Below are 56229 nucleotides of genomic sequence, written 5' to 3'. Positions count from 1 at the left end.
CGTCGGACGCGAGGAAGAGCACCGCGTTGGCCATCTCCTCCGGCTCGCCGAAGCGTCCCATGGGCACGTGCACGAGGCGGCGCGCAGCACGCTCCTCGTCCTTGGCGAAGAGCTCCTGAAGCAGCGGGGTGTTGACGGGCCCGGGGCACAGCGCGTTGACGCGGACCCCCTGGCGGGCGAACTGGACCCCGAGCTCGCGCGACATGGACAGCACGCCGCCCTTGCTGGCGCTGTAGGAGATCTGCGACGTGGCCGCCCCCATGACGGCGACGAACGACGCGGTGTTGATGATCGAGCCCTTGCCCTGCTCGAGCATGTAGGGCAGCGCCGCCTTGCAGCAGAGGTAGACCGACGTGAGGTTGACCTCCTGGACCTTGCGCCAGGCGTCGAGGTCGGTGTCGAGGATGGAGTCGTCCTCGGGCGGGCTGATCCCCGCGTTGTTGAAGGCGATGTCGACCGAGCCGAAGGTCTCCTTGGCCGTGCGGAAGAGGGCGTCGACGTCCTCCTTGCTGACCACGTCGACACGCACGAAGGCGCCGCCGACCTCCTCGGCGATGCGCGGTCCGTTCACCTCGTCGAGATCGCCGATGACGACCTTCGCGCCCTCCTCGGCGAAGCGACGCACCGTCGCGAGACCGATCCCCGAGCACCCGCCCGTGATGACCGCGACCTTGCCGTCGAGCCTGCCTGCCATGTGAATATCCTTCCAGCCCAGTGGATTACGTGTTCGGTTTGATGGAGACCGTCAGTCGGTCGAGATGAAGACGTTCTTGACCTCGGAGAACGCGTCGAGGGCGTCGGGTCCGAGCTCCCGCCCGATCCCGCTCTGCTTGAAGCCTCCGAACGGCGTCGAGTAGCGGACGCTGCTGTGCGAGTTGACCGACAGGTTGCCGGCCTCGACCCCTCGGGCCACCCGCAGGCCGCGACCGATGTCGCGCGTCCAGATCGACCCCGAGAGGCCGTATGCCGTGTCGTTGGCCTTGGCGACCGCGTCGGCCTCGTCGTCGAAGGGCATGACCGCCACGACCGGGCCGAAGACCTCCTCCTGCCAGACGCGGTCGGCCGTCGAGCGCGGGAGGACGACCGTCGCGGGGTACCAGTAGCCGCTGCCCTCCGGGGCGTCGCCGCGGAAGGCCACGTCGACGTCCTCGGTCGCGTCCTCGACGTAGGAGCGCACGGTGTCGCGCTGGCCGGCGCTGATGAGCGGGCCCATCTCGGCCGCCTCGTCACGGGGGTCGGTGACGACGACGCCGCGCACCGCTGTCTCGAAGAGCTCCATGAACCTCTCGAACACGCTGCGCTGCACGAGGATCCGGCTGCGGGCGCAGCAGTCCTGGCCGGCGTTGTCGAAGACGCCGTAGGGGGCGCGAGCCGCAGCGAGCTCGAGGTCCGAGTCGGCGAAGACGATGTTGGCGCTCTTGCCGCCGAGCTCGAGCGTGACGCGCTTGACCTGGTCGGCGGCCCCTCGCATGATCCGCTGGCCCACCGCCGTCGACCCGGTGAAGCAGACCTTGCGCACGTCGGGGTGGGTGACGAACCGCTCCCCCACGACCGAGCCCCGGCCGGGGACGACGGTGAGGACGCCCTCGGGGATGCCGGCCTCGAGAGCCAGCTCGCCGAGACGGACGGCCGTCAGCGGCGTCAGCTCGGCCGGCTTGAGCACGACCGTGTTGCCGGCGGCCAGGGCCGGGGCGAACCCCCAGCCGGCGATCGGCATGGGGAAGTTCCACGGCACGATGATGCCGACCACGCCGAGCGGCTCCCGGAACGTGACGTCGATGCCACCCGCGACCGGGATCTGCCGGCCGAAGTTCCGTTCGGGAGCGCCGGAGTAGTAGGCGAGGACGTCGCGGACGTTGCCGGCCTCCCACCTCGCGTTGCCGATCGTGTGCCCGGCGTTCTCGACCTCGAGCAGGGCGAGCTGTTCCTGGTGCTCGCCGACGAGGTCGGAGAACCGCCGCAGGAGCAGGGCACGGTCGGCGGGTGCCACGGCAGCCCATGCCGGGGCGGCTGCCCTCGCCCGGGCGATCGCGGCGTCGGCCTGCTCCAGCGAGGCGAGCTCGACGGTGCGCACGACCTCCTCGGTGGCCGGGTTGATGACGTCGTGGGTCTGGCTGGTGGTGCTCACAGTCGTTCGAATCCTCTCTTGCGCTCCCAGTCGGTGACCGCGGCGTTGAAGGCCGTGGTCTCCACGTCGGCGGCGTTGACGTAGTGGTCGACGACCTCGTCGCCGAAGGCTGCCCGCGCGACGGCCGATCCGGCGAGGAGGTCTCGGGCCTCCTGCAGCGTCGAGGGCACATGCGGCTTGTCCGACGTGTAGGCGTTGCCGTCGAGGGCCGGCTCGAGCGACAGCTCGTGCTCGATGCCGTGCAGGCCACCGGCGAGCATCGCTGCCACCGCGAGGTAGGGGTTGAGGTCTCCGCCCCCGATGCGGTTCTCGACGCGCAGGCCGGCACCGTGACCGACGACGCGCAGCGCGCACGTGCGGTTGTCACGGCCCCAGGCGACGGTGGTCGGCGCGAAGCTCGCCGAGGAGAACCGCTTGTAGGAGTTGATGTTCGGCGCGTAGAAGTACGTCAGCTCGCGCTGCGTCGCCAGGATGCCGGCGAGGAAGTGCTCGAACATGGCGCTGTGCCCGTGCTCGCGGTCCTCGTCGACGAAGACGGTCTCACCACCGAGCCCGCGCAGCGACAGGTGGATGTGGCACGAGCTGCCCTCGCGCTGGTCGAACTTGGCCATGAAGGTCAGCGACTGCGCGTGGTGGGCCGCGATCTCCTTCGCCGCGTTGCGGTAGACGACGTGGTTGTCGCACGTGCGCACGGCTTCGTCGAAGAGGAAGCCGATCTCGTGCTGTCCGTAGTTGCACTCCCCCTTGGCGCTCTCGACGACGGCGCCCGCGGCATACATCTCGTTGCGGATCTCGCGCAGCAGCGGCTCGACGCGGTCCCCGCCGAGGATCGAGTAGTCGACGTTGTAGCGGTTGGCCGGGGTGAGGCCGACGTAGTTGGCGTCCCAGGCCTGCTCGTAGGACTCCTGGAAGACGATGAACTCGAGCTCGGTGCCGCAGTGCGCGGCCATCCCGAGAGCGGCGGCGCGGTCGACCTGCGCCTTGAGCACCGACCGCGGCGACTGCACGACCGCGCCGCTCCCGTCGAGCCACGTGAGGTCGCACTGGACGGTCGCCGAGTTCTTGCTGCCCGGGGTGCGGCGCAGCGTGCCCAGGTCGAGGTCGAAGAACATGTCGCCGTAGCCGCGCTCCCACGACGACATGGCGTAGCCGTCGACGGTGTTCATGTCGACGTCGACGGCCAGCAGGTAGTTGCACCCCTCGGTGCCGTCCTCGAGCACGTGGTCGAGGAAGTAGTGCCCGTGCAGGCGCTTGCCCTGCAGCCTGCCCTGCATGTCGGTGAAGGCCACGACGACGGTGTCGATGTCGCCCGCCTCGATCTCGCTGCGGAGCTGGTCGACGGTCAGTGTCGGTGGTTTGGCCATGTGCACGTCCTATCCGATGAGGCCGCGGAGCAGTGCGGAGGTCGCGTCACAGTGCTCCTCCATCACCGCCCGGGCACGCTCCGCGTCGCCGCCGAGGACGGCGGCGACGACCTGGTGGTGCTGGGTGTTCGAGTGCTCGATGTTGCGGCGCAGCACGGGGATCGCCATGAGCATGTCGTGCAGGGCCGCCTGGGCGCGCGTCACGGCGTCGACGAGCATCGGCGAGCCGGACAGGGTCGCGATGGCCAGGTGCAGGCGCGAGTCGGCCACCCGGTGGGCGGCTGCGTCCGGGGCCTCGTCGACCTCACGCAGGCACTCGCCGAGCCAGGCACGCTGGTCCCCGGCCAGCGGCTGGGTCGCGGCGAGCCACGCCGCGCCGGGCTCGACGACCCGCCGGAAGGTCAGCGCGTCGAGCATGGCCGCGCCGCTGCGGACGAAGGTGCCCGCGACGCTCGCCGACGACGCAGGGACCTCAGCGGCATACGTCACCGTCGTGCCGCCGCCGCGCCCTCGTCTGGTCGTCACGAGCCCTGAGTCACGCAGCGCCGCGATCGCCTCGCGCAACGTCGTGCGGCTGACGCCGAGGCGCTCGGCGAGATCGCGCTCCGGGGGGAGCTGCTCGCCGTCGGACAGCACGCCCAGGCGGATCGCCCGGGCGAGCTGCTCGACGGTGTTCTCGAAGGCGTTGCCGGACGCCGGCCGCAGCACCGCGTCCGGCAGCGCCGTGAGTGCGAGGTGACGCTCTCCCCTGACCACGGGCATGTCAGCTCAGGAGCTCCGCCGCAGGCTTGGTGTCGTGCCCCTCGGGGACGTCGCGCATGAAGTGCTTGCGGCCTCCGGCGAACCACGACCCCAGCGCGAAGAGCGCGACGACGACGACGGTGACCGGAGCGAAGTTGAACGTCGGGTCCCCGAGGGTGCCGGGCGAGTACTGCGGCAGCAGGAAGAGGATGACGATGAAGCCCACCCAGACGATGGCGATCCAGCCGATCGGTGCGCTCCACCGGCCGAGGCTCCACCGGCCCTGGCGGAAGCCGGGGTTGAGGCGCCGCAGCAGGATCGGCGTCGCGTAGGCGATGTAGAGACCGATGACCGCCACCGACGTGACGGCGAAGAAGGCGGTCGTGTTCCAGATCGCCGGCACGGTGAGGATGAACGACAGCGCGGCACACAGCCAGATCGAGTTCGTCGGCGTGCCGGTGCGCGGGTTGATCCGCGCCCAGAGCCGCGAGCCCGGCAGCGCGTTGTCACGCGAGAAGGCGTACGACATGCGCGAGTTCGCCGTGACGGACGCCATGCCGCAGAAGAACTGCGCGACGCCGCAGATGACGACCATCGTCACCCCGAGTCGCTCCCCGAGCGCGTCGAGGAAGATCTGGGCGGGCGGCAGCCCGTTGGCGTCGGCCGCCTTGCGCGCGGTGTCGTAGTTCTGGATCGCCGCGGTCACGGAGACGAGCAGGATCGAGCCGGCCACGATCGAGACCCAGACGCTGCGCACGATGCCCTTGGGCGCCTCGATGGAGGCGTTGCGCGTCTCCTCGGCGACGTGGGCCGAGGCGTCGTAGCCCGTCAGGGTGTACTGCGCCATGAGCAGGCCGACGAGGAAGGCGTAGATCGGCAGGCCGAAGACGCCGCCCGTGCCCTGGAAGCCGGTGTTGTTGACGTAGTGCGTGAAGGTCCACGACAGCGACTGGTGCGGGACCGGCGCGACCCAGAGGGCCACGACGATGATCGCGACGCCGACGACGTGCCACCACGCGCTGACCGACGAGAGGATCTTGACGAGGTCGACCCCGAACGTGTTGAGCAGCGCGTGCAGCAGCAGGAGCACCGCGAAGATGACGAAGACCTGGGGCAGGCCGAGCGCGTTGCCCGTGATCATCGTGTAGACGGCCGACCACGTGAGAGCGGCGCCGTAGTCGATGGAGGCCGTCACCGCGACCTCGCCGAGGAAGTTGAACCAGCCGACGAACCATGCCCACTCGCGCTTGCGGCTGCGTGCGAGCCGACCCGCCCACCAGTAGAGCCCGCCGGCCGTCGGGTAGACCGAGCAGATCTCGGCCATGGCGAGGGCGACGCAGAGCACGAACGCGCCGCAGATGAGCCAACCGGTGTTGATGGCGAGCGGGCCGCCGGCATCCATGGCCAGGTAGTAGGTCGTGATGCAGCCGGCCAGGATCGAGATGATCGAGAAGGACACGGCGAAGTTCGAGAAGCCGCTCATGCCCCGGTGGAGCTCCTGCTTGTACCCGAGCTCGGCGAGCATCGACTCGTCGTCGGCGGACTCGGTGCTGACCCCGCGGGCTTTCACGGTGTCGGATGTGGACGGAGGAACGCTCATGCACTACCTCGCAAACATCGCGCGGCAAACCTTTGTTCGCCGCTGCCAGTGGTGCTCGGCATCCTCCACCGGTGAAAGTGCGACGTCAATGGTTCTGGATCAAACCTTTACGGTGACGCGTCGAGGATCGCCTCGAGCACCTGCGCGACGCCGTCGTCGTCGTTCGGCGGGCACTCGCGGTCCGCCGCGGCACGCACGTCGCCGTGACCGTTCGCCACGGCCCACCCGACCCCGGCCCAGGCCAGCATCGGCAGATCGTTGGGCATGTCCCCGAAGGCCCACACCTGCGAGGCCTCGATGCCGAGCCGTGCCGCCCACCGCTCGAGGCCGGCGGCCTTGGTCACGCCGGGGGCGTTGATCTCGGCGAGACCGTGTGCCCCCGAGAAGTGCAGGTGCCCACGGTCACCGAGCACGTCCTCGACCGTCGCCAGGAAGTCCTCGAGAGGCAGCTCCGGCGCCAGCGCGAGCAGCTTGCCCACCGGCTCCGCCCCGATCTCGCGCCACGAGCCGCGCACGGCCCGCTCGGCGCCCCGGTCGCGGTGCGGGTCGGGGTAGTCGTCGGCCACGAAGGGCCCACTGACCCGCTCCGCCGCGAACGTGACCGTGGGCACGGCCCGCCGCAGGTCGGCCACGAGCTCGTCGACGGCGCCACCGTCGAAGCAGTGCGTCTCGAGGACACGGCGGGTCGCCACCTCGTACACGAAGGCGCCGTTGCCGCAGATCGCCGTGCCACGCGGTCCGACGACCCCTTCGAGCCCGTGCAGCCAGCGCGGCGGGCGAGCCGTGACGAGGACCGTCTCGATGCCTGCCCGGGTCGCCGCCGACCACGCAGCCGCCGTCCGCCCGGACAGGGAGCCGTCCGTGCGCAGCAGGGTGCCGTCGAGGTCGGAGGCGACGAGCCGGGGCGGGTCGAGGTCGCCCACCGGCAGACCGGGGGTCGCCCCGCGCGTCACTGGCCCCATCGGCGAGGCGTGCTCAGACGAGACGGGTCAGCCAACCGTGCGAGTCCTCGGCGCGGCCGTACTGGATGTCGAGGAGCTTGCTGCGGATGGCCTCGGCGTAGCGGTCCTCGTGGCCCTCGCGGCGGTGGTCGACGGAGCCGCCGGCCCAGCGCAGCTCGCCGACGGGCGTCACGACCGCGGCCGTGCCGCACGCGAAGATCTCGACGATGTCGCCGTTGGCCGCGCCGTCCTTCCACTCCTGGATCGGGATGCGGCGCTCCTCCGGCTCGAGGTCGAGCTCCTTGGCGATCTCGAGGATCGAGCTGCGCGTGACCCCCTCGAGGATCGAGCCGGTGAGCTCGGGCGTGACGATGCGCCCGTCCTTGGTGACGATGAAGAGGTTCATCCCCCCGAGCTCCTCGATGTACGTGTGCGTCGAGGAGTCGAGGAAGACCGCCTGGTCGCAGCCGTGCTCGATGCCCTCGAGCTGGCCCGCGAGCGAGCTGGCGTAGTTGCCGCCGCACTTGGCCGCGCCCGTGCCACCCTCGCCGGCGCGGGCGTAGTCGGTGGAGATCCACAGGGTCACCGGCTTGAGACCGCCGGAGAAGTAGGCGCCGGCCGGGGAGGCGATGACGGAGTAGGTGACCTGCTGGGCTGGTCGCACGCCGAGGAACGCTTCGGACGCGAACATGAACGGTCGCAGGTAGAGGCTCTTCTCCCCCGCGTCGCCGGCCGGCACCCAGGCCTGGTCGACGGACACGATCTGACGCAGCGACTCGATGAAGTCCGCCTCGGGCAGCACCGGGAGCGCAAGGCGGCGGGCCGAGCGGGCGAAGCGGGCCGCGTTGGCCTCGGGGCGGAAGGTCCAGATGGAGCCGTCGGCGTGACGGTAGGCCTTCATGCCCTCGAAGATCTCTTGGGCGTAGTGGAGCACCGCCGCCGCGGGGTCGAGCTGGAAGGGGCCGTAGGGCTTGACCTGCGCGTCGCCCCAGCCGCCGTCGGCGGTCCACGTCGCGACGACCATGTGGTCGGTGAAGGTCTTGCCGAAGCCGGGGTTCTCGAGGACCTCGGCGATGCGCTCGGGCGACGTCGCGTCGGCGCGGCGCGTGACCTCGAAGGACAGCTGGGTCATGACAAAACCTCCAGGGGCAAAATCAGCGGTGATCCGGTTGTCAGGCTATCGCCCACATCGTGAGACGGAGAAGCCGGGGACCCGCGCTCGCGGAAGCGGGCGTATGCCGTCGGTCCGGCCACCCGGCATACGCACCCGGGTGCCCGGCCGGGCGACCTGTGGGCCGATCGCCTCAGAGACGGGCGGCCACGGCGTCGCCGACAGCGGTGGTGCTGCGGACGGCGTCGCCACGCTCGGCCAGGTCTGCAGCAACGGCGTCGTCGACGCGTGCCGCCTCCCGGTCGAGGCCGAGGTGCGCGAGCAGCATGCCGACCGAGAGGATCGCCGCGGTCGGGTCGGCCTTGGACTGGCCGGCGATGTCGGGCGCCGAGCCGTGGACCGGCTCGAACATGCTCGGGGTCGTGCGCGCCGGGTTGATGTTGCCCGAGGCGGCGAGACCGATGCCGCCGGCGATGGCCGCGGCGATGTCGGTGAGGATGTCGCCGAAGAGGTTGTCGGTGACGATGACGTCGAAGCGACCCGGGTCGGTCGCCATGAAGATCGTCGCGGCGTCGACGTGCTGGTAGGCGGTCTCGACGTCGGGGAACTCGGCCCCGACCTCCTCGACGGTGCGGCGCCAGAGGTGACCGGCATGCGTCAGGACGTTGTGCTTGTGCACGAGCGTCAGGTGCTTGCGGGGTCGGGCCTGGGCGCGGGCGAAGGCGTCGCGGACGACGCGCTCGACGCCGTAGCGGGTGTTGACGCTGACCTCCGTCGCGATCTCGTGGGGCGTCCCGACGCGCAGGGCGCCCCCGTTGCCGGTGTAGGGGCCCTCGGTGCCCTCGCGGACGACGACGAAGTCGATGCCGTCGGGGGCGACGCGCGCGACGTCGAGCGGGCTGAAGACGCCCGGGAAGAGCTTGGCGGGACGGAGGTTGACGTAGTGGTCGAGGGCGAAGCGCAGCGGCAGCAGGACTCCGCGCTCGAGCACTCCGCTCGGGACGCTCGGGTCGCCGATGGCGCCGAGGAGGATCGCGTCGTGACCGCGCAGCTCGTGGAGGACCGAGTCCGGCAGCGTCTCGCCCGTGGCGTGCCAGCGCCGCGCGCCGAGGTCGTAGTCGTTCGTCGCGAACGTCGGGCCGGTGTCGCCGGTCACGGCCTCGAGGACCTTCAGACCCTCCGCGACCACCTCGGGGCCGATGCCGTCGCCGCCGATGACGGCGATCGAGTACGCGTCCTTGAGCTGCGTCTGTGCCATGCCGTCAGCCTAGAACTCGTCTTGTGATGTGGACGCCGCGTCTCATTTCGTGAACGCACGACGAAGGCCCCCACCCGGAGGGGCGGGGGCCTTCGTCATCGGTCGCTCGGCGACTCAGTCCTCGGTGTGACCCTGGTCGCGCAGGTCCATCGACTCCTGCAGGGCCTGACGGGCTGCCTTGGCGTCTTCGCTCATGGTGATCACGTCTTTCGGTTCAGTGCGGTTGGTGGTCTCAGGTGGCTCGAGCCCTGGTGGGCGAGCCGGTCAGCACGAGGGGTGCGCGGGATCTCCGCGGCGAGGGTGCTGACTACCTGGACTCGCCGCGGCGGAGAATGAGTACGACCTGCCGCGCCATGCGTTTCACGGTACGCCGCGCTACTTGTGGGTACAGGGGGTTTCCAGCAGGTGAGACGCGATGTCCGCCATTCGTCGCAGGTCCGGACGGCTCGTCGAGACGTCGCGCACGTCCCCCGATCGGCGGAACGGTGGTCGTAGGCTCGCCGCGTGAGCGCCGACCACCCCGACGCGCCTGCCGACCCCTCCACCGGCACCGCCCGCCACCACGACCACCCGACCCACGCGAGCCACCCGAGCCATCCCGAGCACCCGAACCATGCCGCTCACCAGCGGCACCGGAGCCACGCCGTGCCCGGGGTGCCCTTCGACGACGAGGCACGCTGGATCGCCATCACCCCGGGCAACGCGCGCCGCGTCACCTTCACCGTCATGGTCGCCGTCGTCCTGCTCGGACTCGTGACGTGGGCCTTCCAGGCGATGGGCAGCTTCCTCTTCCTGCTGCTGCTCGCCTGGCTCGTGTCGATCGCCATGGAGCCGGTCGTGCTGTGGCTCAGCTCCCGGGGCCTGCGACGCGGCCTCGCGACCGGCCTGACGATGCTCGGCATGCTCCTGCTCTTCGCCGGACTGGTCGAGCTCTTCGGGCAGGTCTTCGTCTCCCAGCTCTCGCAGCTCGGCACCCAGCTGCCCGGTGCCGTGACGTCGGCCATCGACTGGGTCAACTCCACCTTCCACACCCGCTTCGACCTCGCCCAGATCCAGTCGGCGCTCAGCCTGACCCCGGACAAGCTCGGTGAGCTCGCGGGCAAGTACGGCGGAGGCATCGTCGGCATCTTCGGCTCGCTCGTCACCTTCCTCTTCGACAGCCTGACGATCCTCGTCTTCGCCTACTACCTCTCGGCGGACAGCCCGCGGCTGCGCCAGACCATCGGCTCGTGGCTGCCCCAGCGCTACCAGCGCGTCTTCATCACCGTGTGGACCATCTCGGTCGAGAAGACCGGTGGCTACGTCGTCTCCAAGCTCCTGCTCGCCACCTTGTCCGCGCTGTTCCACGTCGCCTTTTTCTGGTTCATCGACGTGCCGTTCTGGCTGCCCCTCGGCATCTTCGCCGGCATCGTCGGCCAGTTCATCCCGACCATCGGCACCTACATCGGCGTCGCACTGCCCGCGCTCTTCGCCCTGCTCGACAAGCCGATCAACGCCTTGTGGATCGCGGTGTTCGCCACGATCTACCAGCAGCTCGAGAACTACGTCTTCACCCCGCGCATCAGCCGGCGGACGATGGACGTCCACCCTGCGGTGGCCCTCGGGTCGGTCATCGCGGGCGCCGCCCTCTTCGGTGCCATCGGAGCCCTCATCGGCATCCCCGTCGCCGCGGTGGCCCTCGCCATCGTCGACACGTTCAGCAAGCGTCACGAGCTCGTCCCCGAGCTCGCGAGCCTCGAGCCGGACGACAACGGCAACGGCAACGGCAACGGGGACGCCGGGAGCGAGAGCGCGGACGGGACGACGGACGACGCCGACCTCGTGACGTGACGGGCGCGCCGACGGCTCAGGCGCGCCGACGGCTCAGTCGCGCAGGTCGACGACCGAGAAGCTCTCGGCCTCGATGACCTCGGCGAGCTCGGCTGCCATCGGTGCGGGAACGGCGCTGTCCACGTTGAGCACGCCGATGGCCCGGTCGTCCTGGCGTGAGACCTGCATGCCGCCGATGTTGATGCCGGCGTCGCCGAGGATCCGCCCGACGGCACCGATGACACCCGGACGGTCGGAGTACTCGAAGACGAGCATGTGGTCCGAGATGGGGACCTCGAGGTCGTGACCACCAACGCCCACGAGCTTCTCGACCATCTTCGGGCCGGTGAGCGTGCCCGAGACGGCCACGACGGTGCCGTCGGCGAGCGTGCCGCGGAGCGTCGTGACGTTGCGGAAGTCGCCCGCGTCGGGGTCGGTGACGAGCCGCACGACACAGCCGCGCTGCTCGGCGAGCATCGGGGCGTTGACGTAGGTGACGGCGTCCTCGACGACGTCGGTGAACAGACCCTTGAGGGCCACGAGCTTCCAGACGCTGACGTCGTGGGCCGTGATCTCGCCCCGGACGTCCACGTCGAGCTGCGCCGGCACCGAGCCGGCGACGGCGGTGAAGATGCGGCCGAGCTTCTCCACGAGCGCGATGCCGGGGCGGACCTCCTCGGCGATGAAGCCGGTGGGGACGTTGACGGCGTCGGGGACCAGCTCACCGCCGAGGGCCAGGCGCACGGACCTCGCCACGGAGATGCCGGCCTTCTCCTGCGCCTCCTCGGTCGAGGCGCCGAGGTGCGGCGTGACGACGACGGACTCGTGCTCGAAGAGCGGTGACTCGGTCGTCGGCTCGACGGCGAAGACGTCGATGCCGGCGCCGGCGACCCTGCCCTCGGCGATGGCGCGGGCGAGGGCCTCCTCGTCGAGGATGCCGCCGCGGGCGGCGTTGACGATGCGCACCGACGGCTTGACCTTGGCCAGGGCCTCCTCGCCGATGAGGCCGACGGTCTCCGGCGTCTTCGGCAGGTGGATGGTGATGAAGTCGGACTGGGCGAGCAGCTCGTCGAGGTCGACGAGAGCCGCCCCGAGCTGCCCGGCCTTGGCCGGCGAGGCATAGGGGTCGTAGGCGAGGATCCGCATGCCGAAGCCCTTGAGGCGCTCGGCGACGAGCGCGCCGATGCGTCCGAGGCCGACGACACCGACCGTCTTGTCGAGCAGCTCGACCCCCGAGTAGCTGCTGCGCTTCCAGGCACCGGCCTTGAGCGCCTGGTTGGCCGGGGCGATGTTGCGGGCCGTCGCGAGGAGCAGCCCGATGGCGAGCTCGGCGGCGGACGTGATGTTGGACGTCGGGGCGTTGACGACCATGATGCCGGCCTGGGTGGCCGCCTCGACGTCGACGTTGTCGAGCCCGACACCGGCGCGGGCGATGACCCTGAGCCGTCCGCCCGCCCTGATCGCCTCGGCGTCCATCCTCGTGGCCGACCGGATGAGGACCGCGTCGACGCCCGCCAGGGCGGCGAGCAGCTCCGCACGGTCGGCCCCGTCGACGCGCCGGACCTCGAAGTCGGGACCCAGCGCCTCGATCGTGGCGGGCGACAGCTCTTCGGCGATGAGGACGACAGGCTTGCTCACAGGGAGGTCCCTTCGGGAGGGGTGGGCCGCGTCGGGCGCAGCCGTCGGAGACACCGCATCGGCGTGCCGTCGGCGAGTCTAGGGGGTCGAGGTCGCCGGCCCGGTGGATCGCAGCGAACCTCCGGACATCTCCCAGACGCACGTCCTAGCGTGATGGGCGAGCGGTGCAGACGCCCGCGGTGAGGGGTCGACATGGCGGTGGCGCGCAGGACGCTGCTCGGTGGTGCGCTCGGAGCCGGGCTGGGGTCGCTGCTCGTGGGCTGCTCCCCCGGACGGCCGACGTCGGCGCCGGTCCCGGGACAGCCGTCGGCCAGCCCGGGCAGCCTGCCTCCGGGGTCGGCACCACCAGGGCCCACGGCGCCACCGACGGGCTCCCCGCCCGCCACGGTGCCTGCTCGTCCGACGGCACTGTCGCGCGACGCGGTGCGAGCCCGCTACGACGGCATGTCACCGACCCGATGGGGCACCGACCTGCCCGGGGTCACGGCGATGGTCGGAGCCGGATCGAGCCCCGGACCGGTCGTGGCCCTGACCTTCGACGCCTGCGGTGGGCGCGGCGGCGACGGCTACGACGCGGCCCTCGTGGACCTGCTGCGCGCCGAGCAGGCCCGGGCCACGCTCTTCCTCAACAGCCGGTGGATCCGGGCCAACCCGCGGGTCTTCGAGGACCTGGCCGCCGACCCGCTCTTCGACATCGCCGACCACGGCACCCGCCACGTCCCGCTCTCGGTCACCGGAAGGGCCGCCTACGGCATCGCCGGCACGCGTGACCCCGGTGAGGTCTACGACGAGGTCATGGGCAACGCACTCGACCTCGAGCGACGGCTGCACCCGCGCACGACGCTCGTGCGGTCCGGCACCGCCCACTACGACGACGTGGCCGTCAGGATCGTGCGCGACCTCGGCCTCGTGCCGGTCGGGTTCGACGTCAACGGCGACGCCGGGGCCACCTTCAGTCCCCGGCAGGTCCAGGCCGCGATGCGGACGGTGCGGCCCGGCTCGGTCGTCATCGGCCACCTCAACCACCCGGGGCGCGGGACCGCCGCCGGGATGGCGCTCGCGCTCCCCCGGCTACGCAGGGACGGCTACAGCTTCGTCCACGTCGCCGACCACCTGGCCTGACGGGACCGATGCCGAGGGCCGGTCGCCCCACGAACGGGCGACCGGCCCCGGGCACGGTCAGGCTGCGACAGCGAGGTCAGCGCGCGGCGCTGCCCTCGACGTAGTCGGCGTCGGTCTGCTTGACCCACGCCATGAGCCCCCGCAGCTCGCGGCCGGTCGCCTCGATCGGGTGCTGGGCGCCCTTCTCGCGCAGCGCCGTGAACTCCGGCGCGCCGGCGTCCTGGTCGTCGATGAAGCGCTTGGCGAAGGTGCCGTTCTGGATGTCGCCGAGCACCGCCTTCATGTTCTCCTTGACGTGCGGGTCGATGACGCGCGGGCCGGAGACGTAGTCGCCGTACTCCGCCGTGTCGGAGACCGACCAGCGCTGCTTGGCGATGCCGCCCTCGATCATGAGGTCGACGATGAGCTTGAGCTCGTGGAGGCACTCGAAGTAGGCGACCTCGGGCTGGTAGCCCGCCTCGACGAGGGTCTCGAAGCCGTACATGACGAGCTGGCTCGCGCCACCGCAGAGGACGGCCTGCTCACCGAACAGGTCGGTCTCGGTCTCCTCGGTGAACGTCGTCTTGATGCCGCCGGCGCGCAGGCCACCGATCGCCTTGCCGTACGCCTTGGCGAGCTCCCACGCCGTTCCGGACGCGTCCTGCTCGACGGCGAGGAGCACGGGCACCCCACGGCCGTCGACGAACTCGCGGCGCACGATGTGCCCGGGACCCTTGGGGGCGACCATGAGCACGTCGGCGTCGGCCTCCGGCTTGATGTAGCCGAAACGGATGTTGAAGCCGTGGCCGAAGAGCAGCGCCGCGCCGTTCTTGAGGTTCGGCTGGATGTCGTTGGCGTAGACGGTCCGCTGCACCTGGTCGGGCGTGAGGATGACGACGAGGTCGGCCTCCTTGACCGCGTCGGCGACCGACGTCACGGGAAGGCCCTCGGCCTCGGCCTTCGCCGTGCTCTTGCTGCCCTCGGCGAGGCCGACGCGGACGTCGACCCCGGAGTCGCGCAGGTTGAGCGCGTGGGCGTGGCCCTGGCTGCCGTAGCCGATGACGGCGACCTTCTTGCCCTGGATGATCGACAGGTCGGCGTCGTCGTCGTAGAACATCTCGGCCATGGTGGCCTTCTCCTTCGGTTGCGGTGTGCGGTTGGTCTGTGCGGGTGCGGCACCCGGGGTCGTATGCCGTGTGGCCGGGGCGGACGGCATACGTCCTCGTGATGGGCTCGTGTTGGGCGCGTGATGGGCGCGGGGTCAGGCGGTGCGGAGGCTCCGGTCGGTGATCGAGCGCGACCCGCGACCGACGGCCACCATGCCGGACTGGACGAGCTCCTTGATCCCGAAGGGCTCGAGCACGTCGAGCAGGGCCCGGAGCTTGTCGGTGGTGCCGGTCGCCTCGATGACGATGGCGTCGGTGGTGACGTCGACGACCTTGGCCTTGAAGAGCTGGATCGTGTCGATGACCTGGCTGCGGGTGGCGGCGTCGGCCCGGACCTTGACGAGCAGGATCTCGCGCTGGACCGACGCGTGCGCGTCGAGCTCGACGACCTTGAGCACCTCGATGAGCTTGTTGAGCTGCTTGGTCACCTGCTCGAGGGCGGCCCCCTCGACCTCGACGACGACCGTGATGCGCGAGATCTCGGGCAGCTCGGTCGGGCCGACGGCGAGGGAGTTGATGTTGAAGCCGCGGCGGGAGAAGAGGGCCGCGACGCGGGTCAGGACGCCGGGCTTGTCCTCGACGAGGACCGACAGGGTGTGCTTGCTCATGCTCAGTCCTCCCGTTCCCAGACCGGCGCCTCGTGGCGGGCGGCCTGGATCATGTCGTTGCTGACGCCGGCCGGCACCATCGGCCACACCATCGCGTCACGGTGCACGATGAAGTCGATGACGACGGGGCGGTCGTTGGTCTCGAGCGCCTGCTTGATGACGGCGTCGACCTCCTCCGGGGTCTCGGCACGCAGGCCGAGGCAGCCGTAGGCGTCGGCGAGCTTGACGAAGTCCGGCACCCGCTGCTCGAGGGGCTGGAGGTTGGTGTTGGAGTAGCGCTCGTTGTAGAAGAGCGTCTGCCACTGGCGCACCATGCCGAGGCTGCTGTTGTTGATGATCGCGACCTTGATCGGGATGTTGTTGATGACGCAGGTCGCGAGCTCCTGGTTCGTCATCTGGAAGCAGCCGTCGCCGTCGATGGCCCACACCGTCCGGTCGGGCTCGGCGACCTTGGCGCCCATGGCCGCCGGGACCGAGAAGCCCATCGTGCCAAGGCCGCCGGAGTTGATCCAGGCGTTGGGGCGCTCGTACTGCACGAACTGCGCGGCCCACATCTGGTGCTGGCCGACCCCGGCGACGTAGGTGGCCTCGGGTCCGGTGAGCGCACCGATGCGCTCGATGACGTACTGCGGCGACAGCGTGCCGTCCTCGCTGTCGGTCCAGCCGAGCGGGAAGGTCTGCTTCCACTCGGCGACCCGCTCACGCCAGGCCGTGTAGTCCCAGCCGTTCGCGTCGGTCTCGGCGGTCGCCCGGTCGAGCGTCACCTGCTCGATGAGGTCCTTGATGACCTCGCCCACGTCACCGACGATCGGCACGTCGGCGATGCGGTTCTTGGAGATCTCGGCCGGGTCGATGTCGGCGTGGATCACCTTGGCGTCCGGGGCGAACGTCGACAGCTGGCCCGTGACGCGGTCGTCGAACCGCGCTCCGAGGGCGATGATGAGGTCGGACTTCTGCAGCCCGGTGACGGCGGCCACGGTGCCGTGCATGCCGGGCATGCCGAGGTTGAGCGGCTCGCTGTCGGGAACGGTCCCGCGCGCCATGAGGGTCGTGACGACGGGGATGCCGGTCAGCTCGACGAGGCGGCGCAGCGCCTCGCTGGCCTTGGCCCGGACGACGCCGCCGCCGACGTAGAGGATCGGCTGCTTCGCGGCGGCCATGAGGCGGGAGGCCTCGCGGATCTGCTTGCCGTGCGGGCGCAGGACCGGCCGGTAGCCGGGCAGGTCGATCTGCGGCGGCCAGCTGAACGTCGTCCTCGCCTGGAGGGCGTCCTTGCTGATGTCGACGAGGACGGGACCGGGGCGACCGGTGCTCGCGACGTGGAAGGCCTCGGCGATGGCCTGCGGGATCTTCGCCGGGTCGGTCACGAGGTAGTTGTGCTTGGTGATCGGCATCGTGATGCCGCGGATGTCCGCCTCCTGGAAGGCGTCCGTGCCGATGGCGGCGCTCGCGACCTGGCCGGTGATGGCGACGACCGGGACGGAGTCCATGTGGGCATCCGCGAGCGGGGTCACGAGGTTCGTCGCCCCGGGGCCGGAGGTCGCCATGCACACGCCGACCTTGCCCGTCGCCGAGGCGTAGCCCTCGGCGGCGTGCCCGGCACCCTGCTCGTGGCGCACGAGGATGTGGCGCACCTTCTTCGAGTCGAGCATGGGGTCGTAGGCCGGCAGGATCGCGCCGCCGGGGATGCCGAAGACGGTGTCGCAGCCGATGGCCTCGAGGGAGAGTACGAGCGCCTGGGCCCCGGTGACCTCGAGGGCGGGCGTGACGACCGCGGTCGTCGTCGACCGCGCCTCCGCCGCGGGTCGGGGACGGGCCAGGGAGGCCACGTCGGCGGGCGATGGCGCCTGCTTCGTCGTGTCGCTCACGATGTCTTCCTTGTCTCGAGCACTGCGTCGTGATGCCGGTTCGGGCTGACTCCACCCACAAAAAAACCCTTCGGTCCCGCGGGGGGACGGAAGGGGGCGCGCTGACCGTTCGAGCTGGTCGGCGCGCTAGGGAAGTACGAGGAGTCGGGCCACGTGACAACCGTCCTACCAAGCCCCCGAGGTGTCAATCGGCCATCTGTGGCGTCTCAGCATGTGACCTCGTGATCTCACCCACTGTCACGCCGTCGGGTGGCCGTCCAGTGGTGGACCACGGCCACGAAAGTCGGTTGTCGACGGGTCGGACGGGTCGGGACACTGGCATACATGACGAGCGTCGTGCCTCTGCACCTCCCGCCCGGAGCGACCCACCTCGCGACGCGGCCGCTGTCGCGGGAGGACGCGACCGCGGTCACCGCTCTCATGGCCGCGTGCGAGCTGCACGACGTGGGTGCCGTCGTCATCGAGGAGGCCGACATCGTCGGCGACTGGCAGCGTCCGGCCTTCGACCTCTCCACCCAGACGGTCGGCGTCCTCGACGAGGGCCGGCTCGTGGCCTACGCCGAGGTCTACAAGGGTCGCTGGGTCGACGCCGCCGTCCACCCAGGTCACCGCGGGCTCGGCATCGGGACCGCACTGTCGCACTGGACGCGCGCGGTCGGAGCCCGTGACGGGGGCACCGTGGTGGGTCAGCCCGTCCCCGGCGGGTCGCCCGGGGAGCGCCTGCTCTCGGCCCTGGGCTACCGCACCCTCTGGACGTCGTGGGTCCTCGAGCTCCCGGCCGGTCGGGCGATCGAGCCGCAGCCCCTCCCACAGGGGTATGCCGTCCGCGAACCACGCGACGACGACGACCTCCGCGCCACGTGGACGGTCAACGAGGACGCCTTCCTCGAGTGGTCCGATCGGGAGCGAGCGACCTTCGAGGAGTGGGCGGCCACCGTCACCCACCGCCCCGGCTTCGAGCCCTGGCAGCTCCGCCTCGTGGTCGACCCGTCCGACACCGTGGTCGGCATGGCCTTCGTCGTCGTGTCGAACGGCAGCGCCTACGTCGACAAGCTCGCGGTGCGCCGCGACGAGCGCGGCAAGGGGCTCGCGAGGGCACTGCTCGTCGACGCCTTCGAGGTCGCCCGCACCCACGGGGGCGAGCGGTCCGAGCTGTCGACGGACTCGCGCACCGGCGCGCTCGGACTCTACGAGAAGGTCGGCATGCAGGTCACCTCGGTCTGGCGTCACTGGGCTGCCGACGTCGCACCGGCCGCGGCCGTCGTCGAGCACTGAAGCGGTCGTCATGGAGCAGCACACGGACATCGACGTCGACGCCCCGGCCGGGCGCGTGTGGGAGGTCATGAGCGACGTCGAGCGCTGGCCCGAGTGGACCGCGTCGGTGCGATCCGTGACCCTGCTCGACGGCGGGCTGCGGATCGGGGCGCGAGCCCGGATCGACCAACCGCGCATCCCGACGTCGGTCTGGACGGTCACAGACCTCACCGAGGGACGCGAGTTCGTCTGGGAGGCAGTCGGACCGGGCACGCGGACGAAAGGTCGGCACACCGTCGAGGCCACGGGTCCCGGCACGTGCCGGGTCACGCTCTCGATCACCCAGTCCGGCCGGCTGGGGTCCGTCCTCGGGCGCGGCTACCGGTCTCTCACCGACCGCTACCTGTCGATGGAGGCCGCGGGACTCAAGGCGCGGGCCGAGTCGTCGACGCCCGACGAGAACGCCTAGACCGCCGGACCCCCACCCCTGCGCAACACACCGAGAAGAGCGCGACACACCGGGACCCGAGGCCGGTGTGTCGCGCTCTTCTCGGTGTGTTGCCGGGTCAGCGGGGCAGCAGGGGGTTGGCCTCCGCGGCGGCGACGTCACCCGGCGCCAGCCCGGGCAGCCACGAGGCGAGGTCGTTGGCCTGCGCCGAGTTGGCCGGTTCGAGCACGTCGAGCCCGTCGGCGAACCAGATGACCGTCATGACCTCGCGCATCCGGTCCGAGGTGTTGCCGAGGGCCTTGTGCACGGTCCAGCCGGAGTGGAACGACGCATCCCCCGCCCGCATCGCGACCGGCTCGTCGACGGCCAGCCCCCGCTCGGGCAGCAGCCGGTCGAAGTGCTCCTCCGACGCGTCGGAGATGCCGATGTCGCTGAGCGGGCCGTCCACGTGACTGCCGCTGGCGAAGGCGAGGCCGCCGTGGGCCGGCGTGATGTCGACGAGGGGCATCCACATCGTCAGGCACCGCGACCCGTCCAGCGGCCAGTACATCGCGTCCTGGTGCCAGGGCGTGTAGCCCCCGCCGGGCTCCTTGAAGAGCGCCTGGTCGTGGTAGAGCCGGACGCGCGGGACACCGAGCAGGCGGGCCGCCACGCCGGCGAAGCGGGACGCCGTGACGAAGTGGGCCACGCCCTCGTCGTGCCGCCAGAGGTTCATCACCTGGAGGAAGGCCATGCCGTAGCTGTCGCGCTCGGCGAGGGGACGGGTCTCGGTGCTGAGGCGCTCGACGGTCGCCGCCACCGGCCGACGGTAGGCCGCAGCCTCCTCCTCCGTGGCCACCTGGGCCAGGCGCACGTGGCCGTTCGCCCGGTAGGCCGCGACGTCGTCGTCGCCGATGGGGTATGCCGTGGTGAGCGCCGGGAGCAGGTCGGTGGGCATGGGCGGCTCCTCTCTCGTGGATCGTGAACGACCCGAGCGGTCGTCGCCGGCCCCAGCACAGCAGTCGTCGCCGAGGGCGACCCGGAACGTCATGGTCAGAGGGGAACGATCTGGTTCGATGGTTGCATGCCCGCGCGAGGATCAAACGGTGACCGCGCTCCACGCGTGCCCTCGGGGAGGCTCGGCGAGGTGCTCGTGGCCGGCCGCATCACCGGCGGGAGCGGGCTGCCCGCCGGCACGACACGGCGTCACCCGTCGTGGGGCCTCACCTTCGTCACCGCGGGCACGGGGCGCTACCGGGACGCCTCGCACGACGAGGCCATCTGTCCCGGGTCGCTCGTGGTGGTGCACCCCGGTCACCCCCACTGGTACGGCGCCGACCGCGGCGGGTGGGACGAGGTCTTCGTCGTCTTCGACGGGGCCGCGTTCGAGCTGGCGCGTCGTCTCGGGGCACTCACACCCGACCGGCCACTCGTCCACGGGCTGTCCGTGGCCCGTTGGCGCCACCGGTTCGCGGTGTACGGCGACCGGGCCCGCCCGACGACGGTCGTCGGCCGCGACGCCGAGGCCCTCGACCTGCTGGCCGCACTGCTGGAGGCGAACGCGGTGACAGCCCCCCGCGGCGCCGCGGCGAGGGTCCGGCACGAGGCAGGCCACGCCGACTGGCTGGACCGCTCCCTCGCCCTGCTCGGCCGCGACCTCGCCGAGCCGCTGGACCTCCCGTCCGTGGCCGCGGAGGTCGGCATGGCGTACGAGACGTGGCGCCGCCGGTTCCGGGCCGAGACCGGCACGAGCCCCTACGCCCACCGGGCCTCGAGGCGGCTCGAGGCCGCGACCGACCTGCTCGTCCACACTGGGCTCGGGGTGCGCGACATCGCCGCGGCGACCGGGTTCAGCGACGAGCGCCACCTCATCCGACGCTTCCGCGAGCACACCGGGCTCACGCCCCGCGCGTTCCGCGACGCGGGCCACTGACCCAGCCCCACGGCATACACCCTCCCCCGCAACACACCGAGCACCAGGCAACCGTGACGGTTGCAGCCGTCCGGATTACCGGCTGCTCGGTGTGTTGCGGGAAGAAGCCGTCAGCCGCAGACGGCGCCGCGGCTCGCGCTGCCGACGAGCTTGCGGTACTTCGCGAGCACGCCGCGGGTGTACTTCGGCTCCGGGTGCGTGACGCCCTGCTGCCGGCGACGAGCCATCTCCGCGTCGTCGACGAGGACGTCGAGGGTGCCGTTCGCGACGTCGAGACGGATCGTGTCGCCGTCGCGGACGAAGGCGATCGGTCCCTCGTCGACGGCCTCCGGGGCCACGTGCCCGACGCAGAGGCCGGTCGTGCCGCCGGAGAAGCGGCCGTCGGTGAGGAGGAGGACGTCCTTGCCCAGACCGGCGCCCTTGATGGCGCCCGTCACGGCGAGCATCTCCCGCATGCCGGGGCCACCCTTGGGGCCCTCGTAGCGGATGACGACGACGTCGTTCTTCTGCAGCGAACCCTGCTCGACGGCGTCCATCGCCGCGCGCTCACCGTCGAAGACCCGGGCCGTGCCCTCGAAGACCGACTCGTCGAAGCCGGCGGACTTCACGACGGCGCCCTCGGGGGCGAGCGAGCCCTTGAGGATCGTCAGGCCGCCCGTCTTGTGGATCGGGGTCGCCATCTCGCGGATGACGCGGCCGTCGATGTGCGGCGGGTTGAGCTCCTCGAGGTTCTCGGCCATCGTCCTGCCCGTCACGGTGAGGCAGTCCCCGTCGAGCAGGCCGGCCTCGAGGAGCGTCTTCATGACGACCGGGATCCCGCCGATGTGGTCGATGTCCTTCATGACGAAGCTGCCGAAGGGCTTGACGTCGGCCAGGTGCGGCACCTTGGCCCCGATGCGACGGAAGTCGTCGATGGTCAGGTCGACGTCGGCCTCGTGGGCGATCGCGAGCAGGTGCAGGACGGCGTTCGTCGAGCCGCCGAAGGCCATGACGACGGCGATGGCGTTCTCGAAGGCCGGCTTCGTCATGATGTCGCGGGCGGTGATCCCCTTGCGGAGCAGCTCGACGACGGCCTCGCCCGACTTGCGGGCGTACATGTCGCGGCGGCGGTCGGTCGCGGGCGGCGCGGCCGAGCCGGGGATCGACATGCCGATCGCCTCGGCCACGGCGGCCATCGTGTTGGCGGTGTAGAAGCCGCCGCACGCCCCCTCGCCCGGGCAGATCGCGCGCTCGATCGCGTCGACGTCCTCGAGCGACATGAGCCCGGCGTTGCACGCCCCGACGGCCTCGAAGGCGTCGATGATCGTGACCTCCTTCTCGGTACCGTCCGAGAGCTTCGCGACTCCGGGGAGGATCGTGCCGGCATAGAGGAACACGGAGGCGAGGTCCAGGCGCGCCGCCGCCATGAGCATGCCCGGCAGCGACTTGTCACACCCGGCGAGCAGCACCGATCCGTCGAGCCGCTCGGCGTTCATGACCGTCTCGACGGAGTCGGCGATGATCTCGCGCGAGACGAGGCTGAAGTGCATGCCCTCGTGGCCCATCGAGATGCCGTCGGACACGGAGATGGTGCCGAACTCGAGCGGGTAGCCGCCTCCGGCGTGGACGCCGTCCTTGACCGCCTTGGCGAGCCGGTCGAGCGACAGGTTGCACGGCGTGATCTCGTTCCACGAGCTCGCGACGCCGATCTGCGGCTTGGCCCAGTCGTCGTCCCCAAGGCCCACGGCCCGGAGCATCCCCCGCGCGGCGGTCTTCTCGAGACCGTCGGTGACGTCGCGGCTGCGGGGCTTGATGTCAGGCGTCTGCGTCATGCGAGCAGCATAGAACCGTGTCCGCTGGGTGGACACCGCATCTCATTGCCTGATCGCTCTGCAGCGGTCAGTCGTCGTGGCCCCGGCTCACGTGGAAGCGGGTCAGCTCGCACGAGCCGAGGTCGAGGTCGGCCCAGTCCCCCGCGTACCGCAGGACGGCCAGGCCGCTCGTGACGAACCCCTGTCCGAGCGCCTCGTGCGCCTCGCGAGAGCCCTCTCCGTCGGTGAGCAGGCTCGTCAGCTGGGCCATGGTCGGGTTGTGGCCGACGACGAGCACCGTCGAGGTGTCGCCGCCGTCCTCGCGCACCGTCTCGAGCGTCTGCTCCGAGCCGCCCAGGTAGACGCTGCGCCGGAACTCCACGAACTCCGTGTGCGCGCCGCCGCGGCACGCCTCCTCCCAGGTCTGCCGCGTGCGATGCGCGGTCGAGCAGATGACGAGGTCGGGCACGAGCCCCTCGGCGTGGAGCCACTTCCCGGCGGCCTTGGCGTCCCGACGACCCCGAGCCGCGAGCTCGCGGTCGTGGTCGGGCTTGCCGGGCCCCTCCTCGGCCTTGGCGTGCCGCATGAGGATGAGGGTCTTCTCTCTCGAGGCGCTGCTCATGCCTCCGAGCATGCCCCTCGCAGAGGCGCCTTGTCAGCCCGGAGGCTGCACCGGGGTCACAGCTCCAGAGCGGGCTTGATCCGCTTGGGCGTCCACATCCTCGACCGGCGCGCCGCGATCGTCGACACGGCGAGGGCAACGACCAGGTAGGCGGCCAGCACCCCGAGCGACCCGAGCACCGGCCCCAGGTCGGCGCCGTAGAGCAGCCGGCGCAGACCGTCGACGGCGTGGCTCATCGGCACGACGTGGTGGACGGCCTGCAGCGGCGCCGGCAGGGTCTGCCACGGGAAGGTCCCGCCCGCGCTGACCAGCTGGACCACCATGAACACGAGGCCCAGGAACTTGCCGACGGCGCCGAACCGCGCCGCCAGCGCGTGGAGGATCGCCACGAACGTCATCGAGGTGAAGCAGAGGAAGAGGAAGGCGAGCACCGGGTGCGCGATCCGGATGTCCACGCCACGTCCGACGACGAGCACGAGCGAGGCGACCTGCACGAGCCCGACGAGGGTCGGCGCGAGCCATCCGCCCAGAGCGGTGCGGATCGAGCGCTGGCTCGTCGCGAGGGCCCGCGGGGACAGGGGGCGGACGAAGAGGAAGAGCACGTAGGCCCCGATCCAGAGCGCGAGGCTCATGAAGAGCGGCGCCAGGCCGGCCCCGTAGGAGCCTGCCGAGGACAGCGATCCGGTGGACACCCCGACGGGGTTGCCGATCGTCTGCGCCATCGCCTTGCGCTGGGCATCGCTCGGGTCGGGGATGGAGTCCCGACCCTTGACGAGCCCGGCGTGGAGGTCGGTGGCGCCCTTGCTCAAAGCGTCGAGCCCCGACCCGAGGGAGCTCGCTCCCGAGGCCAGCGAGTCGGCCCCGGTGGCGGCCTTGTCGGCCCCGGTGGCGAGCTGGTCCGCGCCGGTCCGCAGGGTGCCGAGGCCGCTCGAGAGCCTGCTCGCACCGTCCCGCAGCCGCACCGCACCGGAGTGCGCGGAGGCGATGCCGTCGGTGAGTGCCGGCGTCGCGTTCGCGAGCGCGCGGGCACCGGTGGCGACCTGGTCGGCGCCCTTCGACAGGCGTGTCAGGTCGCTCGAGGCCGACTGGATCGTGGAGTCGGCCCGGTTGACGTAGCCGTCGATCGTGTCCAGTCGCGAGCTGACCACGGACAGCTGGGCGTCGGTGAGTCCCTGGGCGCGGAGGGCGTCGAGGAAGCTCGTACGGTCGGCGGCGATGCGGCGCCTGAGGTCGCTCGAGGCCGTCGCGGCCCTGGTGCCGTAGCCGGCGATCGTGCGGTTGCCCGCCGCGACCTGCTCGGCGCCGTCGGCCAGCTGGTCGGTCTGTGAGGGCAGGCTCGCGGTGCGCGACTGGAGCGTGCCCAGGCCCGAGGCGAGCTGGGCCGCTCCGGCCTCGAGGCTGTCGGCGCCCGACGCCGCCTGGCCGATGCCGGTGGCGAGCCGCCGGGCTCCCGAGGTCAGGTCGTGCAGGCCGCCCGCGAGACCGGCCGCCCCGGACGAGAGCTGGTGGGCGCCGGAGTCGGCCTTGACCGCTCCGGCCCGCAGCTTGTCCGATCCGTCGACGGCCGTGACGAGCTGGTCGTGCACCTGGCTGAACCCCAGCAGCAGCTTGCTCGCCGCCGTCTGGCTCACCTCGCTCGCGACGGACGCGGTGACCTGCTTGATGACCTGGTTGCCGATCATCGAGGTCATGTAGTTGTTGGCGTCGTTCGTCTCGAGCACGACGGTGGCCTGGCGAGGCTTCATCTCGGCCGTCGAGGCGAGGTCGGCCGAGAACGTCGTCGGCATGATGACCGCGAACGCGTACGTGCCGTCGTCGACGCCACGCAGCGCCTCGGAGTGCGAGACCCGGTGCCAGTCGAAGGACTTCGACTCGACGAGGTGGTCGGCGACGCCCCCGCCGACCTGCAGCTTCTCCCCCGTGCTGAGCGTCGTGCCGGTGTCGTCACTGACGACGGCGGCCGGCACCTGCGGGAAGGCGCCGTACGGGTCGTGGTTGGCATAGAGGTAGAGCCCGCCGTAGAGGGTCGGGATGAGCACGAGGGCCGCGAGGGCCAGCCGCGCGAGGCGGGAGGAGGTGAGGCGGCGCAGCTCCGCGACGGCGAGTCGGACGGGGTTCATGCCGAGGGCTCCTTCGGGAGGTTCGGTGCGTGGGCGGCGGCGTCACTCGCCGGGTCGGGGTCACGGCCGCCGTCGGGCTCCGGGGCGGCGTCGGGCGCGCCCACCGAGGCGACGACCGGGTCCTCGGCGCCGCCCAGGTCGGCAGGGAGCGACGCTGCCGTCGCAGCCGTGGTGAGGACGACGACGGCGAGACCCGTCTGCGCGAGCCGCCGGCAGGTCTCGAACCACACGGTGTGGTCCCCACCGTGCCGCTCCGGACCGGCGAGGACCAGGACGCGAACCATGGGGTGGAGGGCTCCGAGCTCGAGCAGCAGGCTCGTGCGCACTCCCGCGGGGAGCTGCTCCCAGGGGTGTCCCGCACGGTCCGACAGCTCGTGGGCCGCGAGGAAGCTCGCCACCGCGGCGCGACCGGCCGGCTTCTCGGCGAGTGCGAGCTCCTCCTGGACGACGGCCTTGACCGCGATGGTGTCCTCCGGCGCCGTGACGTCGGCGACGTCGACGAGTCGGGTGCGCAGCTGGAGGTCGGCCAGGTCCGCCCCCGCGCCGATGCGGACGCGACCACGCAGGAGCTCCACGCGGCCGCCGATCGCCAGGGCGAGGGCGACCTGCGGGATGCCGGGGTCGGTGGGGACGACGGTGACCGCTCCGGGCGGCGCCGTGAAGGAGACGTGCTCGACGAAGGGCTCGTGGGTGCCCGCGACGCTCACGTCGTCGACGACGACGGTGCGCTGGTTCCAGCCCTGCAGGTGGATCACCACGGTTTCAGTCACGATACGAGTATGCATCCGATACGTTGTCGTATCCAATTCGAGCACGTATCCTTGCACACATGACCACGACCGCCGAGCCCCGAATCAGCGCCCGACGCCAGGCCACCCGCGATCGCGTGCTCGAGGCCGCGAGCTCGGTCTTCGCCGAGCGCGGCTTCCACGGGGCCACCGTCGAGGACATCTGCGACAGGGCAGGCTTCACCCGGGGCGCGTTCTACTCCAACTTCAGCTCCAAGGACGACCTCGTCGTCGAGCTGTCCCGGCGCCACTCCGAGGCGCTCGTCGACCGGATCCGCCGGGCCGGCAAGCGCGAGCACGCGGGGACCGACGAGGTCCTGCGCGACGTGTTCGCGGCGCTCGCCGACGACAGCCGCAGCAAGGAGCGCTGGCTCGTGCTGACGACGGAGTTCACCCTCCACGCCATCCGCGACCCCGAGGCCCGCCGGGCGTGGGCCGCCCAGCAGCGCCGCGTCCGCGACGAACTCGTCACGGTCGTCGACGAGACGGTCGCACGCCAGGGCCTCACCATGCCCATCCCCACCGAGCTGTTCGTGCGCGCCGCCATCGCGCTCGCCCAGGGGTCGATGACCCAGCGCCTCGTCGAGCCGCGCTCGCTGGCCGTCGGCGAGCTCGAGCGGACCGTGCTGCCGATCCTGCTCGGCGTCGACGCCTGACGGCGGCGCGAGGACGGCCCGTCGGGGACCTGCCGGGTCAGCCCCCGGAGACGGCGTTGATGATGTGGACCCGCGCACCGGCCGGCACGGGCGCGGCGACGCCCTCGCCGCGGGTCGCGTCCTCGCCGTTGACGAACACCTTGACGTGGCGGCGGATCTGGCCGCGCTCGTCGCGCACCTTGCCGTCGAGCACACGGTGCTCCGAGAACGCCCGATCAAGCAGCTCGGCGACGGTCTGGGAGTCGGACGGGGACTCGACCTCGATCTCCGCCACCCCACCGACGAGGTCGCGGAGCATGCCCGGCAGGATGACGCGAACGGGAGCAGACGGCATACGAGATCCCTTGCGTCTCAGGCGAGCTGGGCTGCGCGCACGACGAGGACGTCGGGCAGCTGGGTGGCGATGCGGGTGAAGGACTCCCCCTCGTCGACGGAGGCGAAGACGTCACCGTTGCGGGTGCCGAGGTAGACGCCGACCGGGTCGGCCTCGTCGAGCGACGCGGCGTCGCGCAGGACGCACGTGTAGCTGTCCGCGGGGAGCCCGTCGGCCTGCATGCGCCAGTGCGCGCCGCCGTCGTCGGAGCGCTGGACCTGCAGCTGGGCGCCCGGCGGGATGCGCTCGCCGTCGTCCTGCACCGGGACGTTCCACACGACACCGGGCCGGCGCGGGTGGGCGAGGATCGTGAAACCGAAGTCGGTGGGCAGCCCCTCGGCGATGGAGTCCCAGGTGCGCCCGTTGTCGTCGGAGCGGTAGACACCCTTGTGGTTCTGCGCGTAGAGGGCGCCGTCGGCCTGGCCGCGGGCGACCTTGTGGACGCACTGGCCGTGGTCGGGGTACTCGTTGTCCGGCATGAAGTAGGCGCGGATGCCGGGGTTGCTCGCGGCCCACGTCTGACCGCCGTCCTCCGAGCGGTAGACGCCGCCGGCGCTCATGGCCACGAGCAGGTGCTCCGGCTCGCCGGGCTCGGGGACGATCGTGTGGACGGCTCCTCCGCCGAAGCCCGGCTCCCAGCTGGGCCGGTGCGGGTGGTCCCACAGGCCTCGCACGAGCTCGTAGTTCTCGCCACGGTCGGTGCTGCGGAAGAGGGCGTGCGGCTCGACCCCGGCCCACACCACGTCGGCGTCGTTGGGGTCCGGCGTCAGCTGCCACACCCGCTCCAGTGCTGTGTCGGTGTCACTCGGGAACGACAGGGCCCGTTCGGCGCTCTCGGTCCACGTGCGCCCACCGTCGGACGACACCTGGACGGTCGGCCCCCAGTGCCACGACTTGACCCCGGCGAGCACGGTCGAGCGACCTTCGCGGGTGTCGACAGCGACCGACGCCACCTCGCTCATGAGGAAGTGCGGGCCCTCGAGGGCCCACTCGCGGCGGTCGGTGCTCCGGGCGATCCACAGCCCCTTGCGCGTGCCGATGGCGACGACGGTCTCGGTCATGTTGACAGTGTCCACTATGGCTGCTGGGCAGACAAGGGCCCGGCGACGGCGTTGTCGACGGGACGCCCTGACAGCAGGGTCTGCACCTGCCTGCGGACGAGGGCGATGGCGCGTGGACGCATCGCGTCGGTCGCGCCCCCCACGTGCGGCGTGATGAGGACCCCCGGCGTGGTCCACAGCGGGTGGTCCCGAGGGAGCGGCTCCGGGTCGGTCACGTCGACCGCTGCGAGCAGCCGGCCGGCCGCGCACTCGGCGACGAGGGCGTCGGTCTCGACCACCGCGCCACGGGCGACGTTGACGAGCAGCGCGCCGTCCGGCATACGACCGAGCATCGGCGCGTCGAAGAGTCCGCGCGTCGCGCCGGTGAGCGGCACGATGACGACGACGACGTCGTGCTGCGGCAGGAGCTCGGGCAGCTCGTCGATGCCGTGCACGTGCGGTACCAGCTCGTCGCCGGCGCGAGCCCGCGACGCGACCGCCGTGACGGTGACCTCGAACGGCGCGAACCGACGTGCGATCGCCCGCCCGATCTGTCCGTAACCCACGACGAGGACCCTGCGATCGGCGAGCGCCGAGCGGAGACGCAACGGCTCCCAGCGCGAACGCGCCTGCGAGGCAACGAAACCGGGGATCTCACGGATCGACGCGAGGGTGAGGGTGAGGGCCAGCTCGGCCGTCGAGGCGTCGTGCACGCCGGCCGCGTTGCACAGCGTCACCCCGTCCGGCAGACCGTCCACGAAGTGCTCGTAGCCAGCGCTCTGCAGCTGGAGCACCTCGAGGGAGTCGAGGCCCGGCGTCACGTCGGCCAGCCGCAGCGACGTCATGTAGGGCAGCACCGCGAGCCGGATCTCGCTGCCGCGCGGGTGCGGCGACCCCATGTCCCACACGATCGCGTCGACGCCGTCGAGGTCGGCGAGCGCCTCGGCGTACTCCGGGTCGGGGACGGACACGACGAGCGGATCGGCAGCCATGTCGACACGCTAACGAAGCCCTGGTGAGTCCAGCGGACCGACCCGGCACGGCGGCTAGGCTCGCCGGGGTGACCACCGAGCCCCACGTCCTCTCGCTCGCCACCGGCAGGCGCACCACCCCTCGCGGGGGCGGCCGACCGACGGCCATCGACAAGCAGGCGGTCGACGCCTTCGAGGTGCGCGACCCCGGTCCCAAGCACGGCGGTCTCGGCAGTGGCGTCGTCGGCGACGAGGTCGGCAACCCGAAGCACCACGGCGGTGCGCTGCAGGCGGTCTACGCCTACCCCCGTGAGGACCTGGACTTCTGGGAGCAGCAGGTCGGTCGGCCCCTGCGCGCCGGCGAGTTCGGCGAGAACGTCACGACCGTCGGCCTCGACGCGACGCACGCCCTCGTCGGGGAGCTGTGGCACATCGACGACGTCGTGCTGCGGGTCGAGGTGCCCCGCATCCCGTGCAGCACCTTCGCTGCGCACATGGCCGAGCCCCGCTGGGTACGGCGCTTCACCGAGGAGGGCCGCACTGGCGCCTACCTCTCCGTCGTCGCCCCGGGTGTCGTGCGCACGGGCGCCCCCGTCCGGGTCGAGCGCCCGACGCACGACATCGACCTGCTCCTGCTGTTCCGCGCCTTCACCGGCGACCTCGCGGCGGCCCGGCGCGTCGTCGACGCCCGCGTCGTCCACGCGGAGGTGCAGGCGGGCCTCGAGGAGACGCTCGCGCGACGCGGCGGCTGATCCCGAGTGGTCCCACGCGTCCCGTGGGACACAATGAGGTATGCCGCACACCTCCCGATCGATCGGGCGCGCCCTCACGGGCTGCGTCGCCATCGCTCTCGCCCTCGCGGGGTGCTCGACGGCCGGACCCACCACCACTCCCTCCGGGAACGTCACGAGCGCGGGCAGCGCGACGACGCCCGGCACCGCGGACGCCACGGGGACGGACACCGGCAACCCGCCGACGAAGACCGCCGCACCGCCGAGCAGCAGCACCTCCCCCGCCCCCACGACGAGCACGCCGACCAGCCCGGGCACGCAGGCGGCCAAGCCCACCGCCGCCGCAGCCGGCCCGGTGACGCTGCTGTCGGGCATCGACATCGCCTGGTCGGTGGCCGTGCTGCCCGACGGCAGCGCCCTCGTCAGTGAGCGCAACACGGGCCGGATCCATCACGTGCCCAGACCCGGTTCCGGCGGCAAGCCGACCGTCGCCGGGGAGCTGCCGATCACCCGGACCGAGGGCGAGGGCGGGCTCCTCGGGCTCGCCGTGCCACCCGACTTCGACGCCGACCCCGTCTTCTACGCCTACTACTCGACCGACAGCGACAACCGCATCGCTGCGGTCCCCTGGCGTGACGGGACGATCGGCAAGCCGGTCGTCATCTTCTCCGGCATCCCGCGAGGCCGGTACCACAACGGCGGACGCATCGCCTTCGGCCCCGACGGCTACCTGTACGTGGGCACCGGCGAGGCCGGAGACACGTCCCTGTCGCAGAACCTCGGCTCTCTCGGCGGCAAGATCCTGCGCATCACCCCCGACGGTGACCCCGCTCCGGGCAACCCCTTCGGCGGATCGCCCATCTGGTCCTACGGTCACCGCAACGTGCAGGGACTTGCCTGGGACAGCCGGAAACGCCTGTGGGCCAGTGAGTTCGGTCAGAACACCTTCGACGAGCTCAACCTCATCCAGCCCGGACGGAACTACGGCTGGCCCGAGGTCGAGGGCCGAGCCGGCAACCCCGACTACGTCGACCCCGTGGCCCAGTGGCCGACGTCGGAGATGTCGCCCAGCGGCATCGCGGTCGGTCCCGACGGAGCCGTCTACATGGCCGCCCTGCGGGGTCAGTCGGTCTGGCGCGTGCCGATCAACGCCGACGGCACGGCGGGCACCCCGACCCGCCACCTACAGGGCGTCTACGGCCGGATCCGCGACATCCGCTTCGTCGGGGACCGCGTCTGGATCACGACGAGCAACAACGACCGCGCCGACCGGCTCATCTCCCTGCCGCTGTCGGCGGTCGGCGTCGGCTGAACCCTCCCCCGCTCCCGCCGCGACGGGCCTGCCTCACCGGGCCTGCCGGGACGGTCCCGACGTGACTAGCCTGACGAGCAGGGCTGCATCGACGCCGCCCACGAGCAGGAGGGGCACCATGGGTTCGTACGACGAGATCCTCGACCAGGTACCGATCGAGCAGCTGGCCGGTCAGCTCGGCGTCGGCAGTGACGAGGTCCGGCAGGCCACGGAGCACGCGCTGCCCGCTCTCCTGGGCGGCCTGCACGCCAACGCCGCCGACCCGGCCGGAGCCGACTCGCTGCTCGCGGCGCTGTCGGACCACCAGGCCCCGGTCACCAACCTCGCCGACGTGGACGAGCAGGACGGTCGCGCCATCGTCGGCAACATCTTCGGCGGCAGCACCGATCAGGTCGTCAACCAGCTGGGCGGGATCGGCGGCGGGTCCGGGGGCCTCGTGCAGAAGCTGCTGCCCCTCCTCGCCCCCATCGTCATGTCGTGGCTCGCGAACCGGATGGGCCAGGGCGGCCTCGGGGGCCTGCTCGGCGGCGCTTCCGGCTCGGGTGCCGGGAGCGGGTCGACCGGGTCGACCGGGTCGACCGGGTCGACCGGGTCGACCGGGTCGACCGCTGCCGGCTCGACCGACGACGGTCCGCTCTTCCCCGGGGGCGCCGGAGCCGACAGCGCGCCGGTGCAGGCCCCGGGCAGCGCGACGTCGACGGGTGCGGCGGCCGGTGGGTCCAACCCGCTCCAGGACATCCTCGGCCAGGTGCTCGGCGGTGGCGCCTCGAGTGCCGGCGGTGCCGGCGGTGCCAGTGGTGGCGGCGCCGGCGACGTCCTCGGCGGCCTCTTGGGCGGCCTCCTGGGCGGCGGCAAGCGCTAGCCACCCCTCCCGGTCGAGAGGCCACCGCTTGCCCGACCTCCACCGTCGAGGGGCCGGACTCTACGGGTCCCGCGCACTCTGGCCTCTCGACGGTTGGTACGCGGTTACTGGAGCTTGGCGAGGATGAGCTCGCGGGCCTTGCCGGCGTCGGCCTGGCCCTTCATCTCCTTCATGACCTGTCCGATGAGCGCCCCGGCCGCGGTCACCTTGCCGTCGCGGATCTTGGCCGCGACGTCGGGGTTCGCGTCGATGACCTTGTCGACGGCCGCCTCGAGGGCACCGTCGTCCTGGACGAGCTCGAGCCCACGCGCGTCGGCCACCGCGGTCGGGGTGCCCTCACCGGCGAGCACGCCGTCGAGCACCTGTCGTGCCATCGAGTCGTTGAGCCGTCCCGCCGCGACGAGTCCGTCGAGCTCGGCGATGTGCGCGGGCGTCAGGCCCAGCCCGGCGGCATACGACACGATGTCCTGACCCTCGGCGTTGGCGCGGCGCGAGGGCTCACCGAGCCACCACTTCCGTGCGGCTGCGGCGCTCGCGCCGGCCGCCACGGTCTCCTCGATGAGCTCGACAGCGCCCGCATTGACGACGTCGCGCATCTCGAGATCGCTGTAGCCCCAGTCGGACTGGAGCCGCTTGCGACGAAGCCCGGGGGGTTCCGGCAGCGTCCCGCGCAGAGCCTCGACCGTCTCGCGCGTCGGTGCGACGGGCACGAGGTCGGGCTCGGGGAAGTAGCGGTAGTCCTCGGCGTCGGACTTGACGCGGCCCGAGGTCGTGATGCCGGTGTCCTCGTGCCAGTGGCGCGTCTCCTGCAGGATCGAGCCGCCGCCGTCGAGGATCGCCGCGTGGCGCGAGATCTCGTAGCGCACGGCCCGCTCGACCGAGCGGAGCGAGTTGACGTTCTTCGTCTCGGTGCGGGTGCCGAGCGGCACGGCTAGCTGCGCCTCGTCGAGGGGCGCCCCGACCCGCGGTCGCAGCGACACGTTGGCGTCGCAGCGCATCGAGCCCTGCTCCATCTTGACGTCGCTGACGTCGAGGGCGCGCAGCAGGTCGCGCAGCGCCGACACGTAGGCCTTGGCCACCTCGGGCGCCCGCTCCCCCGCGCCGACCATCGGCTTGGTGACGATCTCGATGAGCGGGATCCCGGCACGGTTGTAGTCGACGAGCGAGTGGTCGGCGCCGTGGATGCGGCCCGTCGCGCCGCCGATGTGCAGCGACTTGCCGGTGTCCTCCTCCATGTGGGCGCGCTCGATCTCGACGCGGTACGTGCTGCCGTCCTCGAGCTCGACGTCGAGGTAGCCCTCGAAGGCGATCGGCTCGTCGTACTGCGACGTCTGGAAGTTCTTCGGCATGTCCGGGTAGAAGTAGTTCTTCCGGGCGAAGCGGCACCACTCGGCGATCTCGCAGTTGAGCGCCAGCCCGATGCGGATCGCCGACTCGACAGCCTTCTCGTTGACGACGGGCAGGGCGCCGGGCAGGCCGAGGCACACCGGGCACACCTGCGAGTTGGGCTCGGCACCGAACTCGGTCGGGCAGCCGCAGAACATCTTCGTCGCCGTGTGCAGCTCGACGTGGACCTCGAGGCCCATCACGGGGTCGAACTTGCCCATGGCCTCGTCGTAGTCCATGACGGCGTCGGCGGTGGCCGTGCTCATCTCAGGCTCCCTTCGCAGCAGCGGCGCCACCCAGCGAGGGTGCGCGGTCGAGGATCGGACCGCCCCAGCGGTCGACGAGCGCCTTCTCGAGGGCGGCGCCCACCGAGTAGAGCCGCTCGTCCTTCATCGCGGGCGCGAGGATCTGGATGCCCGCGGGCAGCCCGTCCTCGTCGGCGAGGCCGGACGGGATCGACATGCCCGGGACGCCGGCGAGGTTGGCCGGGATGGTCGCGATGTCGTTGAGGTACATCGCCATCGGGTCCTCGAGCTTGTCGCCGAGCTTGAACGCCGTCGTCGGCGCGGTCGGGCTGACGAGGACGTCGACCGTGCTGTATGCCGCGTCGAAGTCCTGGGCGATGAGCGCGCGGACCTTCTGCGCCGAGCCGTAGTACGCGTCGTAGTAGCCGGAGCTCAGGGCGTACGTGCCGAGGATGATGCGGCGCTTGACCTCGGCGCCGAAGCCGGCGTCGCGCGTGGCCGCCATCACCTGCTCGGCGCTCGGGGCATCGACCCCCTCGGGCAGCACCCGCAGGCCGTAGCGCATCGCGTCGAACTTGGCGAGGTTGCTCGACGCCTCGCTCGGGAGGATGAGGTAGTAGGCCGCGAGGGCGTACTCGAAGTTGGGGCAGCTGACCTCGACGACCTCCGCGCCGAGCTCCTCGAGCAGGGCGACCGACTCGTCGAAGCGCGCACGCACGCCGGGCTGGTAGCCCTCGCCGCCGAGCTCCTTGACGACGCCGATCCGCATGCCGCGCACGTCGGCGGCGCGGGCCGCCTCGACGACCGGCGGCACGGGCGCGTCGATGGACGTCGAGTCCATCGGGTCGTGCCCGCCCATGACGGCGTGCAGCAGTGCGGTGTCGAGGACCGTGCGGCCACAGGGGCCGGCCTGGTCGAGGGAGCTGGCGAGCGCCACGAGCCCGTAGCGCGAGACGCCGCCATAGGTGGGCTTGGTGCCCACCGTCGCCGTGACCGCGGCCGGCTGGCGGATCGAGCCACCGGTGTCGGTGCCGGTCGCGAGCGGCGCCTGGAAGGAGGCGAGCACCGAGCTCGAGCCGCCGCCCGAGCCGCCGGGGATCCGGTCGAGATCCCACGGGTTGTGCGACGGACCATAGGCCGAGTGCTCGGTCGAGGACCCCATCGCGAACTCGTCCATGTTCGTCTTGCCGAGGATCGGCAGCCCCGCCTCGCGCAGCTTCGTGACGACCGTCGCGTCGTAGGGCGGGATCCACCCCTCGAGGATGCGGCTGCCACACGTCGTCGGCACGCCCCGGGTCGTCATGACGTCCTTGACGGCGATCGGCACACCGGCGAGCGCACCGAGGCTCTCCCCCGAGTGGCGTCGCTCGTCGACGGCCTGTGCCTGGGCGAGGGCGCCCTCGGTGTCGACGTGCAGGTAGGAGTGCACCTGCCCGTCGACGGCGGCAATCCGGTCGAGGTGCGCCTGCGTCACCTCGACGGAGCTGATGGTCTTGCTCGCGAGGGCGTCCGCCAGGTCGGCGGCGGTGGCCCTCGTCAGGTCAGTTGGCAGGTCGGTCACGTCGGTGCCTTCGGTTCGTAGCTGCGGCAAGAGGATTCGTGGGTGCCCGTCGCGGGCTGGCGTATGCCGGGTGCTCGGCGACACGGCATACGCGGGCGTCGCGGTGGCTCAGTCCTCGTCGAGGATGCGCGGCACCGAGAAGCGCTGCTGCTCGGCCTCGGGCGCCCCCGCGAGCACGGCCTCGGCGCCGAGGCTCGGACGGACCACGTCGGGCCGGGTCACGTTGGTCAGCGGCATCGGGTGGGACATCGGCGCGACACCTTCGGTGGGCGCCTGCTGGACCTTGGCCACGGACTCGAGGATGACGCCGAGCTCACCCACCATGCGGTCGAGCTCGGCGTCCGAGAGCTCGATGCGGGCGAGGCCGGCCAGATGGGCTACGTCGTCGCGGGACAGGGATGACATGCGCGCCAGTCTATGGGGCGGCCCCGCACGCCCGGACCACGGTTCCGGCCTGCGCGGGACGAGCCGGCTGCCTGGGCGTGTCCTCCGGGCCCTGTCGCTCGTTGACCACACCGGATCCACGAACCGCGCAAGGAGAAGCCTCGATGACGAGCCCGGCCAGCCCGACCACCGCCCCGACGCCCGAGCCCACCCCCGAACCCAGGTCCGACGCGACGTCGGCCGGGGCATCTCCGGCAGCTCCGGCAGCTCCGGCGGCCACGCCGACCCCGTCGGCCCCGGCCCCCTCGCCCGCCGAGCCGCTGGACCGGGCGAGCGCCAAGGCCGACTCCGGCGTCGCGGCCCGTCGCTCCCTCGACGTGCGCGCCGGCGCACGCCGCGCCGTCAGCCTCACGGGTGCGGGCATCAAGCGGCTGCGCACGCTGCTCGGGGAGATCGCGTGGTTCGCCTGCCTGCTCGCCGCCGTGGCGCTGCTGCTCGGCGCCGTCCTCGTCGTGCTCGACGCCAACACGCGCAACGCCCTCGTGCAGGCGGTCCTCAAGGCGGCCGACTGGGCCGATCTCGGCGTCTTCAGCCGCACCGCGGGGGTCAAGCAGTTCACCGGTGACGGGGCCACCGTCAAGAACGCCATCACCAACTGGGGGCTGGGCGCGGTCGCCTGGCTCGTCGTCGGCCGCCTGGCACGCCGCATCCTGACGCCCCGCGCCTGACCACCTTCCGTCCTGTCGTTCGATGTATTCGCGTGGCCTTCCAGCGGACGCGAATACATCGAACGGAGGTCAGGCCCGAGGGCCTGGGGGTCAGTCGCGCGACTTCTGGCGACGCTCGAGCACGTAGCGGCGCAGGACGTTGCGGGCCGTGCCCCAGATGCCGTGCCGGAAGAGCAGGACGATGACGACGAAGATCGTGCCCGTGATCAGGCCGATGCCCTCGAAGCCCGAGCTCGCGAGGTAGTCCTCGAGCGTCACGACGACGCCCGCGCCCACGAGGCCGCCCCAGAGGGTGCCGATGCCGCCGAGCACCGTGACGAGCACGACCTTGCCCGACGTCGTCCACATCAGCTCCTGGAGCGAGGCGAACTGGTGGCTGATCGCGAAGACGCCACCGGCGAGGCCGGCGAGGCCCGCGGAGATGACGAAGACGGTGATCTTGTACCGCTCGACGTCGTAGCCGAGCGCCCGCGCCCGGGCCGGGTTGTCGCGCACGGCCGTCAGCACCCGGCCGAAGGGCGAGTTGACGACGCGCCAGGCGAGCAGGATGCCGAGCAGGATCATCACCGCGCCGGCGTAGTAGAAGTAGAACGGGTCGTTCTCGACCGCGTCGATGCCGAAGAAGCTGCGCGGGATGCCCTGCAGGCCGTTCTCGCCGCCGGTGAGGTCGCGCGCCTGGTTGGCGACGAAGTAGAGCATCTGCGCGAAGGCGAGCGTCACCATCGCGAAGTAGATGCCCGTGCGGCGCACCGACAGGTAGCCGATCGGCCACGCGATGAGCATCGCGAAGAGCGCACCCCCGAGCACGGCGACGGGGAAGGGCACCCCGAAGTGGCTGGCGATGAGGCCGGAGCAGTAGGCCGATCCACCCCAGAACGCCGCGTGCCCGAAGCTGAGCAGGCCGGTGAACCCGAGGAGCAGGTCGACGCTGATCGCGAACAGGCCCCAGGAGAGGATGTCCATCGCGACGGGCGGGTAGATCCAGTACGGCAGCATCACGACGACGGCGAGGCCGGCGAGGAGCAGCACGTAGCGCAGCGGGTTGCGCCGCGACAGGATCGAGGGCTGGGCCAGGTCGACGTCGACCTTGGCGGTCATCTGCTCGCTCATGCGACCTCCTCCCGTCCGAAGAGCCCCGAGGGCCGGACGAGAACGACGAGCGCCATCAGCACGAAGATGACGATCTGGGCGTACGTGGGGGCGTAGGCGATGCCGTAGGCCTCGACGAGTCCGACGAGGAATCCTGCGACCACCGCCCCGAGGATCGATCCGAGACCGCCGATGACGACGACCGCGAAGAGGATGATGATGAAGTTGCTGCCCATCTCGGCCGTGATGGCGCGGGTGGGGGCGGCGAGGACGCCGGCGAGACCGGCGAGCGCGATGCCGAAGCCGAAGACGGGCGTCACCCACCGGCCGACGTTGATCCCGAGCGCCCGGGTGCGCTCCGGTGCCTCGGTCGAGGCGCGCACGATCATGCCGATGCGCGTCTTCGTCAGCAGCAGCCCGACCGCGACGCAGACGACGACGGAGAAGAGGCACGCGAAGATCGCGTAGGTGGAGAGGTTGACGCTGCCGACCGTGACCTGTCCACCGAGCCCGGCCGGCACCTCGTAGGGCAGCCCGGAGACGCCGTAGCGCTGCTTGACCGCCTCGACGAGGACGAGCGTCAGGCCGAAGGTGAGCAGGAAGTTGTAGAGCGGGTCGAGGGCCAGGAGCCAGCGCACGAGCAGCCGCTCCATGAGCACCCCGAAGGCGAACATGAGGATCGGCACGACGACGAGCGCGACCCAGAAGCCGACGTGCAGCTCACCGAGGAGCACCGCGGAGATGACGGCGCCCAGCATGTAGCAGGCGCCGTGGGAGAAGTTGACGACCCCGAGGACGCCGAAGATGACGGCGAGGCCCAGCGCCGACAGCGCGTAGAAGCCTCCGGCGGCGAGCCCCTGGAGGGTGTACTGGATGAATTCGCTCATGTCTCTCGCTCGTTCGCGGTCGGTCGGCCGGGACGGCGCCTCTTTCGGGAGGCGCCCGGTGCCGTATGCCGTCCGGGCGGCCGCGTGGGACGCGACCGGACGGCATACGACCCGGAATCAGCCCATCGAGCAGGCGGGGTTGGGGGCGCCGTACGCCTCGGCGGCCGGGATGGTCTTGACGATGTCCTCGTAGTCCCAGTCCTCCGGGGCCTTGCTCTTGACCTTGGCGAGGTAGACGTCGTGGATGACGGCGTGGTCGGCCTTGCGGACCTCACCGTTGCGCAGGAACACGTCGTTGATCTTCTTGCCCTCGAGCTGGGCGGCGACGGCGTCGGCGTTGTCCGTGCCCGCCGCCTGGACGGCCTCGAGGTAGTTCAGGGCCGCGGAGTAGTTGGCCGCGTGCGCGAAGGAGGGCCGGGTGTTCGTCTTGGCCTTGAAGCGGTCGGCCCACGCCTTGTTCTGCGCGTCGAAGTTCCAGTACCACGGGTCGGTGAACTGGGTGCCGGCGAACTGGTCGACACCGAGCGAGTGGATGTCGGTGATGAACATGAGCCCCACGGCGAGGGTCACCTTGCCCTTGAGCGGGCTCTGGTTGAACTGCTTGACGAAGTTGATGAGGTCGCCGCCGGCGTGCATCGAGCCGATGACCTTGGGGTTGCCCTCGCCGGCCTTGGTGATGAAGGTCGCGAAGTTGTCGCTCGGGAACGGCGAGGCGATCGACTGGCCCACCGTGCCGCCCGCTGCGGTGACCTCCTTGGTGAAGGACTTGTTCATGTCCTGGCCGAAGGCGTAGTCGGGGTAGACGATGTTCCATCTCGTCCCCCCGGCCTTGGTGATCGCGCCTGCGGTGCCGCGTGCCAGCACGCCCGTGTTGTAGGCCCAGTGGAAGGTGTACTTGTTGCAGCTCGCACCCGTCAGCGCCGTCGTGCCCGCACCGATGTTGATGTAGAGCTTCTTCTTGTTCTTCGCCTGCGTGGCCACGGCGAGGGCGGCCGCCGAGTTGGGCACGTCGAGGATGACGTCGGCCTTCTGGCGGTCGTACATCTCCTGAGCCTTGGAGTTGGCGATGTCGGCCTTGTTCTGGTGGTCGGCCTGGACGATCTCGATGTCCTTGGCGACGGCCTTGTCGCCGTACTTGGCCTTGTAGTCGTCGATGGCCATCTGGATCGCGACGGCGGAGTTCGGACCCGAGAGGTCCTTGTAGACGCCGGACTGGTCGTTGAGCAGGCCGATGACGACCTTGTCGTCGGTGAGCTTGCTCGAGCCGCTCGACTGGGGGCCGCCGGCCCCTCCGCACGCGGCGAGCGCGAGCGACGCCGTCGCGGCGATCGCGACGGTGCCCTGGACTGTCCTGCTACGCATGTCTGCTCCTGGTGTGTGACGGGGTGTGACGGTGTGTGAGGGGTCTGACGTGATGTGAGACGGGTGTGACGAGATGGCGCTGGTGGTGCGATGGGTGTGCGTGAGGTGGGTGCTGTCGTGTGCCGGCTGCCGCGGGGGTGTGCGGCGGCGTGACGCGGGTGAGGGCCCGCGCTCGTGGGCTACATCCCGAGGTAGGTGAGCAGCTCGCCCTCGCGGGCGCGGAAGTCGTCGTTGCCGAGGTGCTCGACGACCTTCCCCTGGGCGAGCAGGTAGTGCCGGTCGGCCACCGTCGAGGCGAACTTCACGTTCTGCTCGACGAGGAGCACGGCGACGCCGTGGCTCTTGATCTCGCGGATGATCTCGCCGATGCGCTGGACGATGACCGGCGCCAGGCCCTCGCTGGGCTCGTCGAGCAGGAGCAGGCGCGAGCCCATCCGCAGGACGCGGGCCATGGCGAGCATCTGCTGCTCGCCACCCGAGAGCTTGGTGCCCGGGAACTCCCGGCGCTCGTGCAGCACCGGGAAGAACTCGTAGACCTTCTCGAGCGGCCACGCGTCGGCGTGCACGACGGGCGGCAGCAGCAGGTTCTCGGCGACGGTGAGGCTCGAGTAGATCCCGCGGTCGTCAGGCACCCAGCCGACGCCGGCGCGGGCACGCGCGTCGGGCGAGCGCTTGGCGAGGTCGGCGCCGTCGAGGGTGATGGTGCCCTCGGTCTGACGGTGCAGGCCCATGACCGAGCGCAGCAGCGTGGTCTTGCCGGCACCGTTGCGTCCGACGAGGGTGACGACCTCGCCCGGGGCCACGTCGATGCTGACGTCGTCGAGCACACGGGCCTCGCCGTACCACGCCGAGAGTCCGCTGACCTCGAGCATACGCGAACGTGCTTCTGTCGCAATGGAACCGGCGATCGCGTCCACGCTGCTGGTGGTGCTGGTGCTGTCACTCATGGGCTGCTCCGAGGTATGCCGTGATGACCCGCTCGTCGGCGCGGACCTCGTCGTAGGGTCCCTCCGCCAGCACCTGCCCGGACTGGAGCACGGTGACGGTGTCGGCGAGCGAGCCGACGACGTGCATGTTGTGGTCGACGAAGACGACGGTGCGGCCGACGGCCAGCTGCTTGACGAGGGCGATGGTGCGGTCGACGTCCTCGATGCCCATGCCGGCCGTCGGCTCGTCGAGCAGGAGCAGCTTGGGGTCGAGCGCCATGGCGATGGCGAGCTCGAGCGCCCGCTTCTGGCCGTAGGCGAGCGAGGAGGCGGGAGCGCCGGCGCGGTCGGCGAGGCCGACGTCGTCGAGCAGCTCCATCGCGCGGTCCTTGAACCTCGCCATGCGCGTCACCGAGCGCCACCACTGCCTGCCCATCCCGGTGGGGCTGGCGAGCGCCAGCTCGAGGTGCTCGCGCAGGGTCATCGCCTCGAAGAGGCTCGTGATCTGGAAGGAGCGCGCGATGCCGAGTGGCGCGATCTGCTCGGGCGCCTTGCCGGTGATGTCCTGTCCGTCGAAGACGACGGTGCCGGACGTCGGCGACAGGAAGCCGGTGAGCAGGTTGAAGAGCGTGGTCTTGCCTGCTCCGTTGGGACCGACGAGGGCGTGGACCGTGCCGCCGACGACCGTCAGGTCGACCTCCGAGACGGCGCGGAAACCGCGGAACTCCTTGGTCAGGGCCCTGGTCTCGAGCAACGGGGTACCCGTCAAGACCTGCACCTCCTCGTGCGTCGCGCTCCGGTGAGCGGGGGTCCGGCCACGCCGCCCGAAGCCACTCGGGGACCGAGCGCCTCGACCGCGGCAGGTGGCCGGAACTGCGGGAAACTTCGGCAAAGCCTAGGAGCGCAGCACGGTGAAAGGACGGTGGGGACTCACACACCTGAGTCGCTTCTGTGGGGCCGGCGCACATGAGAGCGCGCCCTCGGTCAGTCGGGCGAGCCCGTCTCGAGGAGCCGGCGGAAGCCGTCCTCGTCGAGGACGGCCAGGCCCAGCTCCTCGGCCTTGGCGGCCTTGGACCCGGCGTTGGCGCCGATGACGACGTAGTCGGTCTTCTTCGACACCGAGCCGGAGGCCTTGCCTCCACGGCGGATGATGGCCTCCTTCGTCTCGTCGCGGGAGAAGCCCTCGAGCGAGCCGGTGACGACGACGGTCTTGCCCTCGAGCGTCCGCTCGACCGACTCGTCGACGTCGTCGGCCATCCGGACGCCGGCGTCGGCCCACTTGCGCACGATCTCCTGGTGCCAGTCGACCTCGAACCAGGCGGTGACGGCCTCGGCGATGACGCCCCCGACCCCTTCGGCCTGCGCGAGCTCCTCGGTCGAGGCGGACCGGATGGCGTCCATCGTGCGGAAGTGGGTGGCCAGGGCCCGGGCCGCCGTGGGTCCGACGTGCCGGATCGAGAGGGCCACGACGACCCGCCAGAGCGGCTGGCTCTTGGCCCTCTCGAGCTCGGCGAGCAGCTTGTCGCCACCGGCCGAGAGGACCCGACCGTCGACGACGCGGTCGGCCGGGTCGGTCTTCTTCGCCGCCCGCGTGTAGAGCGGCACCTGCGCGAGCTTCTCGCGGGTGATGCCGTACTCCCCCGCGTGCGGGCTGTCGTCGGCCGGGGCGAAGAGGTCACCCTCGTCGGTGATGACGCCGGACTCGAGCAGCGCGATCGAGCCCTCCCAGCCGAGGGCCTCGATGTCGAGACCGCCGCGCGCGGCGAGGGCGAAGACGCGTTCGCGCAGCTGGCTCGGGCACGAGCGGGTGTTGGGGCAGCGGATGTCCTTGTCGCCCTCCTTCTCCGGGGCGAGGGGCGTGCCGCAGGCGGGACACTCGGTCGGCATGACGAAGGCGCGCTCGGTGCCGTCGCGCAGGTCGACGACGGGTCCGACGATCTCGGGGATGACGTCACCGGCCTTGCGCAGCACGACGGTGTCGCCGATGAGCACCCCCTTGCGCTCGACCTCGTACGCGTTGTGCAGGGTCGCCTGCTCGACGGTCGACCCGGCGACGACGACGGGCTCCATGACGCCGTAGGGCGTCACCCGGCCGGTGCGCCCGACGTTGACGCGGATGTCGAGGAGCCTGGTGTTGACCTCCTCGGGCGGGTACTTGAACGCGATGGCCCACCGCGGCGCACGCGAGGTGGCGCCGAGCTGGCGCTGGAGCGGCACCTCGTCGACCTTGACGACGATGCCGTCGATCTCGTGGGCCCGGTCGTGCCGGTGCTCGCCGTGGTAGGTCACGAACTCCTGCACGGCCGCGATGTCGGGCAGGACGCGCACCTCGTCGGAGGTGGGCAGGCCCCAGGCGCGCAGGGCGGCATACGCCTCGCTCTGGCGCTCGACGTCGAACCCGCGGCGGGCGCCGATGCCGTGGACGAGCATGCGCAGCGGGCGGCTGGCCGTGACCTTCGGGTCCTTCTGGCGCAGCGAGCCCGCGGCGGCGTTGCGCGGATTGGCGAAGGGCGCCTTGCCGGCCTCGACGAGGCTCGCGTTGAGGTCGGCGAAGGCGGCGGTCGGGAAGAAGACCTCTCCCCGGACCTCGACCAGGGCGGGCACGTCGTCGCCCGACAGCCGCTCGGGGACGCCCTCGATGGTGCGGACGTTATGGGTGACGTCCTCGCCCGTGCGCCCGTCGCCGCGGGTCAACGCCCGGACGAGACGACCGTCCTCGTAGAGCAGGTTGATGGCCAGACCGTCGATCTTGAGCTCGGTGAGGTAGTGCGCCCCCGACCCGACCTCACGCTCGACGCGTTCGGCCCAGGTCTGCAGCTCCTCGAACGAGAACGCGTTGTCGAGGCTCAGCATGCGCTCGACGTGGTCGACCGTCTCGAAGCCGGTCGCGAACGAGGCGCCGCCGACGTTCTGGGTCGGGCTCTCGGGCGTGCGCAGCGAGGGGTACTCCTCCTCGAGCGCGTTGAGGCGCCGGATGAGCTGGTCGTACTCGCCGTCGCTGATCGTCGGCGCGTCCTTGACGTGGTAGGCGAACTGGGCTGCCGTCGCCTGCTCGGCGAGCTCGGCCCACTCCTGGTGGCTCTGGGTCGGGACCTCGTCGGTGACAGGCGTGGGGCCGGTGCTCTCGCTCACGCCCACATCCTGCCAGCCGGTCCCGACGGTGCCCCGACCTCACCGCGTCGATGACGCTCGTCACACGACGGCGGGGGCACCCGCTCTGTTCACCGGGCGACCCAGCGGTGACAATGGGCGCGAGTCCGAGCGTCGCCCCCCTGCGAAGGAGCAGAGATGACCAACCTCGCCGCCAACCTCGCCGCCACCGCGGCCCGCGTCCCCGACAAGGTCGGCATCAAGCTCGACCAGGTGGAGCTGACGTGGTCGGCCCTGCACCGGGCGGCGGCAGCGGTGGCCGGCCAGCTGCGGGCAGCGGGCCTCGAGCCGGGCGACCGGGTCTCGCTCATCCTGCCCAACGTGCCGGCATACCCCGTCGCGTTCTACGGCGCCCTGCTGGCCGGCGGCGTCGTCGTGCCGATGAACCCGCTGCTCAAGTCCGGCGAGATCCAGTACTTCTACGAGGACAGCGGCGCCCGCTTCAGCTTCGTGTGGCCCGACTTCGCCGACGAGGCCGCCAAGGCCGCCGCCGAGACCGGCACCCGCCTGCTCGTGTGCGGTCCCATGGGACCCGCCGACGGGCAGTTCGACGCGTCCGAGTCCGCGGGAGCTCCCGTGCTCGAGCCCGTCGAGCGGGCCGACGACGACACAGCCGTCATCCTCTACACGAGCGGCACCACGGGCAAGCCCAAGGGCGCCGAGCTGACGCACTTCAACCTGCACCGCAACGCCGAGGTCACCTCGAGCGACATCATGCGGATCACCCAGGACGACGTCATCATGGGCTGCCTGCCGCTGTTCCACGTCTTCGGCCTCACCTGCGGGCTCAACACCTCCGTCCAGCAGGGCTGCACGCTGACGCTGATCCCCCGCTTCGACCCGGCCAAGGCCATCGAGGTGCTCGGCCGCGACCACGTGACGATCTTCCAGGGCGTCCCGACGATGTATGCCGCCATCCTCAACCACGCGAACGCCGACCAGGCCGACACGAGCAGCCTGCGCACCTGCGCGTCCGGCGGCTCCGCCATGCCGGCCCAGGTCATGAAGGCCTTCGAGGAGAAGTTCGGCTGCCAGATCCTCGAGGGCTACGGGCTGTCCGAGACCTCCCCCGTGGCGTCCTTCAACATGCCCGACAAGCCGACGAAGCCCGGCACCATCGGCCGGGCCATCCCCGGCTGCGAGATGAAGCTCGTCGACATCGAGGGCAACGAGACCCCGGCCGGTGGGATCGGCGAGATCGCGATCCGCGGCGAGAACATCATGAAGGGCTACTGGAACCGCCCTGAGGCCACGAAGGAGGCCATCCCCGACGGGTGGTTCCGCTCCGGTGACCTCGCGACCGTCGACGACGAGGGCTACTACACGATCGTCGACCGCAAGAAGGACATGATCATCCGGGGCGGCATGAACGTCTACCCGCGGGAGGTCGAGGAGGTGCTCTACACGCACCCCGACGTGCTGGAGGCCGCGGTCGTCGGCGTGCCCGACGAGCTCATGGGCGAGGAGGTCGGGGCCGCCGTCGTGCTCCGCCCCGGCTCGACCGCGACCCTCGAGGACGTGCAGGCCTACGTCAAGGACCGCCTGGCGGCCTACAAGTACCCGCGTCGGATCTGGAGCCTCGGAGAGCTGCCCAAGGGCCCCACGGGCAAGATCCTGCGCCGCGAGGTCCGGCCGGTGGAGGCCCCCTGACGGCCCCGACCACGCCTCCCCGGGACCACGTCCACGGCCGCGACACGCAAGGGTTTGGACTCGCCGTTGGTTTTGGAGTATTGGGCCCGATCGGTGACACTGGAGCAGGGTCACTATCGACGTGCCGCACCCCGTCCCGACCCGGGGCGCCCGGCGTCACGTCTGCGAAGGGTATTCACGCGTGAAGTCGAGCATCCGTTCCGCCGTTGTCTCGGGGATGGCCGTCGTGGCCATGCTGGGCGTGACGGCCTGCAACGCGACCGCGACGGCTGAGAACGGCAAGCCTGCTGGTTCCTCGTCCTCGTCCAGCGGGTCCGACTCCCCGTCGTCGTCCCCGACGCCGACCACCGACCCCGTCGTCTTCACGACCACGCCGGCGGCCGACGCCACCGACGTGTCCGTCGACACGCGGGTCACGGCCGCGGCACAGAAGGGCACCCTGACCAAGGCCTCGCTCTTCTACACGAGCAAGAAGGGCAACCGCATCCCCGTCGACGGCACGCTCCAGGGCGGCACGTGGACGGCGGGCGACCTCCTCGAGCCCGGCGTGCAGTACACCCTGACCATGCAGGCCAAGGACACCGACGGCAAGGTCGTCGACACCACGAAGACCTTCCGCACGGTGAACCTCACCCTCGACGACCAGATCGACGTCGCCGTCTCCCCGCGTGACGGTGGCACGGTCGGCATCGGCCTGCCGGTCGTCGTCCGTTTCGACCTGCCCGTCGTCGACCGCGCGAGCTTCGAGAAGCACATGACGGTCACGGCGACGCCCGCGCAGTCGGGCTCCTGGTACTGGCTCAGCTCGCGCGAGGTGCACTGGCGCCCCAAGACGTACTGGCAGGCCGGCTCCAAGGTGCACGTCGAGGCCAGGCTCAACGGCGTCCCCGCCGGCGGCGGACGCTTCGGCCAGAAGACCCAGATCTCCGACTTCACCATCGGGCGCTCGGTCATCGCCAAGGTCAACCTCAAGACGGACCAGATGGACGTCATGATCAACGGCAAGCTGGCCAAGCGCATCCCCGTCACGGGTGGCCGCCCCGGCTTCATCACGCGCTCGGGCACCAAGGTCATCATGGACAAGCAGATGAACATCACCATGAAGGCCGAGACCATCGGGCTGAAGAAGGACGACCCGAACTACTACGCCGACACCAAGGTCAAGTACGCCATGCGCGTCACCAACTCCGGCGAGTTCCTGCACTCGGCTCCCTGGTCCGTCGCCGACCAGGGTCACCGCAACGTCAGCCACGGCTGCACGGGCATGAGCGAGGCGAACGCCGGCTGGCTCTACGACAACGTCGCCATCGGTGACGTCGTCGAGACCACCGGGACCAACCGCCCCATGACCATGGGCAACGGCTACTCCGACTGGAACCTCACCCCGGCCCAGTGGGCTGCGGGTTCGGCGCTCTGAGCACGCGCTCCTGACACGTCGGAGGCCGGTCGCCCCTCGGGGCGGCCGGCCTCTCCCGTACCCGGCGAGCGGCCCGACGGTCCCCGTGAGCCCGGCAGACCTAGTCGGCGCTGCGCTCCTCGAGCTCACGGGCGGTCTCGACCGCCGCCCGCTGCACGGAGCGAGCCACCTCCGGCGAGGCGCCCGACAGACCGCAGGCCGGCGTGACGACGACGTCGACGAGCGACGCGAGCGGCAGACCCGTGCGCGTCCACGCCCCGACGAGGTCGGCGGACAGGTCCTGGGGTCGCGTGCGACCACCGTCGGTGGGAACGGCTCCCGCATGGAGGCGTATGCCGTCCTCCACCGCGACGGCGACACCCTCCCACTCCCGCGGGCGCAGCAGCGAGGTGTCGAGCGACAGCGCCCGGGCACCGGTGGCGCGCAGCAGGGCGAGGGGTGGCCGGTCCGCGCAGCAGTGGACGACGGTGTCGCCGTCGTGGGCGGCGAGCACGGTCGCGAGGCCGGCGGCGGCGACCTGGGGGTCGAGGCTCGGCAGGCGCCCGAAGCCCGACGACGTGGGCAGGCGCCCGGCCAGGACGGTCGGCAGGCTGGGCTCGTCCACCTGCAGGACGACCTGCGCGCCCGGCACGAGGCTGCGCACGGCGGCGACGTGCAGGCGCACCCCCTCGGCGAGGGACTCGACGAGGTCGCGGCTCGCTCCGTCGTCGACGATGACGCGCTCACCGCGCGACAGCCAGACGTTGGCGGCCAGCGTCCACGGTCCGACGACCTGCACCTTGAGCGGCCCCGTGTGCCCGTCGAACGCCTCTGCGAGCTCGTCGAGGTCCTCGCCCAGCAGGGCCGCGGTGCGCGAGGCGTCGCGACCGGGTCGGTCGACGAGCCGCCAGCCGATGGGCTGGAGGTCCACCGGGAGCTCGACGAGCAGGCCCGCGGTGCGTCCGACCATGTCGGCGCCGGGACCGCGAGCCGGCAGCTCGGGCAGGTACGGGAGCTGGCCGTCGAGCAGCTCACGCACCTGTCCCAGCGCGTCGCGCACGGAGGTGCCGGGCCAGGAGCCGATGCCGGTAGCGAGAGTCACCGCGCCAGCCTAGGCCGCTCGGCGCACGCCCCCGCACCCGCTCGTCCGCGGGCGAGCAGTAGCGTGGCGACGGTGCCACCCGATGAGCTGATGCGACACGAGTTCGGCAGACCGGACGACGTCCGCGCGATGCAGGACCTCGCCTCGCGCCTGTGGTCCCCGTCGAGCCGCTTCCACCCCGGCCAGCTCGCCTGGAACCACGCGAGCCGCCCGATCGACGCGGAGCCGCGCGGCGCCGTCGAGGCCGCGGCCGTGTGGTCCGAGGCAGGCCGGACGCTCGGTTTCGGCTGGGCCGAGGCGCCGGACTGGCTCGAGCTCCAGGTCGACCCCGCGCGGCCCGACGTCGCAGCAGAGGTCGTCGACTGGTTCGAGGAGGTGAGCGACGCCGAGACGCAGTCGGCACTGGTCATGGAGGGTGACGTCGCCGAGCAGGCCCTCGCCGCAGCAGGGTTCACACCGCGTCCCGACGAGCCCTACTTCACCCATCACATCCTGGACCTGGCCGACCTGGCCGACCTGGCCGGCCTGCCGCCGGTGCCGGAGGTCACGGGCTACCGCCTGCGGCACGTCGAGCCGCACGAGGCCCGGCAGCGTGCCGCCGTGCACGCGGCGGCGTGGTCCGACGTCGGTGCGTCGACGGTGGACGAGGCGGCCTACCGCCGGCTCATGGGCGCGTGGCCCTACCGCCCCGACCTCGACTGGGTCGCCGTGGACGGCGACGGCGAGATGGTCGCCTCGGCCCTCGTCTGGCTGGACGAGGGCAACGGGGTGGGGCTCGTCGAACCGGTCGGCTGCGTCCCCGACCACCGGGGTCGCGGGCTCGCCCGCGCCGTGACCCTCGCGGCCCTCCACCGCCTCGCCGAGCTGGGGGGCACTGTCGCGCAGGTGAGTCCGCGGGGTGACGCCGGCTATCCCGGCCCGCAGCGGCTCTACCGCTCGCTGGGCTTCCGGCCGTCCGCGCGGACCGTCACGTGGACGCGGTCACTGACCTGACCTCGTCGGCCGCCGGGTCCCCGTGGACGGCGCCGGCCTCGCTCGGCCGCTCGAGCCGGGAGGTCGCGATGCTGGCCGACCCGACGACGCGCGTGCCGTCGTAGAGCACGACGGACTGGCCGGGAGCCACCCCGCGGACCCGGCCCTGCAGCCGCACCTCGACGCGGCCACCCTCGGCCCAGGCGGTTGCGGCATACTCCTCGCCGTGCGCCCGCACCTGGGCGCCCACGCGCACGACACCCTCGGGCGCCGGCCCGCACCAGCGGGCGTGGTCGCCGGTGATGGCGTTGACGCCGAGCAGGTCGGCCGCCCCGACGACGACCTGGTTGGTCTCGGGACGCACCTGCACCACGTAGCGCGGCTCGCCGTCCGCGGCCGGGCGCGAGAGGCCGAGTCCGCGTCTCTGGCCGACGGTGTAGGCGAAGGCTCCCTCGTGGCGGCCCACGACGTCTCCCTCGGTGTCGACGATGTCGCCCGGCGCGGCCCCGAGTTCGCGCGTCAGCCACCCGCGCGTGTCACCGTCCGGGATGAAGCACACGTCGTGGCTGTCGGGCTTCTTCGCGATGAAGAAGCCGCGATCCGCCGCCTCCTCACGGATCCGGGGCTTCGTCGTGTCGCCGAGCGGGAAGAAGGACCGGGCGAGCTGCTCCTCGTCGAGGACACCGAGCACGTAGCTCTGGTCCTTGGCGGAGTCGACGGCCCGGTGCAGCTCGCGCCGCACTCCCCCGTGGCCGTCGTCGGTCTCGACCACCTGGGCGTAGTGCCCCGTGGCGACCGCGTCGAAGCCGAGCGCGAGCGCCTTGTCGAGCAGGGCCGCGAACTTGATCTTCTCGTTGCAGCGCAGGCAGGGGTTGGGCGTGCGCCCCGCGGCGTACTCGGCCCGGAAGTCGTCGACGACGTCGCGCTTGAAACGCGCGGCCATGTCCCAGACGTAGAACGGGATCCCGAGCACGTCGGCCACCCGCCGCGCGTCGCCGGCGTCCTCGATGGTGCAGCAGCCGCGGGCCGACTCGCGCAGGGTGGCGGCGCTCTGGCTCAGGGCCAGGTGCACCCCGACGACCTCGTGTCCGGCGTCGAGCATGCGGGCGGCGGCGACGGCCGAGTCGACGCCCCCGCTCATCGCGGCGACGACCCTCACGACGCGGTCGCCTCGCGGGCGCGGCGGGCGCGCTCGATGGCAGCGGGCAGGGCGTCGATGAACGTGTCGACGTCGGCGGCCGTGGAGGTGTGCCCCAGCGTCAGGCGCAGGGCCCCTCGGGCGTCGGTCTCCGCCACCCCCATCGCGAGCAGGACGTGGCTCGGCTGCGGTACTCCGGCCTGGCACGCCGAGCCGGTCGAGCAGGAGACGCCCGCCGCGTCGAGCAGGTAGAGCAGGGAGTCGCCGTCGCAGCCGGGGACGAGCAGGTGCACGTTGCCCGGCAGGCGGCTCGCGCCGTCCCCGCGGTGCCACACCCCGGAGGGGCGGATGTCGGGCGCGATCGCCATGGCGCGTTCGATGAGGTCGTCGCGCAGCGCGACGAGGCGCGCGGCCTCGGTCTCCATCGACGCCGTCGCCTCGACGACCGCGGCCGCGAACCCGACGATGGCCGGCGTGTCGAGCGTGCCGGACCGCACCTGCCGCTCCTGCCCACCGCCGTGGGTGAGCGGGACGAGCTCGGCACCCCGTCGGACGACGAGGGCGCCCACGCCGATCGGCCCGCCGAGCTTGTGGGCCGTCACGGACATGAGGTCCGCCCCGCAGGCCGCGAAGTCGACGGGCAGGTGCCCCGCCGCCTGCACGGCGTCGGTGTGCAGCGGGATCTCGAACTCGTGGGCGACGTCGGCGAGTGCTCGGATGTCCTGGACGGCGCCGACCTCGTTGTTGGCCCACATGACCGACACGAGTGCCACCGAGCCGGGGTCGGACTCGATCGCGGCGCGGAGCGTCGCGGGCTCGATGACCCCGTCGGCGGTGCACTCGAGCCAGGTGACCTTGGCGCCCTCGTGCGCGACGAGGAAGTCGACGCAGTCGAGCACGGCGTGGTGCTCGGTCGCGCCGACGAGCAGGCGCACCCGGGCGGGGTCGCGGTCGCGCCGTGCCCAGTAGGTGCCCTTGACCGCGAGGTTGTCGGACTCCGTGCCGCCCGAGGTGAAGACGACCTCCGAGGGGCGCGCGCCGAGGGAGCGCGCGATGCGCTCGCGCGACTCCTCGACGGCGCGTCGGGCCGCCCGGCCGGTGCGGTGCAGGGAGGAGGGGTTGCCCACGACCGCGAGCTGCTCCGTCATCGCCGCGAGCGCGGCGGGGAGCATCGGCGTCGTCGCCGCGTGGTCGAGGTAGGCAGTCACAGGGCGATTCTAGGACGGCCTCCGGTCCCGCCCCGAATGCTGCCGCGGACCTGACCTGCCGTAGTCCCTCCCCGCGTCGTGGATGCGTGCCTATGATCGGGCCCATGCGTGGCAGGCACGAGAGCACCGGCGGGAGCCGGCTCACCGCGCCCGCTGCCCACCGCGCCGTGGCCGGACTCACGTGCCCGGTCGTCGGCTTCTTCGTCGCCCGGCTGCTCGAGCACCTCGTGCCCTCGTTGCCGACGGTGCTGACGTATGCCGTGTGCCTGGCCGTCGCGCTCACGCTGGGCTGGCGTGCGTGGTCGGCCCGGATCGACCTCGGCGCGCGGAGCCTGCGGGTGCACAACACGCTCGCCACGACGACGGTGGACCGGCGCGACGTGCGACGGGTGTCCTCGAGCGGCCGGCTCGAGTGGCGCCGCGGTGGGGACCGTCCGGTGCGGCTGCCCTCGGAGGCCCTGCGCGGGGCGTGGTGGACCCTCGGGACGGGCCGGACGGCATACGCCCTCAACCGCGAGCGGCTCGAGAGCTGGGCGCGCCTGACCGCCCGGCTCGACCTCGACCAGGAAGCCGCCTGAGCGCTCCCACACCCACCGCACACGTCGAGAGGCCACGAACCGGATCCCGGTTCGTGGCCTCTCGACGGTGGAGCCGGCTCAGTCCTTGGCGGCCTTGATCGCGTCGGTCGCCTGCGGGAGGACCGAGAAGAGGTCGCCCACGACGCCGAAGTCGACGAGCTCGAAGATCGGGGCCTCGTTGTCCTTGTTGACGGCGACGATCGTCTTGGAGGTCTGCATGCCGGCCCGGTGCTGGATCGCGCCGGAGATGCCGCACGCGACGTAGAGCTGCGGGCTGACCTGCTTGCCGGTCTGGCCGACCTGCGAGGTGTGCGGGTACCACCCGGCGTCGACCGCCGCGCGCGAGGCGCCGACGGCGGCACCGAGCGAGTCGGCGAAGTCCTCGACCTTCGAGAAGTCGCCCGCCGTGCCGCGACCGCCGGAGACCACGATGGCGGCCTCGGTCAGCTCGGGGCGCCCGGTGGCCTGCTTCGGCTTGGACTCGGTGACCTTCGCGCCCTTGGCGGCATCGGACGGGGTGAAGTCGAGCACCTCGTCGGCGGCCGCACCGGCGGCCTCCTCCGGGGTGGCCGAGTTGGGCTTGACGGCGATGATGGGCGTGCCCTTGGTGACCGTCGCCGAGACCGTGTAGGAGCCGGCGAAGACGGACTGCGTCGTGGCGACACCACCGTCGGCCGCCTGCACGTCGACGGCGTCGGTGATGAGGCCCGACTCGGTCTTGATCGCGAGGCGGGCGGCGATCTCCTTGCCCTCCGGGGAGGAGGGGACGAGGACCGCGGCGGGTGCCTTGTCGGCGACGAGCTGCGCGAGCAGCTCGGCCTGGGGCACGACGAGGTGCTCCAGCACCTCGGGCGACTCGACGCGGTAGACCTTCTCGGCCCCGAAACGGGCGAGGGTCTCCTTGGCGGCGTCGAAGCCGGCCCCGACGAAGACGGCGGACGGCTCACCGAGACGGCGGGCGATCGTCAGCAGCTCCGAGGTGGTCTTGCGAACCTTGCCGTCGACGTGGTCGACGAGCACGAGTACTTCAGCCATGGTGCGGATCTCCTTTGCTGGCTGGGAGTTTCAAGTCGAGTCAGACGAACTTGCGCTCGGTGAGGAACGCAGCGAGCTTGGCTCCGCCGTCGCCCTCGTCGGCGACGATCTCGCCCTGGGTGCGCGGCGGGCGGGCGGCGAAGGACTCGACCTTGGTCCAGGCGGCGTCGAGGCCGACCTGCGAGGCGTCCACGCCGAGGTCGGCGAGGCTCCACTGCTCGACGGGCTTCTTCTTCGCGGCCATGATCCCCTTGAACGAGGGGTAGCGCGGCTCGTTGATCTGGTCGGTGACCGAGACGAGGGCCGGCAGCGTGGCCGTGATCGTCTGGGTCGACGCGTCGCCGTCGCGGCGGATCGTCGCGGTGCTGCCCTCGACGGTCAGCTCGGACGCGAAGGTGACGGCCGGCAGGCCGAGGCGCTCGGCGAGCATGGCCGGGACGACGCCCATGGTGCCGTCGGTGCTGGCCATGCCGGTGACGACGAGGTCGACGTCACCGATCTTCTTGATGGCCTCGGCGAGCACGAGCGAGGTGGCGACGGCGTCGGACCCGTGGATGGCGTCGTCACTGACGTGCACACCCTTGTCGGCGCCCATCTGCAGGGCCTTCTTGATGGCGTCGGCAGCGGCCTCGGGGCCGACCGTCAGCACGGTCACCTCCCCCTCGCCGGCCTCGACGATCTTCAGGGCCTCCTCGACCGCGTACTCGTCGAGCTCCGACAGCAGGCCGTCGACGTTCTCGCGGTCGGTCGTGTTGTCAGATGCGTTGAACGTGCGCTCGGCCTGGGCGTCCGGCACGTACTTGACACAGACGACGATGTTCATGGGTGAACGTCCTCTTCCGTTGCTGGTGGTGGTGCTCATGGAGCTGCCGGAGGTCGCTCCGGCACTGCCTGCCATCCTCTCACTGAGCGCCCGCTCAGTCCGCACGCCGGTGGCGTGACGCTCACCACCAGACCACCGCGAGCGTATGCCGTGGCCGACCTCGAGCCCGCCGGACGAGCCCGACGGCCGAGCCCGGGAGACGCGCTCGGCCGGGGCAAAACCGCTTGTCGGCGTTGGCGACCCGTGCCGAGGATGGGCGCATGTCGTTCACCTCACCGGCCCGTCCTGCCCCGCCGCGCGTCGCCATCGTGACGGGGGTCGGCCGGCGTCGCTCCATCGGTGCCGAGCTGGCCCTGGGCCTGGCCGCCGACGGGTGGGACCTCGCCCTCGGCCACTGGCAGCCCTACGACGAGCGGCTCGGCTACGAGCGCGGCGCCGACGACCCGTCCGCCGTCGCGCAGGAGTGCCGCGAGCTGGGCGGCCGCGTCGAGCTGCTGCCGGGTGACCTCGCGGACCCGGTCACGCCGGAGGCGCTCGTCGCCGCGGCGACCGAGCGTCTGGGACCGGTGACCGGACTCGTCATGTCGCACTGCGAGTCGGTCGACAGCGGCATCCTGTCGACGTCGCTCGAGAGCTGGGACCGGCACTACGCGGTCAACGCCCGCGCGACCTGGCTGCTGCTCCGGGCCCTGGCCGAGCGACTGCCCGTCCAGCCACCCGGCTCGCCGGCCGCCGCACGCGTCGTGGCGCTGACGAGCGACCACACGACGCACAACCTGCCCTACGGCTCGAGCAAGGGCGCCCTCGACCGCATCGTCATCGCGGCCGCCGGCGAGCTCGCCGACCGTGGGGTCCGGGCCAACGTCATCAACCCCGGTCCCGTCGCCACCGGATGGATGGACGACCGGATCCGTGCCCTCGGGGTCGCCGAGACCCCCGCCGGCCGGCTCGGCACGGCGCGGGACACGGCGGACCTCGTCCGCTTCCTCTTCTCCGACGCCGGAGCGTGGATCAACGGCCAGCTGCTGCACAGCAACGGCGGCTTCAGGACCGGCTGATCCGGCGCCGTGGCCCCCGAACCTGCGGCCGCACCACCCGCCACGGCCCGGTCCCGGCGCCGCGGCCCCCGAACCGTCAGGCGGGGTCGAGGTCAGCGGTCTCGAGGACGTGGAAGGCCGGCTCCTCGTAGGGGTGCGCGGCCCGGAGCGCGGCGACGACCTCTGTCCGCAGCGCCCGGTGCAGGACGAGCTCGACGCGGTTCTCCGCCACCGTCTCGAGGTCACCGACGACGCCGATCGTCGGGGTCGCTCCGGCCAGCGGGCGGAACTGTCCCGTGCCGCGGGTGACGAAGGCGCACTCCCGGTAGTCGCCGACCGCACCGGCCCCGGCGGCGAAGAGGGCGTCGAGCAGGGCGTCGGTGTCACCGACGGGGACGTAGACGACGAGGACGTCGAGGGGTCCGCGCCCCGGCTGCGCCGTCATGGCCGAAGGCCGCCGGGACCCTCGAGGCGGACCCGCCGGCCCCGAGGCCGCGGGTCCGCCTGGAGCGGTGGACGGGTCATCGACCCTCGAACTGCGCCTTGCCGGGGCCGTGCTCGACGAACGACGTCATGCCGATCTCACGGTCCTTCGTCGCGAAGAGCGACGCGAACAGCATCCGCTCGATCTCGAGGCCGGTCTCGAGGTCGACCTCGAGGCCGCGGTCGATGGCCTCCTTGGCGGCGCGCACGGCGAAGGACGCGGCCCCCACGAAGGTCGAGGCCCACTCGCGCGAGGCGGTGTAGACGTCGGCAGCCGGCACGACCTTGTCGGCGAGGCCGATGGCGAGCGCCTCCTGCGCGTCGACGAAGCGGCCGCTGAAGATGATCTCCTTGGCCCGCGAGGCGCCGACGAGGCGCGACAGGCGCTGCGTGCCGCCGGCGCCCGGGATGATGCCGAGGAGGATCTCCGGCTGCCCCAGCCTGGCGTCGTCCGCGACGACCCGGAAGTCGCACGCGAGCGCGAGCTCGCAACCGCCACCGAGCGCATACCCCGTGATCGCGGCGATGACCGGCTTCGGGATGCGCGCGACCGAGGTGATCGAGCTCATGAGCGGACCCGAGCGCTCGACCATGTCGGTGTACGACATGGTCTGCATCTCCTTGATGTCCGCTCCGGCCGCGAAGACGCGCTCGCCGCCGTAGACGATGACCGCCTTGACGTCGGTGCGCGCCGTCGCCTCGGCGGCGGCCTCGCGGATCTCCTCCTGGACCTGGACGTTGAGGGCGTTCATCTTCGGCCGGTCGAGGCGGATCGTGCCGATCCCGTCCTCGACCTCGAGCCGGACGAACTCGCCCATCAGGCGTCGCCGAGCGGGCCGGCCGGGGCGTCGTCCATCGGCAGCCAGGACTGGAAGAA

53 protein-coding genes (2 of these 53 running past the window's edge) are annotated in these 56229 nt (G+C 71.6%); 15 read left to right on the top strand and 38 right to left on the bottom strand.

The genetic code is table 11. The features are described 5' to 3' along the window. The 9 genes from TAE01_RS03145 to TAE01_RS03105 form a co-directional block, all read right to left on the bottom strand. Nucleotides 1-694: the 5' portion of a 3-oxoacyl-ACP reductase gene (locus tag TAE01_RS03145; RefSeq protein WP_147063316.1), read on the bottom strand. 74 nt of this gene lie to the left of the window's left edge; 694 of the gene's 768 nt are visible here — the first part of the coding sequence; the start codon lies at nt 692-694; its stop codon lies beyond the left edge, outside the window. A gap of 51 nt (nt 695-745) precedes the next feature. Beyond that, nucleotides 746-2128, bottom strand: coding sequence for an aldehyde dehydrogenase family protein (locus TAE01_RS03140; RefSeq protein WP_147063313.1), 1383 nt, complete (start codon nt 2126-2128; stop codon nt 746-748). Further along, nucleotides 2125-3492 (bottom strand): glutamine synthetase family protein, encoded by a 1368-nt coding sequence (locus TAE01_RS03135; RefSeq protein WP_147063311.1) that lies wholly within the window; start codon nt 3490-3492, stop codon nt 2125-2127. Before TAE01_RS03135 ends, TAE01_RS03140 begins: the two co-directional genes overlap by 4 nt. Before the next feature lie 9 nt (nt 3493-3501). Beyond that, nucleotides 3502-4254, bottom strand: a complete 753-nt coding sequence (locus TAE01_RS03130; protein ID WP_147063309.1) for a FadR/GntR family transcriptional regulator — start codon at nt 4252-4254, stop codon at nt 3502-3504. Between the two features lies 1 nt (nt 4255). After that, nucleotides 4256-5803, bottom strand: a complete 1548-nt coding sequence (locus TAE01_RS03125) for an amino acid permease (protein WP_246111106.1) — start codon at nt 5801-5803, stop codon at nt 4256-4258. Nucleotides 5804-5940: 137 nt separating this feature from the next. After that, nucleotides 5941-6795: an HAD family hydrolase gene (locus TAE01_RS03120; protein WP_147063305.1), complete on the bottom strand. Its 855-nt coding sequence runs from the start codon at nt 6793-6795 to the stop codon at nt 5941-5943. A gap of 13 nt (nt 6796-6808) precedes the next feature. After that, nucleotides 6809-7906, bottom strand: a complete 1098-nt coding sequence (locus TAE01_RS03115) for a branched-chain amino acid aminotransferase (RefSeq protein WP_147063303.1) — start codon at nt 7904-7906, stop codon at nt 6809-6811. Nucleotides 7907-8078: 172 nt separating this feature from the next. Continuing rightward, entirely contained in the window at nt 8079-9143 is a 1065-nt protein-coding gene (locus TAE01_RS03110; RefSeq protein ID WP_147063302.1) for a 3-isopropylmalate dehydrogenase, read from the bottom strand. Nucleotides 9144-9257: 114 nt separating this feature from the next. Next, nucleotides 9258-9338 carry a 3-isopropylmalate dehydrogenase gene (locus TAE01_RS03105; protein WP_081633825.1) on the bottom strand — a complete coding sequence of 27 codons (81 nt, stop codon included), beginning with the start codon at nt 9336-9338 and terminating at the stop codon, nt 9258-9260. A gap of 309 nt (nt 9339-9647) precedes the next feature. Between TAE01_RS03105 and TAE01_RS03100 the strand changes: the two genes are divergently transcribed. Beyond that, nucleotides 9648-10973, top strand: coding sequence for an AI-2E family transporter (locus tag TAE01_RS03100; RefSeq protein ID WP_147063300.1), 1326 nt, complete (start codon nt 9648-9650; stop codon nt 10971-10973). A 33-nt stretch (nt 10974-11006) separates the two neighbouring features. Here TAE01_RS03100 and serA read toward each other — a convergent pair whose 3' ends face one another. Beyond that, nucleotides 11007-12590, bottom strand: a complete 1584-nt coding sequence (serA, locus tag TAE01_RS03095; RefSeq protein WP_147063298.1) for a phosphoglycerate dehydrogenase — start codon at nt 12588-12590, stop codon at nt 11007-11009. A 192-nt stretch (nt 12591-12782) separates the two neighbouring features. Here serA and TAE01_RS03090 point away from each other — a divergent pair, with 192 nt between their 5' ends. Beyond that, nucleotides 12783-13712, top strand: coding sequence for a polysaccharide deacetylase family protein (locus tag TAE01_RS03090; protein ID WP_147063296.1), 930 nt, complete (start codon nt 12783-12785; stop codon nt 13710-13712). Between the two features lie 76 nt (nt 13713-13788). On the opposite strand, the gene ilvC is transcribed toward TAE01_RS03090, so the two are convergent. The 3 genes from ilvC to TAE01_RS03075 form a co-directional block, all read right to left on the bottom strand. Next, nucleotides 13789-14817 (bottom strand): ketol-acid reductoisomerase, encoded by a 1029-nt coding sequence (gene ilvC, locus TAE01_RS03085; protein WP_147063293.1) that lies wholly within the window; start codon nt 14815-14817, stop codon nt 13789-13791. Nucleotides 14818-14952: 135 nt separating this feature from the next. After that, complete coding sequence (gene ilvN, locus TAE01_RS03080; RefSeq protein WP_147063291.1) at nt 14953-15465, bottom strand: acetolactate synthase small subunit; 513 nt, start codon at nt 15463-15465, stop codon at nt 14953-14955. A 2-nt stretch (nt 15466-15467) separates the two neighbouring features. Next, nucleotides 15468-17333: an acetolactate synthase large subunit gene (locus tag TAE01_RS03075; RefSeq protein ID WP_147063289.1), complete on the bottom strand. Its 1866-nt coding sequence runs from the start codon at nt 17331-17333 to the stop codon at nt 15468-15470. Nucleotides 17334-17657: 324 nt separating this feature from the next. Here TAE01_RS03075 and TAE01_RS03070 point away from each other — a divergent pair, with 324 nt between their 5' ends. Then, nucleotides 17658-18608, top strand: a complete 951-nt coding sequence (locus TAE01_RS03070) for a GNAT family N-acetyltransferase (RefSeq protein ID WP_147063287.1) — start codon at nt 17658-17660, stop codon at nt 18606-18608. 10 nt (nt 18609-18618) lie between these two features. Beyond that, nucleotides 18619-19056, top strand: a complete 438-nt coding sequence (locus tag TAE01_RS03065) for an SRPBCC family protein (RefSeq protein ID WP_147063285.1) — start codon at nt 18619-18621, stop codon at nt 19054-19056. Nucleotides 19057-19153: 97 nt separating this feature from the next. Here the strand turns inward: TAE01_RS03065 and TAE01_RS03060 are convergent, their stop codons facing one another. Then, nucleotides 19154-19972 (bottom strand): phytanoyl-CoA dioxygenase family protein, encoded by an 819-nt coding sequence (locus TAE01_RS03060; RefSeq protein WP_147063283.1) that lies wholly within the window; start codon nt 19970-19972, stop codon nt 19154-19156. Nucleotides 19973-20137: 165 nt separating this feature from the next. Between TAE01_RS03060 and TAE01_RS03055 the strand changes: the two genes are divergently transcribed. Then, nucleotides 20138-20947: a helix-turn-helix transcriptional regulator gene (locus TAE01_RS03055; protein ID WP_186815017.1), complete on the top strand. Its 810-nt coding sequence runs from the start codon at nt 20138-20140 to the stop codon at nt 20945-20947. A gap of 110 nt (nt 20948-21057) precedes the next feature. On the opposite strand, the gene ilvD is transcribed toward TAE01_RS03055, so the two are convergent. The 4 genes from ilvD to TAE01_RS03035 form a co-directional block, all read right to left on the bottom strand. Next, nucleotides 21058-22758 (bottom strand): dihydroxy-acid dehydratase, encoded by a 1701-nt coding sequence (ilvD, locus tag TAE01_RS03050; RefSeq protein WP_147063279.1) that lies wholly within the window; start codon nt 22756-22758, stop codon nt 21058-21060. 67 nt (nt 22759-22825) lie between these two features. Next, nucleotides 22826-23359, bottom strand: coding sequence for a SixA phosphatase family protein (locus TAE01_RS03045; protein WP_246111105.1), 534 nt, complete (start codon nt 23357-23359; stop codon nt 22826-22828). A gap of 56 nt (nt 23360-23415) precedes the next feature. Then, nucleotides 23416-25479: a YhgE/Pip domain-containing protein gene (locus tag TAE01_RS03040; RefSeq protein ID WP_147063275.1), complete on the bottom strand. Its 2064-nt coding sequence runs from the start codon at nt 25477-25479 to the stop codon at nt 23416-23418. Beyond that, the gene (locus TAE01_RS03035) at nt 25476-26249 is read right to left on the bottom strand and encodes a hypothetical protein (protein WP_147063273.1); all 774 of its coding nucleotides are present in this window, start codon (nt 26247-26249) and stop codon (nt 25476-25478) included. Before TAE01_RS03035 ends, TAE01_RS03040 begins: the two co-directional genes overlap by 4 nt. A gap of 59 nt (nt 26250-26308) precedes the next feature. On the opposite strand from TAE01_RS03035, the gene TAE01_RS03030 reads away from it, so the two are divergent. After that, nucleotides 26309-26923 carry a TetR/AcrR family transcriptional regulator gene (locus tag TAE01_RS03030; RefSeq protein WP_147063271.1) on the top strand — a complete coding sequence of 205 codons (615 nt, stop codon included), beginning with the start codon at nt 26309-26311 and terminating at the stop codon, nt 26921-26923. Nucleotides 26924-26960: 37 nt separating this feature from the next. Here TAE01_RS03030 and TAE01_RS03025 read toward each other — a convergent pair whose 3' ends face one another. Genes TAE01_RS03025 through TAE01_RS03015 form a run of 3 tightly spaced genes read right to left on the bottom strand, consistent with a single transcriptional unit; the run spans nt 26961 to nt 29328 of the window. Then, nucleotides 26961-27257 carry a MoaD/ThiS family protein gene (locus tag TAE01_RS03025; protein WP_147063269.1) on the bottom strand — a complete coding sequence of 99 codons (297 nt, stop codon included), beginning with the start codon at nt 27255-27257 and terminating at the stop codon, nt 26961-26963. Between the two features lie 17 nt (nt 27258-27274). After that, nucleotides 27275-28357 carry a WD40/YVTN/BNR-like repeat-containing protein gene (locus tag TAE01_RS03020; RefSeq protein ID WP_147063267.1) on the bottom strand — a complete coding sequence of 361 codons (1083 nt, stop codon included), beginning with the start codon at nt 28355-28357 and terminating at the stop codon, nt 27275-27277. Between the two features lie 14 nt (nt 28358-28371). Then, nucleotides 28372-29328 carry a 2-hydroxyacid dehydrogenase gene (locus TAE01_RS03015; RefSeq protein ID WP_147063265.1) on the bottom strand — a complete coding sequence of 319 codons (957 nt, stop codon included), beginning with the start codon at nt 29326-29328 and terminating at the stop codon, nt 28372-28374. Between the two features lie 68 nt (nt 29329-29396). On the opposite strand from TAE01_RS03015, the gene TAE01_RS03010 reads away from it, so the two are divergent. The 3 genes from TAE01_RS03010 (at nt 29397) to TAE01_RS03000 (ending at nt 32212) form a co-directional block, all read left to right on the top strand. Continuing rightward, nucleotides 29397-30059, top strand: a complete 663-nt coding sequence (locus TAE01_RS03010; RefSeq protein WP_147063263.1) for an MOSC domain-containing protein — start codon at nt 29397-29399, stop codon at nt 30057-30059. A gap of 40 nt (nt 30060-30099) precedes the next feature. After that, a complete protein-coding gene (locus tag TAE01_RS03005) occupies nt 30100-31350 on the top strand; it encodes a PQQ-dependent sugar dehydrogenase (protein ID WP_147063261.1) in 1251 nt (416 codons plus the stop codon). Nucleotides 31351-31468: 118 nt separating this feature from the next. Then, complete coding sequence (locus tag TAE01_RS03000) at nt 31469-32212, top strand: DUF937 domain-containing protein (protein WP_147063259.1); 744 nt, start codon at nt 31469-31471, stop codon at nt 32210-32212. Between the two features lie 104 nt (nt 32213-32316). Here the strand turns inward: TAE01_RS03000 and gatB are convergent, their stop codons facing one another. From gatB to gatC, 3 genes are all read right to left on the bottom strand, one after another. Beyond that, nucleotides 32317-33864, bottom strand: a complete 1548-nt coding sequence (gene gatB / locus TAE01_RS02995; protein WP_147063257.1) for an Asp-tRNA(Asn)/Glu-tRNA(Gln) amidotransferase subunit GatB — start codon at nt 33862-33864, stop codon at nt 32317-32319. Nucleotide 33865: 1 nt separating this feature from the next. Further along, complete coding sequence (gene gatA / locus TAE01_RS02990) at nt 33866-35395, bottom strand: Asp-tRNA(Asn)/Glu-tRNA(Gln) amidotransferase subunit GatA (protein ID WP_147063603.1); 1530 nt, start codon at nt 35393-35395, stop codon at nt 33866-33868. Between the two features lie 117 nt (nt 35396-35512). Further along, nucleotides 35513-35809 carry an Asp-tRNA(Asn)/Glu-tRNA(Gln) amidotransferase subunit GatC gene (gene gatC / locus TAE01_RS02985; protein ID WP_147063255.1) on the bottom strand — a complete coding sequence of 99 codons (297 nt, stop codon included), beginning with the start codon at nt 35807-35809 and terminating at the stop codon, nt 35513-35515. A 143-nt stretch (nt 35810-35952) separates the two neighbouring features. On the opposite strand from gatC, the gene TAE01_RS20650 reads away from it, so the two are divergent. After that, nucleotides 35953-36516: a hypothetical protein gene (locus TAE01_RS20650; RefSeq protein ID WP_222594047.1), complete on the top strand. Its 564-nt coding sequence runs from the start codon at nt 35953-35955 to the stop codon at nt 36514-36516. 90 nt (nt 36517-36606) lie between these two features. On the opposite strand, the gene TAE01_RS02975 is transcribed toward TAE01_RS20650, so the two are convergent. From TAE01_RS02975 to ligA, 6 genes are all read right to left on the bottom strand, one after another. Further along, entirely contained in the window at nt 36607-37626 is a 1020-nt protein-coding gene (locus tag TAE01_RS02975) for a branched-chain amino acid ABC transporter permease (protein WP_147063253.1), read from the bottom strand. Beyond that, nucleotides 37623-38492 carry a branched-chain amino acid ABC transporter permease gene (locus TAE01_RS02970; protein ID WP_147063251.1) on the bottom strand — a complete coding sequence of 290 codons (870 nt, stop codon included), beginning with the start codon at nt 38490-38492 and terminating at the stop codon, nt 37623-37625. The genes TAE01_RS02975 and TAE01_RS02970 overlap by 4 nt, the downstream gene beginning before the upstream one ends. Before the next feature lie 117 nt (nt 38493-38609). Further along, complete coding sequence (locus TAE01_RS02965) at nt 38610-39854, bottom strand: ABC transporter substrate-binding protein (protein WP_147063249.1); 1245 nt, start codon at nt 39852-39854, stop codon at nt 38610-38612. A gap of 179 nt (nt 39855-40033) precedes the next feature. Beyond that, nucleotides 40034-40801 carry an ABC transporter ATP-binding protein gene (locus TAE01_RS02960; protein WP_222594046.1) on the bottom strand — a complete coding sequence of 256 codons (768 nt, stop codon included), beginning with the start codon at nt 40799-40801 and terminating at the stop codon, nt 40034-40036. Beyond that, nucleotides 40794-41558, bottom strand: a complete 765-nt coding sequence (locus tag TAE01_RS02955) for an ABC transporter ATP-binding protein (protein ID WP_246111104.1) — start codon at nt 41556-41558, stop codon at nt 40794-40796. Before TAE01_RS02955 ends, TAE01_RS02960 begins: the two co-directional genes overlap by 8 nt. 206 nt (nt 41559-41764) lie before the next feature. After that, nucleotides 41765-43912 (bottom strand): NAD-dependent DNA ligase LigA, encoded by a 2148-nt coding sequence (gene ligA, locus TAE01_RS02950; protein ID WP_147063247.1) that lies wholly within the window; start codon nt 43910-43912, stop codon nt 41765-41767. A gap of 156 nt (nt 43913-44068) precedes the next feature. Between ligA and TAE01_RS02945 the strand changes: the two genes are divergently transcribed. Then, on the top strand, nt 44069-45580 hold the full coding sequence (locus tag TAE01_RS02945; RefSeq protein ID WP_147063245.1) for a long-chain-fatty-acid--CoA ligase: 1512 nt from the start codon (nt 44069-44071) through the stop codon (nt 45578-45580). 181 nt (nt 45581-45761) lie between these two features. Further along, nucleotides 45762-46997, top strand: a complete 1236-nt coding sequence (locus tag TAE01_RS02940) for a L,D-transpeptidase (protein WP_246111103.1) — start codon at nt 45762-45764, stop codon at nt 46995-46997. 100 nt (nt 46998-47097) lie between these two features. On the opposite strand, the gene TAE01_RS02935 is transcribed toward TAE01_RS02940, so the two are convergent. After that, nucleotides 47098-48078 (bottom strand): uroporphyrinogen decarboxylase/cobalamine-independent methonine synthase family protein, encoded by a 981-nt coding sequence (locus TAE01_RS02935; RefSeq protein WP_147063243.1) that lies wholly within the window; start codon nt 48076-48078, stop codon nt 47098-47100. 90 nt (nt 48079-48168) lie between these two features. On the opposite strand from TAE01_RS02935, the gene TAE01_RS02930 reads away from it, so the two are divergent. Continuing rightward, nucleotides 48169-49071: a GNAT family N-acetyltransferase gene (locus TAE01_RS02930; RefSeq protein WP_246111102.1), complete on the top strand. Its 903-nt coding sequence runs from the start codon at nt 48169-48171 to the stop codon at nt 49069-49071. On the opposite strand, the gene mnmA is transcribed toward TAE01_RS02930, so the two are convergent. Continuing rightward, complete coding sequence (gene mnmA / locus TAE01_RS02925; RefSeq protein ID WP_246111101.1) at nt 49046-50209, bottom strand: tRNA 2-thiouridine(34) synthase MnmA; 1164 nt, start codon at nt 50207-50209, stop codon at nt 49046-49048. The genes TAE01_RS02930 and mnmA overlap by 26 nt on opposite strands. Then, nucleotides 50206-51396: a cysteine desulfurase family protein gene (locus TAE01_RS02920; RefSeq protein WP_147063240.1), complete on the bottom strand. Its 1191-nt coding sequence runs from the start codon at nt 51394-51396 to the stop codon at nt 50206-50208. The genes mnmA and TAE01_RS02920 overlap by 4 nt, the downstream gene beginning before the upstream one ends. 104 nt (nt 51397-51500) lie before the next feature. Between TAE01_RS02920 and TAE01_RS02915 the strand changes: the two genes are divergently transcribed. Then, nucleotides 51501-51974 carry a hypothetical protein gene (locus TAE01_RS02915; RefSeq protein WP_147063238.1) on the top strand — a complete coding sequence of 158 codons (474 nt, stop codon included), beginning with the start codon at nt 51501-51503 and terminating at the stop codon, nt 51972-51974. A gap of 78 nt (nt 51975-52052) precedes the next feature. Here the strand turns inward: TAE01_RS02915 and TAE01_RS02910 are convergent, their stop codons facing one another. Then, complete coding sequence (locus TAE01_RS02910) at nt 52053-53009, bottom strand: electron transfer flavoprotein subunit alpha/FixB family protein (protein WP_147063237.1); 957 nt, start codon at nt 53007-53009, stop codon at nt 52053-52055. A gap of 40 nt (nt 53010-53049) precedes the next feature. Next, complete coding sequence (locus TAE01_RS02905; protein ID WP_147063235.1) at nt 53050-53832, bottom strand: electron transfer flavoprotein subunit beta/FixA family protein; 783 nt, start codon at nt 53830-53832, stop codon at nt 53050-53052. Nucleotides 53833-54092: 260 nt separating this feature from the next. Between TAE01_RS02905 and TAE01_RS02900 the strand changes: the two genes are divergently transcribed. Further along, nucleotides 54093-54890: an SDR family oxidoreductase gene (locus TAE01_RS02900; RefSeq protein WP_147063233.1), complete on the top strand. Its 798-nt coding sequence runs from the start codon at nt 54093-54095 to the stop codon at nt 54888-54890. 76 nt (nt 54891-54966) lie between these two features. On the opposite strand, the gene TAE01_RS02895 is transcribed toward TAE01_RS02900, so the two are convergent. The 3 genes from TAE01_RS02895 to TAE01_RS02885 form a co-directional block, all read right to left on the bottom strand. Next, complete coding sequence (locus tag TAE01_RS02895; RefSeq protein ID WP_147063231.1) at nt 54967-55314, bottom strand: YqfO family protein; 348 nt, start codon at nt 55312-55314, stop codon at nt 54967-54969. A 76-nt stretch (nt 55315-55390) separates the two neighbouring features. Continuing rightward, nucleotides 55391-56170 (bottom strand): enoyl-CoA hydratase/isomerase family protein, encoded by a 780-nt coding sequence (locus tag TAE01_RS02890; RefSeq protein ID WP_147063229.1) that lies wholly within the window; start codon nt 56168-56170, stop codon nt 55391-55393. Then, on the bottom strand, nt 56170-56229 hold the end of the coding sequence (locus TAE01_RS02885) for a YbjN domain-containing protein (protein ID WP_147063228.1). It continues 459 nt past the right edge of the window; the window shows 60 of its 519 coding nt (coding positions 460-519); its start codon lies off the right edge, out of view — the gene reads right to left on this strand; it ends in the stop codon at nt 56170-56172. The genes TAE01_RS02890 and TAE01_RS02885 overlap by 1 nt, the downstream gene beginning before the upstream one ends.

The sequence above is a fragment of the Terrabacter aerolatus genome (assembly GCF_007991735.1).
Taxonomy (GTDB): Bacteria; Actinomycetota; Actinomycetes; order Actinomycetales; family Dermatophilaceae; genus Terrabacter; species Terrabacter aerolatus.
The sequence above is the reverse complement of the archived record's forward strand: the minus strand, read 5'-3'. Positions and strand labels throughout refer to the sequence as shown.

Bases quoted from the DNA above. Each gene is read 5' to 3' on its own strand.
- TAE01_RS03135 (WP_147063311.1), bottom strand. From the start codon at position 3,492: ATGGCCAAACCACCGACACTGACCGTCGACCAGCTCCGCAGCGAGATC.
- TAE01_RS03130 (WP_147063309.1), bottom strand. From the start codon at position 4,254: ATGCCCGTGGTCAGGGGAGAGCGTCACCTCGCACTCACGGCGCTGCCG.
- TAE01_RS03120 (WP_147063305.1), bottom strand. From the start codon at position 6,795: ATGGGGCCAGTGACGCGCGGGGCGACCCCCGGTCTGCCGGTGGGCGAC.
- TAE01_RS03115 (WP_147063303.1), bottom strand. From the start codon at position 7,906: ATGACCCAGCTGTCCTTCGAGGTCACGCGCCGCGCCGACGCGACGTCG.
- TAE01_RS03110 (WP_147063302.1), bottom strand. From the start codon at position 9,143: ATGGCACAGACGCAGCTCAAGGACGCGTACTCGATCGCCGTCATCGGC.
- TAE01_RS03105 (WP_081633825.1), bottom strand. From the start codon at position 9,338: ATGAGCGAAGACGCCAAGGCAGCCCGTCAGGCCCTGCAGGAGTCGATG.
- TAE01_RS03090 (WP_147063296.1), top strand. From the start codon at position 12,783: ATGGCGGTGGCGCGCAGGACGCTGCTCGGTGGTGCGCTCGGAGCCGGG.
- ilvC (WP_147063293.1), bottom strand. From the start codon at position 14,817: ATGGCCGAGATGTTCTACGACGACGACGCCGACCTGTCGATCATCCAG.
- ilvN (WP_147063291.1), bottom strand. From the start codon at position 15,465: ATGAGCAAGCACACCCTGTCGGTCCTCGTCGAGGACAAGCCCGGCGTC.
- TAE01_RS03070 (WP_147063287.1), top strand. From the start codon at position 17,658: ATGACGAGCGTCGTGCCTCTGCACCTCCCGCCCGGAGCGACCCACCTC.
- TAE01_RS03065 (WP_147063285.1), top strand. From the start codon at position 18,619: ATGGAGCAGCACACGGACATCGACGTCGACGCCCCGGCCGGGCGCGTG.
- TAE01_RS03060 (WP_147063283.1), bottom strand. From the start codon at position 19,972: ATGCCCACCGACCTGCTCCCGGCGCTCACCACGGCATACCCCATCGGC.
- ilvD (WP_147063279.1), bottom strand. From the start codon at position 22,758: ATGACGCAGACGCCTGACATCAAGCCCCGCAGCCGCGACGTCACCGAC.
- TAE01_RS03045 (WP_246111105.1), bottom strand. From the start codon at position 23,359: ATGAGCAGCGCCTCGAGAGAGAAGACCCTCATCCTCATGCGGCACGCC.
- TAE01_RS03040 (WP_147063275.1), bottom strand. From the start codon at position 25,479: ATGAACCCCGTCCGACTCGCCGTCGCGGAGCTGCGCCGCCTCACCTCC.
- TAE01_RS03030 (WP_147063271.1), top strand. From the start codon at position 26,309: ATGACCACGACCGCCGAGCCCCGAATCAGCGCCCGACGCCAGGCCACC.
- TAE01_RS03025 (WP_147063269.1), bottom strand. From the start codon at position 27,257: ATGCCGTCTGCTCCCGTTCGCGTCATCCTGCCGGGCATGCTCCGCGAC.
- TAE01_RS03020 (WP_147063267.1), bottom strand. From the start codon at position 28,357: ATGACCGAGACCGTCGTCGCCATCGGCACGCGCAAGGGGCTGTGGATC.
- TAE01_RS03015 (WP_147063265.1), bottom strand. From the start codon at position 29,328: ATGGCTGCCGATCCGCTCGTCGTGTCCGTCCCCGACCCGGAGTACGCC.
- TAE01_RS03005 (WP_147063261.1), top strand. From the start codon at position 30,100: ATGCCGCACACCTCCCGATCGATCGGGCGCGCCCTCACGGGCTGCGTC.
- TAE01_RS03000 (WP_147063259.1), top strand. From the start codon at position 31,469: ATGGGTTCGTACGACGAGATCCTCGACCAGGTACCGATCGAGCAGCTG.
- gatB (WP_147063257.1), bottom strand. From the start codon at position 33,864: ATGAGCACGGCCACCGCCGACGCCGTCATGGACTACGACGAGGCCATG.
- gatC (WP_147063255.1), bottom strand. From the start codon at position 35,809: ATGTCATCCCTGTCCCGCGACGACGTAGCCCATCTGGCCGGCCTCGCC.
- TAE01_RS20650 (WP_222594047.1), top strand. From the start codon at position 35,953: ATGACGAGCCCGGCCAGCCCGACCACCGCCCCGACGCCCGAGCCCACC.
- TAE01_RS02975 (WP_147063253.1), bottom strand. From the start codon at position 37,626: ATGAGCGAGCAGATGACCGCCAAGGTCGACGTCGACCTGGCCCAGCCC.
- TAE01_RS02970 (WP_147063251.1), bottom strand. From the start codon at position 38,492: ATGAGCGAATTCATCCAGTACACCCTCCAGGGGCTCGCCGCCGGAGGC.
- TAE01_RS02965 (WP_147063249.1), bottom strand. From the start codon at position 39,854: ATGCGTAGCAGGACAGTCCAGGGCACCGTCGCGATCGCCGCGACGGCG.
- TAE01_RS02960 (WP_222594046.1), bottom strand. From the start codon at position 40,801: ATGAGTGACAGCACCAGCACCACCAGCAGCGTGGACGCGATCGCCGGT.
- TAE01_RS02945 (WP_147063245.1), top strand. From the start codon at position 44,069: ATGACCAACCTCGCCGCCAACCTCGCCGCCACCGCGGCCCGCGTCCCC.
- TAE01_RS02930 (WP_246111102.1), top strand. From the start codon at position 48,169: ATGCGACACGAGTTCGGCAGACCGGACGACGTCCGCGCGATGCAGGAC.
- TAE01_RS02915 (WP_147063238.1), top strand. From the start codon at position 51,501: ATGCGTGGCAGGCACGAGAGCACCGGCGGGAGCCGGCTCACCGCGCCC.
- TAE01_RS02910 (WP_147063237.1), bottom strand. From the start codon at position 53,009: ATGGCTGAAGTACTCGTGCTCGTCGACCACGTCGACGGCAAGGTTCGC.
- TAE01_RS02905 (WP_147063235.1), bottom strand. From the start codon at position 53,832: ATGAACATCGTCGTCTGTGTCAAGTACGTGCCGGACGCCCAGGCCGAG.
- TAE01_RS02900 (WP_147063233.1), top strand. From the start codon at position 54,093: ATGTCGTTCACCTCACCGGCCCGTCCTGCCCCGCCGCGCGTCGCCATC.
- TAE01_RS02895 (WP_147063231.1), bottom strand. From the start codon at position 55,314: ATGACGGCGCAGCCGGGGCGCGGACCCCTCGACGTCCTCGTCGTCTAC.
- TAE01_RS02890 (WP_147063229.1), bottom strand. From the start codon at position 56,170: ATGGGCGAGTTCGTCCGGCTCGAGGTCGAGGACGGGATCGGCACGATC.